A 55,630-nucleotide genomic window follows, 5' to 3' on the forward strand; every position below is an offset into this window, starting at 1 on the left:
CAGCCCGCCCCTATCCCGCAAAAACAAACAAAGAAAGCCCGACCCCCCCCCCCCCCCCCCCCCCCCCCCCCCCCCCCCCCCGCCGCCGTTTCCGTAGCCGGGGCGCCAAGGGCCCGGCAGCCGCCCCGCGGCGGCCACGACCGGGCGGCCACGACCGGGCGGCCACGACCAGGCAGCCACGACCGGGCGGCTACGACCAGGCGGCCACGAAATACCCGACGCCGTACGGCGCGTCCTCGTAGAGCAGACGGCCCTCCAGGCCCGCGCCCTCGGCCGCGCCCGCGAGGACCTGCCAGGGCGCCCGGCCGGCCGCTTTCAGCTCGTCCGCGAGGTGCTCGTCCAGCGCCGCTAGGGCGGCCGTGTCCGCGGAGCCCAGCGCCCGGGCGGCCCGCTCGTCGAAGCCGGCGGCGCGGTCGTCGAGGTAGCCCGGCGCCTTGAGACTGCGGCACGCGCTGCCGTCCCCGAGCACCAGGAGTGCGACCCGCTCCGCCCCCGCCGCGAGCTCCCGGCCGGTCTCGGCGCACCGCGCGGGCGCGAGCCGCTCCCCCACGGCGAGGCCCTCGACCGGGGCGTCGGCCCACCCGGCTCGCGCGAGCAGCCAGGCACCCACCGCGAGCGACGCGGGCAGCGGCCGGTCACCGCCGACCCCCGCACCGAGCCGTACGTCGATGTCGACGCCGAAGCCACGGAAATCGCCCGCCGTCCCCGCCGGGTACCGCTCCAGCCCCTCATGCGTCCCCGGGCCGATCACCACCAGCCGGTCCGGCCGGGAGGCGGCGAGCACCGCGAGCGCGTCGGAGCACGCCGTACGCGCCCCGTTGAGCTCGGGTGCCGCACCGGCGGCGAGGTCCGGGACGAGGAGTGGGGGGCAGGGGCAGACGGCGGCGGCGGCAAGCATGATCCGCAGCGTAGCCGGTGAGCCCCCCGCTCCCGGGACAAGCCCCGCAGGTCAGCCGACCGTGCAGCCACCCGTGACCGGGGGCAGCGGGGCCGGGGCGCCGATCTGCGGCAGGCCGAGCATCACGCCCGCGGGCTTGGCCGCCTCGGCGGCGTTGCGCTTCTGCCACGCGTCGCCCGCGCGGGTGCGGCGGACCTCGCTGGTCGGGCCCTCCGCGAGGAGGTGGTGCGGGGCCGCGTAGGTGATCTCGACGGTCACCACGTCGCCCGGGCGCACGTCCTGCTCCGGCTTGGTGAAGTGGACCAGGCGGTTGTCGGGCGCGCGGCCGGAGAGGCGGTGGGTGGTGCCGTCCTTGCGGCCCTCACCCTCCGCGACCATGACCTCCAGGGTGCGGCCGACCTGCTTCTTGTTCTCCTCCCAGGAGATCTCCTCCTGGAGGGCGACCAGGCGCATGTAGCGGTCCTGCACGACCTCCTTGGGGATCTGCCCGTCCATGGTGGCCGCCGGGGTGCCGGGGCGCTTGGAGTACTGGAAGGTGAAGGCCTGCGCGAAGCGCGCCTCGCGCACCACGTGCATGGTCTGCTCGAAGTCCTCCTCCGTCTCACCGGGGAAGCCCACGATGATGTCGGTGGAGATGGCGGCGTGCGGGATGGCCTCCCGCACCTTGCCGATGATGCCGAGGAAGCGGTCCTGGCGGTACGAGCGGCGCATCGCCTTCAGGACGGTGTCCGAGCCGGACTGCAGCGGCATGTGGAGCTGCGGCATCACGTTGGGCGTCTCGGCCATCGCGGCGATCACGTCGTCGGTGAAGTCGCGCGGGTGGGGGGAGGTGAAGCGGACGCGCTCCAGGCCCTCGATCTTCCCGCAGGCGCGCAGCAGCTTGCTGAAGGCCTCGCGGTCGCCGATGTCGGAGCCGTACGCGTTGACGTTCTGGCCGAGCAGGGTGATCTCGGAGACGCCCTCGGAGACCAGGGCCTCGATCTCGGCGAGGATGTCGCCGGGACGGCGGTCCTTCTCCTTGCCGCGCAGCGCCGGGACGATGCAGAAGGTGCAGGTGTTGTTGCAGCCGACGGAGATGGAGACCCATGCGGCGTACGCGGACTCGCGCCGGGTCGGCAGCGTGGAGGGGAACGCCTCCAGCGACTCGGCGATCTCGATCTGCGCCTCTTCCTGGATGCGGGCGCGCTCCAGGAGCACCGGCAGCTTGCCGATGTTGTGCGTACCGAAGACGACGTCGACCCACGGCGCCTTCTTGACGATGGTGTCGCGGTCCTTCTGGGCCAGGCAGCCACCGACGGCGATCTGCATGCCGGGCCGCTTGGTCTTCATCGGGGCGAGCCGGCCGAGGTTGCCGTACAGCTTGTTGTCGGCGTTCTCGCGGACCGCGCAGGTGTTGAAGACGACGACGTCGGCGTCACCGTCGGACCCCTCGGGGGCGCGTACGTAACCGGCGTCCTCCAACAGGCCGGAGAGGCGCTCGGAGTCGTGAACGTTCATCTGGCACCCGTAGGTGCGTACCTCGTACGTCTTCAAACCGTCCACAACTCCGCCAGCCACGTCGTTACCGCTCACCCGTCAAGGGTAAGGGGTCCCGTCGACCCGCCCGGCTGAACCGTGGCGGCGAGACCGTCGAGGAGGAGGGCGAGGCCCGCCTCGAAACCGCGGTCGTCGAGACCGGCCAGGCCCGAGGCGTCGCCGTCGGCCCCTTCCAGGGCGTCGGCGAGGGACGGGTAGGCCGGGCGGTAGCCGTCCGGGCGGCGGCTGAAGCCCGCCGTGAAGGTCTCCAGCGCGGAGCCGAGGACCAGGTAGTCGAGTGCGGCGGCGACCTCGGCCGCCCTGGCCGGCGTGCAGCCGATCCGGACCAGGGCGGCGATCAGCGTGTCGTAGCCGCGCAGGGCCTTGTCGGCCTCCACGCGACGGCGGGCCACCAGGGCGATCATGTGCGGGTACCGGAGGTAGACCCGGCGGTAGCCGCGGGCGTAGGCGGCGATGCCCTCGCGCCACCGCGGGTCGTCGAGCGGGTCGAGGTCGATCTCCTCGTTGATCCGCTCCAGCGCCGCGTCCAACAGGTCGTCCTTGGAGGACACATGGTGGTAGAGCGACGCGCCCCGCACTCCCAGGCGCTGGGCGAGTGCCCGCATCGTCAGGGCCTGGGGGCCCAGCTCCTCGAGGAGTTCCAGGGCGGTGCGCGCGATGCTCTCGCGGCTCAGCAGTGGCTGGCTCGGTCGGCCCATCGCGGTGCTCCCCCTCTTTCCCGCCGCCAGGTTACCGGGCGGGAGGGGTTCACATTCGGCCAGTGGCGCGTTAAGTTCCCCGCACCCCGATACCTAACAACGTTAGATTTAGCTGCACGAGGTGACCATGACGCAGTCGTACGACACTGATGCCGACGCCGCCCGCCTGGGCGACCTCGGCTACCGGCAGGAGCTGCGCCGCAGCCTCGGCATCCTGGGGAACATCTCCATGGGCTTCGCCGTGGTCTCCCCCGTGGTGGCCCTCTACGCGGTGGCCATGGTCGGCACGACCGTCGCCGGCCCCGCCTGGATCTGGGCGCTGCCGGTGGTCCTGGTCGGGCAGTGCCTGGTCGTGAACGTCTACTCCGAGCTCGCGTCCCAGTGGCCGCTCGCGGGCGGCCCGTACCAGTGGAGCCGCCGCCTGCTCGGGCCGGCCTTCGGCTGGATGGGCGGTTGGGTGTGGCAGTTCGCCGTGATGTTCGGCAACACCACCGTGGCCTACCTCGCCGCGCCCTGGGTCTTCGCCCTGTTCGGGATCACACCCTCGCCCGGGGCGATGGTGACGGTCGCCGTCTCGATCCTGCTCGGCTGCATGCTGATCAACGCGTACGGGATCAGGGTCCTGAGCTTCATCGTGTCCCTGGGCATCGCCGCAGAGGCGGTCGCCTCCGTCCTGGTCGGCTTCTCCCTGCTGCTGTTCTTCCGGGAGCACGACTTCGTCCTGTTCACCGACACCATGGGCGCCGAGGCCCTGTCCGGCGGTTCCACCGTCCTGGCGTTTCTCGCCGCCGTGGCCGTGGCCGGCTGGGCGTTCATCGGCTTCGACGCCTGTGTGTCCACCTCCGAGGAGACCAAGGACGCGGGCCGTCAGGTGCCGCGTGCCATGTGGTGGGCGCTGCTCAGCGTCGGCGCGGTCGTGATCCTCAACGCGATGGCGGTCGCCCTCTCCCACCCCGCCCCCGAGAAGGTCGTCATGGGCGAGGACGTCGACCCGGTGACCACGGCGGTGGTGCACTCCTTCGGCTCCTGGTCCGACAAGCCCTTCGTGGCCGTCGTCCTGGTCGGCTTCCTCGCCTGTGCCATGGCGTCCCAGGGAGGCGCGGCACGCGGGCTGTACTCGCTCGCCCGGGACGGTGTCTTCCCCTTCTCCAGCCAGGTCCGGAAGGTGAACCGGCGCCGGGCCCCGATCGGGGGCCTCGTCGCCTCCACCCTGGTCAGCGGTACGGCACTGCTGCTGGGTCTCGACGCCACCGCCATCGGCAGCCTGATCGCCTTCGGTACGGCGGCGACCTTCCTGCCGTTCTTCCTCACCTCGCTGGCCGCCCTGATCGCCCGCCTCCGCGGCACGTGGGTGCCGTCCGGACACATCCGGCAGGGGCGCAAGGGCACGGTCCTCAACGGGCTGGCCGTGCTGTGGACCGGCTTCGAGGTGGTCAACGTCTGCTGGCCGCGCGCCATCCTGGCCCCGCCGGGCGCGCCCTGGTACCAGGTGTGGGCCGGGCTCATCGGCACCGCCGTGATCATCCTCGCGGGGCTGGTCTACCTGGTGGTCCGCCGCCCGCAGGACAAGATCCGCGACGACCGGCCGACGGCCGCCGCCGCACCCGCCGGACCGGACGGGGGCGCGTCCGCCGACTCGGACGCCGACGGGTCCACCGCACTGGCGGCCGACACCTCCTGACGGCCCCGCCGCCCACCCGGCCGGGGCACCTCCGGTCCCGAGCCGCCCCGAGCCGCCTCGCTCCTCCCCCAGCCGCCCGGCGGTGTCCCCGTCCCGGGCGCACCTCCACACGCCCCGTCAGCCCCGCCACGCGCCGCCGCACCCCCACGCACCGCCACGCACCGCCGACCTGCGGCGTCCCCCTCCCGGGCGCACCTCCACACACCCCGTTAGCCCCGCCACGCGCCGCCGCACCGCCGCACCGCCACGCACCGCCACGCATCGCCACGCCCCGCCGCACCCCCACGCACCGCCGCATCGCTACGCCCACTGCCGAGGAGAGACGACATGAGCCTGCCCCGCACTCCCCGCACGTCCCGCGCACCGCACCTGAGCAGAAGGGCCTTCGGCGGTGCCGCGCTGACGGCCGCCGCGGCCGCCCTGCTGGCTCCCGGCCGCGCCGTCGGCGCCATGGCCAGGGAGGCCACCGCCGTGTTCCACGCCCCCGCCGAGTGGGAGGTTCACTCCGACTGCGTCATGGCCTGGCCCTGGGACCCGGCCGTCGGCTGGGGTGGGCTGCTGCGCGACGTCCAGGACGAGATCGCCGGCATCGCCCGGCGGATCGCCCGATTCGAGTCCGTCCTCATGGTCGCCGAGCCGGGCCGCGGCGCGGAGGCCCGCGCCCGGTGCGGCAGTACGGTCACCGTGATCGAGCACCCGGTCAACGACTGCTGGACGCGCGACACGGGCCCCGTCTTCGCCGTCGACGCGGGCAGGACCCGGAAGGTCGGGCTGGACTTCCGGTTCAACGGCTGGGGCGAGAAGTACCCGTACGACAAGGACGACTTCCTGCCCGTAGGGGTCTGCGACCACCTGGGCGTGGAGCGCCGGCCCGTCGACATGGTCCTGGAGGGCGGGGCGGTCCTCGCGGACGGGCAGGGCACCCTCATCACCACCGAGGAGTGCCTGCTCCACCCCAACCGCAACCCCTCCATGACCCGCGCGCAGATCGAGGCCGCGCTGCTGAGCGCGTACGGGGCGAGCAAGGTCGTCTGGCTGCCGTACGGGCTGCACAACGACGACATCACCAATGGACACGTCGACCTCGTCGCCGCCTTCCTCGGCCCGGCGAAGGTCCTCCTCCACACCCAGCCCGACCCCTCCAGCCCCAACCACGCCCGGATGGCGGCCAACCGGGCGGTGCTGCGGGACGCCACGGACGCGCGCGGGCGCCGGTTCGAGATCGTGGAGCTCCACCACCAGCCGCACTACCGTCACAACGGGCTGCTGGTGGAGACGTTCAGCTACACCAACTACTACGAGACGAGCGGCAGCGTCGTCGTGCCGCTGTCCGGTGAACCGGCGGACTCCCTGGCCCTGGCCCAGTTCCGCACCCTGTTCCCCACCCGTGAGGTCGTGGGCGCTCCGGCGCGCACCCTCGGCTGGGGCGGTGGCGGGGTGCACTGCGTCACCCAGCACGTCCCCAGGACCTCATAACCGGACGCCATAAAAGGAGGTCATAACGGGGCGTCAGGGCCGGTCACGGCACGGCGCGGAGCGTGGCGACCAGCGGCACCGACGGCTGGAGCAGCAGGCCGGCCCGGGGCACCACCTCGGCGGCGGGCAGCTCCAGGCGGAAGCGCTGGGCCAGCGTGGCCAGCAGCAGGACCGCCTCCACCTGGGCGAACCGGGCGCCGAGGCAGGTGCGCTGGCCGCCGCCGAAGGGGTACCAGGCGTGGTCCGGTACCGCCTCGGGGCTGTCGGCGTCCCAGCGTTGGGGCCGGAAGGCGCGGGGCTCGGGGAACCAGCGCGGGTCGCGGTGGGCCGTCCACTGGCTGCACCAGACGATGGTGCGGGCGGGGACGCGCCGGCCGGCGAGGGTGGCCCCTTCGCGGGCGACGCCGGCGAGGAGCCAGGCGGGCGGGTAGAGCCGCAGGCTCTCCTTGACGATCTGCTGGGTCCAGGTGAGCCGTTCGTAGTCGTCGATGGCGGGCGGGCGGCCGCCGAGCACGCGGTCGAGTTCGGCCTCGAACCGGTTCCGGACCGCCGGGTACGCCGACAGCAGGTACCACGTCCAGGTCAGGGCGGTCGACGTCGTTTCGTGGCCGGCCGCCCACAGGGTGACGGCCTCGTCGCGCACCTCCCGGGGCGACAGCGGCCGGCCGGCCTCGTCGCGGGCCGCGAGGAGCCGGCTCAGCAGGTCGTCGCGGTCCTCGGTGCCCCCGGCGCCCCGGGAGGCGCCGCCGGCCGCCTCCCGGAGCCGGGCCCGGATGAGCCGGTGCACCTCGCCGTCGATGGTCGCCACGGCGGCCCGCAGCCGCTGCCGCGCCGGGGTGGTGACCCAGCCGGGCATGAACAGGCTCATGCTCCGCAGCTCGGCGCCGATCACCTGCTCGGCCACGTCCATCGCCCCGGCCAGCGCCCGGGTCGCGTCACCCAGGTCGTTGCCGAACAGGCAGCGCAGCACGACCCGCTGGGTGATCAGCGCCATCTCGCGCTGTACGTCGATCCGCTGCCCCTCGCGCCACCGGCCGACCGCGGACCGGGCGCAGTCGACCATGGTGGCCGCGTAGGCCTTCACCTGACGCGGCCGGACCGTCGGCTGCACCAGCGAGCGCTTGCGGCGCCAGTCGTCGCCCTTGCTCATGATCACGCTCTGGCCGACGACCCGCTTGAACGCCCAGCCGATGTCCAGGATCTCGTACGTGTGCTCACGGGCGGTCAGCATCTCGGCGATGTGCTGGGGATGGGACAGGAACAGGCTCTGCCGGGGCCCCAGCGACCAGCGCACGGCGTCCCCGTACTCGTCCCGCAGCCGGGTCAGGAACGCCAGCGGGTCCCTGCCGAACTCCGGCAGGTTGCCCAGCACGGGCAGGCCCCGGGGGCCGGGTACGGGGGTCAGGGGGACGCTGCACGTGGTCACGGGGGCTCCAGCGGTCGGGCTCGCGCGTCGGCGGTACGCGGCGGTCGTCACCCTTAACGCGGCGGGCCGGGCCGAGGTGGCGGCGTCAGCGGCGTGTCAGCCCCGGTCAGGATCGTGGAGGCGACAACACACGACGCGGGGCCTTGGGGGCAGGAAGATGTGGACACAGTGCGTCGAGCCACGGCCGTTCGCGGACCGGCGGCTGGTCTGTTTTCCCCACGCCGGCGGCTCGCCCCACTTCTTCCGGGGCTGGGGCAAGGCGCTGAACGGGTTCGAGGTCCACGCGGTGTGCTATCCGGGCCGTGCCGAACGCATCGCCGAGCCGCCCGCCACGGAGCTGGCCGCGATGGCCGGTGACATCGCGGCGGCGCTGCGCCCGTGGACGGACGACCGGCCGACGGTGTTCTTCGGCCACAGCATGGGCGCGATCGTCGCGTACGAGGTGGTGGGGGCGCTGGAGGACGAGGGGGTCCGGGTGGCGCATTTCATCGCCTCGGGCGCCCGGGCGCCGCAGCTCCTGCGGCCGGACCCCGACGTGGCCACCACCTGGGACGACGAGTCGATCGCCAGGACGCTGGTGGAACTGGGCGGCACGGACGCCGAACTGCTGCGCAACCCGGCCTTCGTGGAGCTGGTCATGCCCTACATCGGCGCCGACTTCCGGATGCTCGCCTCCTACGGCCCGGCCCGGAGCGCGCCGCTGCGGTGTCCCGTCACGGCGCTTGTCGGGGACCGCGATCCGCGGGTCGGGGCCGCCGACGCCGCCGCGTGGCGGGACCGGACACGGGGCCCCTTCCGGTTCCGGACGCTCCCCGGCGACCACTTCTACCTGGCCGGGGAGCCGCCCTTCGCGGTCATCGACGGGGCGCCGGCCGGGAGTTGAGGGCGCGGGGGCGGTCCCGGTACATCTCGGCGAGCAGGAACGCCAGGTCCAGCGACTGGGTGTGGTTCAGGCGCGGGTCGCAGGCCGTCTCGTAGCGGTGGTGCAGGTTCTCGGGCAGCACCGCGTTGCCGCCGCCGACGCATTCGGTGACGTCGTCGCCGGTGAGCTCGACGTGCACGCCGCCGGGGTGGGTGCCCAGCTCACGATGGACCTCCACGAAACCGCGCACCTCGTCGAGGATCGTGTCGAAGCTGCGGGTCTTGTGGCCGCTGTCCGCCGTGATGGTGTTGCCGTGCATCGGGTCGCTGACCCAGCAGACCAGGGCGCCCTCGGCGGTGACCTTCTCGATCAGGTCGGGCAGCACGTCACGGACGCGGTCGGCGCCGGCGCGGACCACGAACGTCAGCCGGCCGGGTTCGCGGCGGGGGTCGAGCCGGTCGATGAGGCCGAGCACCGTGTCGGGCGTGGTGGTCGGGCCGAGCTTGACGGCGATGGGGTTGTGGACGCGGGAGAAGTACGCGACGTGGGCGCCGTCGAGGTCGCGGGTCCGTTCGCCGATCCAGAGCAGGTGACCGCTGGTGGCGTAGGTGCGGTCGGTGTCCGGTTCGGCGCGGGTGAGGGCCGCCTCGTAGTCGAGCAGCAGGCCCTCGTGGCCGACGAAGAACTCGGCCGTGCCCAGCTCGCCGGTGTCCACGCCGCAGGCCTGCATGAAGGCGAGGCTGCGGTCGATCTCGTCCGCGAGCTGCTCGTAGCGCTCACCGGCCAGCGAGTCCGCGACGAAGCCCTGGTTCCAGGCGTGCACCTGCCGCAGGTCGGCGAAGCCGCCGGTGGTCAGGGCCCGGACGAGGTTGAGGGTCATGGCGGAACTCTCGTACATCCGCCGCATGCGCCAGGGGTCCGGGCGCCGCGCCTCGGCGGTGAACTCCAGTCCGTTGACCGCGTCGCCGCGGTAGGAGGGCAGTTCGGTGCCGTCCCGTCTCTCGACCGGCGAGGAGCGGGGCTTGGCGTACTGTCCGGCCATCCGGCCGATCTTGACCACCGGCAGGGCGGTGGCGTGCGTGAGCACCACGGCCATCTGGAGCAGGGTCTGGAGCTTGCCGCGGATCGCGTCGGCGGTGACCCGGTCGAAGGTCTCGGCGCAGTCACCGCCCTGGAGGAGGACCGCCTCGCCGCGGGCGACCGCCGCCATGCGGCGGCGCAGCAGGTCGCACTCGGCGGCGAAGACCAGCGGGGGCGCGGCGGCCAGCCACCGTGTCACGGCTCCCAGTTCCGCCTGGTCCGGCCACTGCGGCTGCTGGGCCGCGGGGAAATCCCGCCAGGAGTCGGTGGGTGAATTCATCGTCCTCGGTTCCCTTCGCTCTTTCCTGTGGCCGGTGGAAACACGGATCAGCTCAGTGCACCGGGCGTACCGGGTCAAGGGATTGGCCAAGTGGTCCGCATGAACGGCAATTGATTGGTCTGGCACGGCCGCCGCGCACGCTGTTTTGCTGATCACCTTGATGTCGACGGGAGTTCACCATGCGAAATACGGAAAGGATCGCGGTGCGGGTCACCGCGACACGATTGCCCCGGCACGATTGCCTCGATGTGTACGAGCGGCTGCGCGCCGTTCACGGGGAAGAGGGCGTGTTCCTCTTCGAGAGCGTGGACGGCGCCGAGCCCGACCGCCGGTGGGCCGCCGTCGGGTTCGGGCGCCTGGCGGAGCTCCGGGTGTTCGGCGGGTACGCCGAGATCGACGGCGCCCCCGGCGTGGTGGACGCCCTCGTGGCGGCGGCCGCGGAGGCGGGCCTGCGCGGCGAGGGCGTGGCGCCGGAGGGGGTGGCGCGCCGGCTGGAGCTGCCCGGCGGCGACGCGGTGTGGGAGCTGCTGGCCCGGGCGCAGGGGCTGTTCGACGTCGGTACGGACGTCCCCGTCACGTCGTACGCCTTCGGGTTCCTGACCTCGTTCGCGTACGAGTCGGTTTGGCACATGGAGACGCTGCCCGCCCGCACCAAGGAACCGAACGGGCCCGACATCACGCTCACGCTCTTCCGGGACACCGTCTGGTACGACCTGACGACCGGCGAGGTGCGGCTGCTGCGGGCCGAGAGCGCCGCCTTCCCGCAGCGGGCGCCGGGCACCGCGGACGCCGTCGCGGCGATGGCCGGCGAGGCCTCACGGGAGCGGGCCGACGGTCGTCCGGCCGCCGTTCCCCAGGCGCCCGTCCCGCTGTCGGTGCGCGACAGCGTCAGCCGCGAGACGTTCCTGGAGTGGGCCGGCGTCTGCCTGGAGCACATCCGGGTCGGTGACATCTACCAGATCCAGATCGGTCACCGCATCGACGTGACGACGACGCTGACGCCCGTCGACGTCTACCGGCGGCTGCGCGCGCGCAATCCCTCCCCGTACATGTACCTGATGCCCCGGGCGGGCAACACGCTGATCGGTGCCAGCCCGGAGCTGTTCTTCCGGATCGAGGGCGACGAGATCGTGATGCGCCCGATCGCCGGGACCGCGCGGCGCGGCGCGGACGAGGAGGAGAACCAGCGGCGCGTGAAGGAGATGCGCGAGAGCACCAAGGAGCAGGCCGAGCACGTCATGCTCGTCGACCTGTGCCGCAACGACATCGGCCGGGTCAGCCGGCCCAGCACCCAGCCGGTGGACCGGCTGATGGCGGTGGAGAGCTACTCGCACGTCTTCCACCTGGTCTCGACGGTGTCCGGCCGGCTGGAGGAGGGTGTCGACACCTGGCGGGCGGTGCGTGCGACCTTCCCGGCGGGGACGATGACCGGCGCGCCGAAGGTCCGGGCCATGGAGATCATCGACGGTCTGGAACGGGAGCGGCGCGGCAGTTACGCGGGGGCGGTCGGGCTGGCCGACGTGCGCGGGTGGAGCGAGTTCGCGCTGTGCATCCGGACGGTCGAGTACGACGGGACGACGTACTCCACGCAGAGCTCGGCGGGCATGGTGGCCCAGTCGGAGCCCGAGGCGGAGTGGCGGGAGACGCTGTTGAAGATGGGGGCCGCCCACTGGGCGCTGACCGGTGAGGAGTTGCTGCCGTGAGCGAGCCGAAGGTCCTGCTGATCGACGCGTACGACAGCTTCGTCCACATCATCGACCAGTACCTGCGCACGCTGGGTGCCCGGACGGAGGTGGTGCGGTCGCTGACCCGTTCCCCGGAGACGCTGGTCGCCTCGCGGCCGGACGCGGTGGTCCTGGGCCCCGGTCCGGGTCACCCCGCCGAGTCGGGCCACGTCGAGCTGGTGCACGCGTTCGCCGGACGCGTGCCGCTGCTGGGGGTGTGCCTGGGCCACCAGGCGATCGCGCTGGCCCACGGCGGGCGGGTCGAGGTGGCCGGCCAGGTGATGCACGGGCGGACCAGCACGGTGCGGCACGACGGGGCGGGGGTGTTCACGGGGCTGGGCCACACGCTGGAGGCCACCCGGTACCACTCGCTGGTGGTCGCCGAGCCGCTGCCGGACGAGCTGGTGACCACGGCCGTCGCCGTGGACCACGGCTATGTGATGGGCCTGCGGCACCGCACGCTGCCCGTCGAGGGCGTGCAGTTCCACCCCGAGAGCATCATGACGACCGGGGGGCTGACCATGATGGAGAACTTCCTGGCGACCGCCCGGGGTACGGCGGCGGGGGCGGCCCTCACCGCGGGCGGCGGGCCTCGCTGATCGCCCGCACCGCCTCCGCCACTCCCGAGCGCGGCAGGTGCGCGTGGCCCACCACCAGGGCGGGCGCGTCCCACCGGGGGCGGACGTGGAAGGCCGCGCCGCCGCGTACCACCACCGAGCGGCGCAGCGCGGCCGCCACGAGCGCCGCCTCGTCGGTGCCGCGGGGCAGCCTGACGTAGGCGTGCAGGCCCGCCGCCCGGCCGATGACGGAGGCGCCCGGCAGGTAGCGGCGGACCGCCTCCTCGAGGGTGTCGCGGCGCTCCCGGCAGTGGGCGTTGAGACGGCGCAGGTGGCGGTCGAACAGTCCGCTGCGCAGCAGTTCGGCGAAGGCGAGCTGGGTGAGGCTCTCGGTGCCCAGGTCGTGGCGGGCGCGAGTGCGCAGCAGCCGGGCGAGCAGGTCCGGGGGCGCGGCGAGCCAGCCCAGGCGCAGTCCGGGGGCGAGCGACTTGCTGGCCGTGCCCGCGTAGACGACGTGGTCGGGGGCCAGCCGCTGGAGGGCGAGGGGACGCGGGCCGCGCTCGTACCACAGGCCCCCGTCGTAGTCGTCCTCGATGATCAGGCCGCCGGAGTCGCGCGCCCAGCGCACCAGCGCCTCCCGGCGGCGTGCCGAGAGGGCGGCGCCGGTGGGGAACTGGTGCGCGGGCGTGACGAGGACGGCGCTCACCCCGGTCGCGGCGAGCGCCCCGACGTCGATGCCCTCCTCGTCGACCGGGACGGGGACGGGGCGCACCCCGCTCTCCTGGACGAACTGCCGCTGTCCGGGGTGGCCCGGGTCCTCGATGCCGAGAGCGTCGGTGCCGTCCCGGCGCAGCACGGCGCACAGCAGGCCGAGCGCCTGTGCGAACCCCGCGACGACCATGACCTGGTCGGGGGCCGCGCGCACGCCGCGCACCCGGCCGAGGTACTGGGCGAGTTCGGCGCGCAGGCCGGACTCGCCGGCGAGCGGCGGGTAGTCGTGGTCGGCGGGGGCGGCCGACTGGAGGACGCGCTGGTAGCAGCCGAGCCACTCGCGGCGCGGGAAGGCGGGCAGGTTGCGGCCGCCGGTGCGCAGGTCCCAGCGGACGGCGGGCACGTGGCCGCCCTCGTCCAGCAGGGTGGGGACGACGGGCGGCGGCGCGGCGTCGATGTGGGTGACGACCCGGGTGCCGGCGCCCTGGGTGGCCTCCAGGTAGCCCTCGGCGACGAGCTGGCCGTACGCCTCCACGACGACGCTGCGCGAGACGTCCAGGTCGTGCGCGAGCCTGCGGCTGGAGGGCAGGCGGGTGCCGGGATGGAGAATTCCCTCGGAAATCTCCCTCTTGATGAAGCTCTGGATCTGGGCGGTCAGGGATGTCTCGGAATCCCTGACCACCTCGACCGCCATGTGCAGGGCCATGGGCCCTCCCCCTTCGGATTGGTCCGTATATCTCGGCGGGCAGTGGTCTGGTGGGCGCTCGTCGTCATTCGGAGACTGGACGGAGAAATTTCCCCGGGTGCCGTCCAAGGAGAATTCCCGTGACCGCCGAACCGCAGGTCTCGCCCAACTGGCCGGAATTGCTGAACACGCTGCTGGAGCGCCGGAGTCTGACCGCCGACGACACCGACCGGGCGATGGACGAGGTGATGTCGGGCACCGCCGGGCCGGTGCGGCTGGCGGGGCTGCTGGTGGCGCTGCGCGCCAAGGGCGAGACGGTCGAGGAGATCGAGGGCCTGGTACGGGCCATGGGGCGGCACGCGGTGCCGCTGGACGTGCCCGGGCCGACGGTGGACATCGTGGGGACCGGCGGGGACGGTTCGAACAGCGTCAACATCTCCACGATGTCGGCCGTCGTGGCGGCCGGGGCCGGGGCGCGGGTGGTGAAGCACGGCAACCGTTCGGCGTCGTCCGCGTGCGGATCGGCCGATGTGCTGGAGGAGTTGGGGGTGGCGCTGCGGCTGCCGCCGGCCGATGTGGCGGAGGTCGCCGAGGAGACGGGCATCACCTTCTGCTTCGCGCCGGAGTTCCACCCGGCGATGCGGCACGCGGCGGGGCCGCGCCGGGAGCTGGGCGTGCGCACGGTCTTCAACGCGCTGGGGCCACTGGTCAACCCGGCGTCCCCGACGGCCCTCGCGCTGGGTGTGGCGGACGCGCGGCTGGCACCCCTGCTGGCGGGTGTGCTGGCGCGGCGGGGGGTGTCGGCGCTGGTGTTCCGGGGTGACGACGGGATGGACGAGCTGACGGTCACCACGACCTCCACGGTCTGGTCGGTGGGCGGTTCGGCGGTGCGTACGGAGGTGTTCGACCCGCGTGACCTGGGCATGGCGCTCGCACGTCCGGAGGCCCTGCGGGGTGGCGACCCGGCCCACAACGCCCAGGTCGCGCGCGAGGTGTTCGCCGGGGCGCCCGGCCCGGTCCGGGACGCGGTCCTGCTGTCCGCCGCGGCGGGGCTCGCGGCACTCGACGGGCCGGACGGGCCGGGCTCCGGCTCCGCTTCCGTCACGGAGCGGCTGGCGGCCGGTGTCGCACGGGCCGCCGAGTCCATCGACTCGGGCACGGCGGCGGCCGTCCTGGAACGGTGGGCCGCCGTCACCACGAAACGGGCGGAGGCGGGGGTGCGCTGAGCGGTCCCCCGGCGCGGCGGGACCGGTCGGGACGGCTCGCACGGATCGGGAGGGGCGGGTGGATCGGGTGGGTCGGGTGGGGTTGGGAGGGTGGGGACGTGCGGGTGCGCGCGCTCCGGCTCGTGGCGGGCGGTGCGTACGGGCTCGGGCTCGTGGCTCGAGGGGCCGTTCACGGCCGGGGCTCGTGGCCGGGCGGCCCGGTGGGGCCCGTGGCCGGGCGGCCCGGTGGGGCTCGGGGCCGGGCGGCCCGCCGGCTTGTGGCCGGTCCTGGTGGGGCTCGTGGCCGGTGCCGAGGTTTCCGTCCCGGGTGTGGCGGGGGTCCACGGGACGGACCTGGACGGGGCGGGTGCCGGGCAGGCCCGGCCGGTGGCGGTGGTCGTCAGCGGAGGTCGAGCGCGGGGCGGGCGGCCGCGCGCAGCGAGGCGAGCGTGGCACGGGGGTCGGGGCCCGTGACCAGCACTTCGCCGACCAGGACCGCGTCGGCGCCGGCGCTCGCGTACCCGGCGACGTCGACCGGCCCGCGTACCCCCGACTCGGCGACCTTGACCACACCGTCCGGGAGGTGCGGCGCCACACGGGCGAACGTCCCGCGGTCCACGTCCAGGGTCCGCAGGTCCCGGGCGTTGATGCCGATCACCCGGGCCCCGGCGGCGACCGCCCGCTCCGCCTCGGCCTCGTCGTGCGCCTCCACCAGCGGCGTCAGGCCGATCTCCGCGGCCAGCGCCACCAGGTCGGCCAGCAGGGGCTGGTCCAGCGCGGCCACGATCAGCAGCGCCAGGTCGGCGCCGTGCGCCCGCGCCTCCCAGAGCTGGTACGCGCCGACGGTGAAGTCCTTGCGCAGCACCGGGACGGCAACCCGTGCCCGTACGGCGTCCAGGTCGGCCAGCGAGCCGCCGAACCGGCGCTGTTCCGTCAGCACGCTGATCACGGCGGCGCCCCCGGCGGCGTACTCGGCGGCGAGGGCCGCCGGATCGGCGATCTCGGCGAGCGCGCCCTTGGAGGGGCTGGCCCGCTTCACCTCGGCGATGACCGACGGTCCCTCCTCCGCGCACAGCAGGGCGGCGCAGTCCACCGGGGGTCCGGCGGCGGCCGCCCGTTCGCGCAGTGCCGCCTCGGGCACCTTCCTCATGCGTACCGCCAGATCGGCACGCACCCCTTCGACGATCTCGTCGAGAACGCTCATCGTGTGCCTCCGGCGGGCAGAGAGGGACCATCGGACCCGACCGACCCTAGGGAGGTGGACCGGGGGCGGCCACCTCCTTAAGCATCCGGCGAAAGTCCCTGGTGGTGGCGGCAGCGGTGGCGGACCGGGTGTCAGCACGCCGTCAGCACGCTTCGGCACGCTGGCAATCGCCCTACGTCCGCGACCAGTCAGGAGAGCGCCATGGGGATCGATCCGAGCCGGATCGCCGGCGTCAACGCCCACGAGACCGCGTTCCTCTACGAGGAGATCTTCGTCCGCCGCGCCTACCTCCCGGACGGGGTGACCCTGCCGCCGGACGCCGTGGTCTTCGACGTGGGGGCGAACATCGGGCTCTACTCGCTGTTCGTGCGCACGGTGTGCCCGCAGGCCACCATCCACGCCTTCGAGCCGCTGCCGCCGGTGTTCGAGAAGCTGGAGCGGAACATGGCCGCGTACGGGGTGCCGGCGAAGCTCTTCCGGTGCGCGCTGTCCGACACGGCCGGGGAGGCGGACTTCACGTTCTACCCCGGTTACACGACGATGTCGGCCCGCTCCTCGCACGCGGAGACCGAGGCGGACCGGGAGTTCATCAAGCGTCAGGTGCTGGACAAGCCGGCCGCGGTGGAGCCGGGCGAGGACGTGGAGCTGCTGGACGAGATGCTGGCGTACCAGTTCCGGGAGGTCCCGTACGTGTGCCCGACGCGGCGGCTGTCGGACGTGATCACCGAAGAGGGCCTGGACCGCGTCGACATGCTGAAGGTGGACGTGCAGCGGGCCGAGGCGGAGGTGCTGCGCGGGGTGGACGAGGCGCACTGGCCGCTGATCGGGCGGATCGCCCTGGAAGTGCACGACGAGCCGGGAACGGCCACAGAGGGCCGGCTGGACGTGCTCTGCGAGGAGCTGCGCGAGCGGGGGTTCACCGTCGCCCCGCTCGGCGACGACGGTCTGGTGGAGTCGGGCCGCCACTCGGTCTTCGCGTCGCGGGCGTGAGCGACATGACGGAGGCCCGGTCGCGGTGACCGGGCCTCCGTACGTACGGCTCGCGTGGGCGTCACGTCATCGACACGACGACCTTGCGCGGTCCCGTGTAGGCCTCCCGGCCGTGGAGCACCGACATATTGGCGACGATCATGATGTCGCCGCCGTGCCACGGCTCGACGAGCCTGTGGCGCCGCGCGGCCGCGCGCACCTCGGCGAGGTCCTCCTCCGGGATGGGCGTGCCGTCGCCGTAGGTCACCCAGTGCGGCAGGTCGTCGACGTCGTCGATCAGCGACAGCAGGGTCCGCCCCTCGTCGCCCGGCAGGTTCGACGGGTGCCACTGGTCGGCCTGGTTGAACCAGACGTCCCGGCCGGTGAGCGGGTTGGCGCGGACGCCCGGGCGGTGCTGGCTGACGCGCAGCCCGCCCTCGGCGGTCCACCGGTACTCCGCGTCGGCGGTCACCAGGAACTCCTCGACCACACCGCGGTCGTCGGTCTCGAAGGTGTCCTGCCACGACTTGCCGAGGCCCAGCCCGCCGTGCAGGTGCTGGCGGTAGACGACGCCCGACTCGAACCGTGCGCGGACCTTCGGGTCCAGGTCCGCCAGGAGGGCGTGGCCGTCGCACACCGGGGTGGCCCCGCCCGTCTCCGGTGCGACCAGGCAGCAGAAGAACAGCCGGCTGGGCCAGCGGTGGGCGTAGGACAGCTCGTTGTGGAGCGAGATGTCGAAGCGCGCCGGGTACTCGGTGGAGGTGAACACGCCGTCGGAGACCGTCATGCGCGGGGTGTTGCCGCCCCGGTAGCTGTCGATCAGCGGGTCGCCGAAGGCGGTGACGGCCCGGTGGAACTCGTCGGCGTCCGCCACGCCCAGCCCGCGCAGCATCACCGCGCCGCACTCGGCGAGCAGTTCCTCCACCCGGTGGCGCACCGCGCCCAGCCGGCTCGCGTCCCAGGACTCGACACCGCCCTCGATGTGCAGGACGGTCAGGGTGGTGCCGCCCGTCGTCCGCCTCTCCTCCCGTATGTCGGCGTCCCGCATGTCAGCTCGCCTTCCCCGCCGCGGTGTCCGTGGCCGGTTCGGCGGTGAGGCCGACCGGCAGTCCGCTGTAGCCGTGGACGAAGTTGGAGTAAAGGCGTTGCGGCGGGCCCTGGAGCCGGATGCCGGACACCATGGTGCGCAGCGCGTCGACCATGGCGTTCACGTGCACGCGGCCGAGGAAGGCGCCGAGGCAGAAGTGCGGGCCGTGCCCGAACGCCACGTGCTTGTTGGGCGTGCGGCCGATGTCGAAGCGGTACGGGTCGGCGAAGACGTCCTCGTCGAAGTTGGCCGAGCTGTTCCACAGGGTGACCACGTCGCCGGCGCGGATCACCTGGTCGCGGAGGGGTACGTCGACGAGGGCGCGGCGCCCGAAGTGCATGGCGGGGGTGGTCCAGCGCAGCACCTCCTCGGTGGCGCTGTCGACGGACACCTCGCCGTCCTTCAGCCGGCGCCACTCCCCGGGGTTCTCGGAGAAGGCGATGAGGCCGCCGATGGAGGACATGCGGCTGGACTCGTCACCGCCGAGGATGAGGCTGTAGCAGTTGAAGACGATCTCCTCCTCCGCCAGCGGCTCGCCGTCGACGGTGGCGGTGGCGAGGGCGCTGATGACGTCGTCGCCGGGGTTGCGGCGGCGTTCGGCGGCCAGTTCGGAGAAGTAGAGCAGGATCTCGTTCCGGGCCATCACCTCGTCGAGCATGCTGTCCTCGGAGCTGTGCCGGGACAGGGTCTGGGTGTTCCACTCGACGAGCCGTTCGCGGTCGGCCGCGGGGACGTCCATCAGGTCGCCGATCGTGTTGATCGGGATGTGGTCGGCGACGTCGGTGACGAAGTCGAGTTCGCCGCGCTCCAGGGCCTCGGCGACGAGTTCCCGGGTACGGCGGTGGACGCCGGCGACGACGGGTTCCAGGACGCGGGGCGAGAAGGACTTGAGCATCAGGTTGCGGATCTCGCGGTGCCGCGGCCCGTCGGTGACGGCGAGCATCTTGCGGGAGGCGGAGTCGCCGCCCTGGAGCAGGGTGGCCAGGACGTTGCCCTGCTCGGAGGTGAACCGCTTGTTGTCCCGGTAGACGGTGACGACGTCGGCGTAGGTGGAGACGGCCCAGAAGCCGGGCACCGGGGTGTCGGTGGCGTGCCAGTGGACCGGGCTCTCGGCGCGGAAGCGGCGCCACAGGGCGTGCGGGTCGACGTCGAGGAAGGTCTGCGGATCGGTGAGGTCGTACGCGCCCAGCGGGAGTGGCGGCATGGTGCCGGTCGCGTCCGCAGGCGCGGGCTGCTGCGTGGTCATGGTCGGTTTCCTCCAGGCGGCGGGTTCAGGAGCCCGCGGTGCGGTAGCGGCGAAGGCTCACGGCGGAGCAGACGGCGAACAGCACGCCGAGCGTCACGGCGGCCACGGCCACCGGGTGCTCGGCGGGGAAGCTGCCCCCCGACGTCGCCGGGTTGCCCCACAGGTCGCGGCAGGCCGCGATGACGGCGCTGACCGGGTTCCACTCCGCGACGGGGCGGATGGCCGCGGGCATGGACTGCGGGGCGAGGAAGGCGTTGGACAGGAACGGCAGGACCACGACGATGAACGGGGTGACGACGCTGATGGTCTCCACGTTGCGCAGGGTCATCGCCAGCAGGACGCCGAGCCACAGCATCACGTACACGAAGAGGGCGATGAGCCCGAACGCGGCGAGCGTCGGCAGGACCCCGGTGCGCGTCCGCCAGCCGAGCAGCAGCCCGGCGCCGGTGACGACGGCCAGTCCGAGGAGCCCCACCAGCAGGTCCGCGAGGGTGTGCCCGAAGAGCACCGCGGACCGGCTGATGGGCAGGGACCGGAACCGGTCGACCAGCCCGCCCTTGAAGTCCATGGCGACCGAGATCGCGGTCGGCCCGACGCACGCCAGGGCGACCTGGACGGCGCCGCCGGCGAAGACGTACTCGCCGTACTCCCCGCCCGCCGGGAGCCTGATGGCGTCCCGGAAGAGGTAGCCGAGCATCACCATCGACACCAGAGGGCTGAGCGCCACGCCGACGACGCGTCCCGGTGCCCGGCCCAGGTGGTGCAGCCGGCGGCCGGTGACGGCGAGGACCTCGGTGAGCAGGGCGCCCAGGGCGCCGGGGCGGCCGGTTCCGTCGTAGGTCGCCGTCGTCATGAGCCGTCACGTCCGTCCCGCTCCTGGTGGAACCGGTCCAGCTCGGCGGCGACGACCGGGCCCAGCTCGGCGAGCGGGCCGGGGTTGAGGATGTCGTCGTGGGTGCAGTCGAGCCGGTGCACGCGCAGGTCGCCGCTGAAGTACGGCTTCCAGAGCCGGTCCTTGTCGGGGCCCTTCTCCACCTGGCCGGTGCCGGCCTCGCCCCACTCCGACCGCTCGGCGAGGAAGAGCCGCATCGTGCCGTCGAAGTCGCGGGGCCGGTAGCGGGTGTTGAGCGACTGGTGGTGGATCATCAGGTCCACCATGCGGGTCATGCGCTGCTCCCCCATGCGTGCCATCGGGCTGTTGTCGCGCCGCAGCGCGTCGAGGACGTCCCCGGGGACGAGGTCTCGGTCGCCGAACTCGGACCGGTGGTGCCCGATGCCCTCCAGCAGCCAGGCCAGCAGGCTCTGTTCGTCCCGTTCGTCGCTGACGCCGGTGCGCGGGTAGGAGTCCAGGTTGGCGACCAGGCCGACCTCGTCCCCGGCCAGCCGGAGCTGGACGGCGATCTCGTAGGCGAGCAGGCCGCCGAGGGACCATCCGAGAAGGTGGTACGGGCCTTCGGGCCGCACCTCCTTGATCATCCGGATGTAGTCGGCCGCGATCTCCTCGATGCTGCCGGGCAGCGGCGCGCCGGCGACGACGCAGGGCGCCTGGATGCCGTACAGCGGGTACTCCTCGCCGAGGTGCCGGGTGAGCGGGAGGTACGACAGGGCGAAGCCGACGCCGCTGTGCAGGCAGAAGACGGGCGGGCGGCTGCCGGTCGGCTTGATGCACAGCACGGGGGCGAACGGGTCGGCGTGCTCGAGGCGGTCGGTCTCGTCGATGGCGTCCGCCATGATGCGTGTGCTGTGGCGGGGGGTGGCGGGTGCCGGATCGGGAGCGGGGACGGGGGCGGGGGGCTCCGCCGTGAGGGTCGCCGCGAGGGCGCGGACCGTCTGGTGGACGAAGACGTCCGCGATGCTGACCTCCAAGCCCGCCTTGCGCGCCAGACTCACCAGCCGCAGCGACTTCATGCTGTCCATGCTCGCCCCCGGCGCCTCGAAGAAGTTCTCCTCGGCACCGAACGCCTCCACACCCAGCACGTCCGCCACGATCCCGCAGAGCACCTCCTCCGCCGGGCTGAGGGGCTCGGCGCCCGTCCCGGCGGCAGTGTCGTCCAGGGGTGCCGGAGCGGTGGACGCGCCGGGGTCCAGCAGGTTGCCCTCCTGGTCCCATGTGACGCGCACCCCGGTCCGGTGGAGCCGCGAGCCCGCCGGGCCGAACGGGTCGGCCACGAACCGCTCGGCGGTGGCACCGGGCCGGCCGGCGCAGCCGCGGGCGAGGACCGATCCGCCGACGTACAACTCACCGGACACACCGGGCGGTACGGGGCTGAGCCACTCGTCCAGGACGTACACCCGGGTGTTCCAGGCGCCCGGGACGGGCGTGACCGGCTGCGGCGTCGCCCAGTCCAGGGGCAGCGGCTCGTCGGCCGGAACACCGGTGCCGGCGAGCAGCGGGCCGAACAGGCCGGTCATGGACGCGGCCCGGCCGGTCTCCAGCGCCCAGGCGAGGTGGCCGGCGGCCGCCCGGTGCTCGACGACGGTGCCGCGCGGGCGGCCCGCCGGGTCCTCGGTGCGGATGAGGTAGGCGGCGTGCTCCGGCAGGAGCGGACTCGTACGGTCGGCGTCGGTGACCGGCTCGGCCGAGCCCGCACGCACCTCCGGCCCGTCGAGGACCACGGTGGTCACGCCGGTGCTGCGGAGCCTGCCCGCGAGGCCCGCCGTGGTCAGGACGCACACCGGGCGGGTGTCGGCGAACAGGGCCTTGACCCGGCCGGCCGGTTCGTCCGCCGCCAGCGGCACGTAGGCCGCGCCCGCCTTGAGCACCGCCAGCACGGCGACCGCCCGGTCGGCGGGCCGGGGCACCGCGACGGCGACGACCTGCTCGGGGCCGGCGCCCGTCGCGATCAGGTGGCGGGCCAGCCGGTGGGAGCGGGCGTCGAGGTCGGCGTACGTCAGGGCGTGGGCGCCCGTCCCCACGGCGGGCGCGTCCGGGGTGAGGGCGGCCCGCTCGGCGAACAGGTCGGGCAGCGTCACCGGCGGCAGCTCGCGCGCGGTGTCGTTCCAGGTGTGCAGCACCCGCTCCCGCTCCTCGCCGGTCAGCAGCTCCAGGCCGCTGAGCCGGACGCCGGGGTCGGCCGCCACCGTGCGCAGCACCTGCTGGAACTGCGCGACCATGCGCTCGGCGGTGGCCCGGGTGAACAGGTCGGTGCTGTAGTTGAACAGGCCGCGCATGCCGCCCTCGCCGGGCCACGGCAGCAGTTCCATGACCAGGTCGAGCTTGGCCCGGTCGGAGCCGACGTACTCGGGCTTCACCGTGAGGCCGGGGAGGGTCAGCGGCTGGTCGCCGTGGCTCTGCACGCTCAGCACCACCTGGAACAGCGGGTGCCGGGACAGCGAGCGGGCCGGCTTGAGCGCGTCGACGACCTGGTCGAACGGCACGTCCTGGTGGGAGTAGGCCGCGAGGTCGGTCTCCCGGAGCCGGTCGAGCAGCTCGCGGAAGGTGGGGTCGCCGCTGGTGTCGCCGCGCAGCACCAGGGAGTTGATGAACATGCCGACCAGGTCGTTGAGCGCTTCGTCGGTGCGTCCGGCCACCGAGACACCCAGCGGGATGTCCGTGCCGGCGCCCAGCCGGGTGAGCAGCGCGGACAGGGCGGCCTGGAAGACGATGAACTCGGTCGTGCCGGTCTGCCGGGCGATCTCGGCCAGCGCGCCGTGCAGTTCGGGCTCCAGGTCGAACATCACCACGTCACCGGAGGACCCGGCCACCTCGGGGCGCGGGAAGTCCGTGGGCAGGGCGAGCTCCTCCGGCAGGCCGGCCAGGGCGTCCCGCCAGAAGGCGAGCTGACCCGACACGACGCTGTCCGGGTCGTCGTCGGAGCCGAGCAGCTCGCGCTGCCAGACCGCGAAGTCGGAGTACTGCACGGGCAGCGGCGCCCACTGCGGGGCGCGCCCGGCGCAGCGGGCCCGGTAGGCGGTGGACACGTCGGTGAGCAGCGGCACGATCGACCAGCCGTCGAAGGCGATGTGGTGGAAGACCAGCAGCAGTACGCACTCGTCGGGTCCGGTGGACAGCAGCCGTACGCGCAGCGGTGGTTCGGCGGTGAGGTCGAAGCCCTGGTCGGCCTCGGCGGCCAGCGCTCCGGCCAGGCCCTCCCCGGTGACCGTGCGGGCCTTGAGCACCGGTCCGCCGGCGTGGGCGTCGAGCACCCGCAGCGACGGCACGCCGTCGGTGTCGGGGATGACGGTGCGCAGGACCTCGTGCCGCTCGGCCACGTCGGTCAGGGCGGCCTGGAGGGCGGCGGTGTCCAGCCGGCCCGTCAGGCGGAAGGCCATCGGAGTGTTGTAGGTGCCGTCGGCGTGCTCCTGGCGCCGGTTGAGGAACCACTGCCGCTGCTGGGTGAACGACAGCGGGCGTTCGGCGTCCTCGGGCGCGGGCCGCAGCGGCGGCCGGGCGTGGGCGGCGGCCTCGACGACGGCGGCGAGGGCGCTGACCGTCCGTGCCTCGAACAGGGCGCGGATCGGCAGCTCGACGCCGAGTGCGGTGCGGGCGCGGCTGATCAGCCGGGTGGCCAGCAGCGAGTGTCCGCCGATCTCGAAGAAGTCGTCGTCGATGGAGACGTGCGGTACGGAGAGGATGTCGCCGAACAGGCCGCAGAGGATCTCCTCCACGGGCGTGCGCGGGACACGGCCCCGGGCGGCTCCGGCGAGGTCGGGCGCCGGCAGCGCCTTGCGGTCGAGCTTGCCCTGCGGGGTGAGCGGCATGGCCTCCAGGGCGACGACCGCCGAGGGCACCATGTAGTCGGGCAGTACCTGGGCGAGCCGGTCGCGCAGGGTGCCGCTGAGTGAGGCGTCGGACAGCGCGGCGGGGTCGGCGGCCACGACGTACGCCACCAGGCGGCGGTCGCCCGCCTCGTCCTCGCGGACGACCACGGTGGCCTGGTCGATGCCGGTCTGGGCCAGCAGCGCCGAGGTGATCTCGCCGAGTTCGATGCGGAAGCCGCGGAGCTGGACCTGGTCGTCGGCGCGGCCGACGTAGTCCAGTTCGCCGTGCGGGAGCCAGCGCACCAGGTCGCCGGTGCGGTACATGCGCTCCCCGGCGGGGCCGAACGGGTCGGCCACGAAACGCTGGACGGTCAGCTCGGGGCGGGCCAGGTAGCCGCGGGCGAGGCCGCCGCCGACGTACAGTTCGCCGACGACGCCGACGGGGGCGGGCCGCAGGTGCCGGTCCAGGACGTAGACACGGTGGGCGGTGGTCGGGCGGCCGATGGGCGGGCGCCCGGTGCCGCCGAGCGGGCCGCTGACGGTGGAGCTGACGACGGCCTCGGTGGGGCCGTAGCCGTTGTAGAGGCGGACGTGGCCGGCCCAGCGTTCGACGATCTCGGCGGGGACGGCCTCGCCGGCCACGGCCAGCCGCAGGTCGGCGGGGAGGGTGCTGCCGTCGGGCAGTCCGCCGACGACGACGGGCGGCAGTCCGGCGAGGTTGACGCGGGCCCGGTTGATCAGGTCGACCAGCGGCGCGCCGGGGGTGCGGCACTCCTCGTCGGCGATCACCAGGGTGCCGCCGGTCAGCAGCGCGAGCATGAACTCCCAGACGGAGGCGTCGAAGCTGAAGGACGCGAACTGGAGCACCCGGGTGCCGGAGTCGAGCCCGAAGCGCTCGACGAGGCTCGTGACCATGGCCAGCAGCCCGGTGTGGGCCACGACGACGCCCTTGGGCCGGCCGGTGGAGCCGGAGGTGTAGATGATGTACGCCGGGTGCTCGGCCCGCAGCGGGCTCACCCGGTCGGTGTCGGTGAGGTCCGTGCCGGGCAGGGCGGCGAGCCGCTCCGCCGTTCCGGGCTCGTCGAGGACCAGGGTGTCGACGCCGAGGGCGCCCGTGCGTCCGGCGGTCGCCGTGTCGGTGAGCAGGGCCACCGGACGGGCGTCGCCGAGCATGTAGGTGATGCGGTCCACGGGGTAGGCGGAGTCGACGGGCAGGTAGGCCGCGCCGGCCTTGAGGACCGCGAGGGCGGCCACGACCATCTCGGGGGTGCGCGGCAGCATCACGGCAACGACCTGCTCGGGGCCCACGCCCCGGTCGGCGAGGAGCCGGGCGAGGCGGTTGGCGCGGGCGTTGAGCTCCGCGTACGCCACCTGGTCGGCGCCGAGGACGACGGCTTCCTTGCGCGGTGCGGCGGCGGCGCGGGCCTCGAAGACGTCGGTGGCCCGCGTGGTGGCGGGGGCGGCCGTGGCGGCCGCGCCGGACCAGTCGTCGAGGAGCAGGCGGCGCTCGTCGGCGCCGAGCGCGTCGAGGGTGCCGAGCGTGGTGCGGGGTGCGTCGGCGAGGGCCTGGAGGACCCGGGTGAACCGCCGCAGGATCGCGTCCACCTCGTCGGGGCCGAAGATGTCGGGCCGGTACTGGGCCTCCAGACGCATCGGCTCACCGGCCCGCGTGCCGGGGAACACCCCGAGGGCGAGGGGGTATTCGGCGATGACGCGGGCCTCCCAGGCGCGCATGCTCAGCCCGGGGATGCGCTCGCCGATGCGGTCGAGCACACCGGAGGGGTAGTTGTGGAAGCTGACGACCGTGTCGAACAGCTCGCCGATCCCGGCGCCCTGCTGGACGTCGGCGAGGCCGAGGTGCTGGTGCCGCTCCAGGCGGAGCTGACGGTCCTGGAGGTCGGCCAGCATCGCCTCGAGCGTCAGTGACGGGTCCAGCTTCACGCGCACCGGGAGGGTGTGCATGAAGGCGCCGACCATCTGCTCGACGTCGGGGAGCTCCTCGGGGCGCCCGGAGGCCACCGCGCCGAACGTGACGTCCTGCCGGCCGGTGAGCCGCCCGAGGGCGACGGCCCAGCAGCCCTGCGCGACGGTGTTCATGGTCAGGCCGTGGGCGTGGGCCCAGGCGGTCACGGCGTCGGTCAGCGACTGCGGCAGGTCGGTGGCCAGGGTCTCGGGCAGGACGGAGACACGGCCGCGGTCGGCGGGGCCGAGCCGGGTCGGCTCGTCGATGCCGGCCAGCTCCTTCTGCCACGCCTCCCGCGCGGCGTCCTTGTCCTGGGCGGCGGACCATTCCAGGTAGGCCCGTACGGGGGCGACGGGCGGCAGCGCGGAGGGGTCGGCGCCGTTGGACCAGAGCGTCACCAGCTCTTCGGCGAGGACGGCGGACAGCGACCAGCCGTCGACCAGGATGTGGTGCGCCGTCCACACGACGCGGTGGCGGTCCTCGCCCAGCCGGTACACGGTGAAGCGGGTCAGCGGGGCTCGGGTGACGTCGAAGCGGTGGAGCCACTCCTCGTCGGTGCGCCGCTCGATCTCGGCGTCGACGTCCGCGGCCGGGACGCCGGTCAGGTCGGTCTCGGTCCAGGGCAGTTCGACGGCGGCCGGGACGAGCTGCACCGGGTCGCCGGTGTCCCGCTCGCGGAAGGCGGCCCGCAGGCCTGGGTTGCGGTCGAGGAGGGCGGCGACGGCGGCGCGCAGCGCGGACCGGTCGAGCGGGCCGTCGACGTCCATGACGACCTGGAGGGTGTAGGCGTCCATGCCGTGCCGGTCGAACTGGGCCTGGAAGAGCAGGCCGCGCTGGAGCGGGGACAGCGGCAGGATGTCCTGGAGCCCGTCGGTGTCGTTCTCGTACGCCTCGATCTCCGCCTGTGAGACGGTGACCAGGGGGAACTCGGAGGGCGTGCGGCCGCCGGCGCCGGGCCGGCCGGCGTGGTCGGCCAGGGCTCCGAGGGCGCGGAAGAAGTCGTCGGCGATGCGCCGGACGTCGTCCTCGGCGAGGAGGCCGTCCGCCCAGGTCCATTCGGCGACGAGCACGGGCCCTTCGGGGCGGTCCTCGGTCATCGAGACGATTTCCAGGGCGTGCCGCAGCGGGGTGTCGGGCGCGGCGGTGAGGCCGGAGGCGCCGGCCCGCATGGCCCAGTCGCCGCCCGTGTCCGTGCTGAAGCGGCCCAGGTAGTTGAAGCCGACGCGGGGGGTGGCGCGGCGGGCCAGGGCGCCGGCGGTCTGGGGGTTGAGGTGGCGCAGCAGCCCGTGGCCGAAGCCGTGGTCGGGCAGGGCGCGCAGGGTCTCCTTGACCCGCTTGAGCGCGGTGCCGCAGGCGTCGCCGCCGTCCCACACGGACGCCCGGTCGAGCTCGCCGACGTCGAGGCCCACGGGGAAGACGCTGGTGAACCAGCCGACGGTACGGGACAGGTCGGTGTCGTCACCGAGGTGTTCGCGGCCGTGGCCCTCCAGCTCGACCAGGGCACGGGTGGCGGTGCGGCCGGTGCGGCGGCGTTCGTGGTCGGTGAGGGCGAGGGCGAGGCCGGTGAGCAGGACCTCGTTGACCTCGGCGTGGAAGGTGGCGGGTACGCGGGTGAGGACGGCTTCCGTCCGGTCGGCGGGCAGCTCGATCCGCAGCCGGCCGGCGGTGCCGTGGACGTCGCGGGCCGGGTCGAGGGGGCGGTCGCCGAGTTCGGCGGCGTCGCCCTCGTACTGCGCGTTCCACAGCGGGAGTTCGGCGACGCGGGCGGCGGTGCGCGCGTGATCGGTGAGGGTGCGCGCCCAGCGCCGGTACGAGGTGGGGACCGGGTCGAGGCGGATGTCTCGGCCCGCGGCGACGGCGTGCCAGGCGGCTTCCAGGTCGCCGAGCAGGATGCGCCAGGACACCCCGTCGACGGCCAGGTGGTGGATGACCAGCAGCAGCCGGCGGGGCCCGGCGGGCGAGGGGTCGAGGAGCACGGCACGTACGAGCCGGCCGTCCTCGGGGCTCAGCGCGGTGCGGGCGGCCTCGATCTGTTCGGCGAGGACCGCGTCCGGGTCGGCGCCGCCCGGCACCGGGACGGTGCTGAGCACGTCGGAGGCGGTGACGGCGCCCGGCGGGAGGGCCTCCAGGTTCCACAGGCCCGGGACGGGCGCGGTCAGCCGCATCCGCAGCGCGTCGTGCCGGTCGAGGAGGGCGCCGATGACGGCCTCCAGGCGGGCCGGGTCGGCGCCGTCGGGCACCGAGACGGTCACGTACTGGGCGTACTGGCCGGTGGCGGCGGGGAGGTGGGAGACCTCCTCGCGGAACTGGTCGATGGCGGGGGTCAGCGGGATCTCGCCGACGCCGTCCTCGACGACCGCCTCCGCCCGCTGCCCCGTCAGGTGGGCGACGGCGGCGATGGCGGCGGGGGTGCGGTGCTGGAAGACGTCCCGGGAGGTGACGGCCAGGCCGGCCTTGCGGGCGCGGCTGACGACCTGGATGGCGCTGATGCTGTCGCCGCCGAGGGCGAAGAAGCTGTCGTCGACGCCGATCCGGGGCAGCCCGAGGACCTCGGCGAGCACGCCGCACAGGATGCGCTCGGCGTCGGTGCGCGGCGCGCCGCCGGTGTGGACGGTGCTGAAGTCGGGGGCGGGCAGGGCCTTGCGGTCGACCTTGCCGTGCGGGGTCAGGGGCAGCTCGGGCAGGGCGAGCAGCAGCGACGGCACCAGCTGCTCGGGCAGCACCTCGGCGAGCCGCTCGCGGACGGCCGCGGTGTCGGCGTCGGTGACCACGTAGCCGACCAGCCGCTGGTGGCCGGCCGGGTCGGTGACGGCGGCGGCGACGGCGTCACCGACGGACGGCAGGGCCCGCAGGGCGGCCTCGACCTCGCCCAGCTCGATGCGCTGGCCCCGGATCTTGACCTGGTGGTCGCGGCGCCCGGTGAACAGCAGTTGCCCGTCGGCGAGCAGCACCACCTGGTCGCCGGTGCGGTACATGCGGGTGCCGTCGGCGGCGAACGGGTCGGGTACGAAGGTGGTGGCGGTGCGGCCGGGGTCGCCGAGGTAGCCGCGGCCGACGCCCGTGCCGGCGATGAACAGTTCGCCGGGGACGCCCTGCGGGACGGGCCGCAGGTCGTCGCCGAGGACGTACAGCCGGGTGTTGCGCAGGGGGCGGCCGATGGGCATGGAGGCGTCGTCGGCGCGGACGTCGGCGGCGGTGCGGGCGTAGGCGTGGGTGACGTCGTCGGAGCACTCGGTGGGTCCGTAGACGTTGGCCAGCGCGATGTGCGGGTGGCGGGCGAACCAGCGGGCGCACAGGTCGGCGGGAAGGGCCTCGCCGTTGGAGATCATCCAGCGCAGGGCGGGCAGTTCGGGCGCGTGGCCGGTGGTGTCCCAGGCGTCCAGGGTGGCGCGCAGCAGGGACGGCACGACCTCCAGGACGGTGAGGCGCTCGGCCGCGATGACGCCGAACAGGGCGTCGGGGTCGGCGGCGTCGTCGCGGGAGACGGCACGGACGCGGCCGCCGACGAGCAGGGTCGTCAGGGTCTGCCAGACGGTGACGTCGAAGGTGACGGGCGCGTTGTGGACGAGGGCGTCGGTGTGGTCCAGGCCCAGTTCCTCGACCTTGGCGAGCAGGTGGTTGATCATGCCGCCGCGCTGCACCATGGCGCCCTTGGGCTTGCCGGTGGAGCCGGAGGTGTAGATGACGTACGCCAGGTCCAGCGGCCCGCCGATGACGGGGGCGAGGTCGTCGGCGGGGTCCTGGGCGCCGTCCAGGAGCAGTACGGGCAGCTCGCCGGCCGCCTGCCGGGCCAGGGCGTGGTGCGTGGTGTCGGTCAGCACGCAGGTGGCGCCGCTGTCGGTGAGCAGGCCGGTGAGGCGGGCCAGCGGGGCGCGCGGGTCGAGGGGCAGGAAGGCGCGGCCGGAGCCGAGCACGCCGAGTTCGGCGGTGAGGAAGTCGCGCCCGGGTCCGGTGAGCAGGGCCACCGGTCCGGTGCCGTCCGCGAGGCGCCGGGACAGGGCGCTGGCCCGGCCGGTGAGTTCGGCGTACGTCAGGGTGCCGCCGTCGTCGGTGACGGCCGGTGCGGCGGGGCGGGTGGTGGCGTGGTCCCGTACGCGCTCGACGACGCCTCGGTAGGGCTCGGCGCGTACGGGACCGGTCAGGGCGGCGTCCAGCAGGGCGGATTCGCCGGGGGCGAGCAGGTCGAGGGTGTCGAGCGGCGCGTCGGCGGCCGCGGTGACGAACCGGTCCAGGAAGTCGGTGAAGCGCCGCAGGTGGGCGCGGACCTCGGCCTGCTCGTAGCGGGCCTCGTTGCCGCTGAGGTCGACGCCGATGCCGTCGGCGCCCTTGTCGGCGACGGTGAACTCCAGGTCGTCGACGAGGCCGGTGGAGGGGCTGTAGAGCGTGGCGTCGCAGGGGCCGATGGTCAGCTTCTCGATCTGCGGCATCATGTTGATGAACGGCCCGAACGGCCGCCGGTCGTCGCTGGCCAGGCCCATGGCGCGGCGGATGCGGCTGACCCGGTGGCGCTGGTGCTTGAGCGCCTGGGAGAAGGCGGTGTACGTGGCGGCCAGCAGGTCGCCGCGGGTCAAGCCGGGTGTCACGGGCAGCCGCAGCGGCACGTAGTTGACGACCATGCCGGGTATGCCCTGCATGGTGCCGCCGACCCGGGCGGTGACGGGCAGGGAGAGGATGACGTCGTCGGTGCCGGCCATCCGCCGGGTGTACGCGCCGAGGGCGGCGACCAGCACGGTCTGCCAGGTGACCCGCGCGTCCCAGGCGACGGCGCGGAGCCGGTCGGCGGTGCCTTCCGGCAGGACGGTCTCCTCGCGACGGAACCCCTGGGCGGGCTCGGTGTCGCGGGTGGCGAGGCTGACGGGCTCGGGGCGGTCGGCGAACCGCTCCTCCCAGTAGGCGCGGTCGCGCTCGGCGCGCGGGGAGTCACCGTAGGCGGCCTCGGCGTCGATCAGGGTGCTCAGCGGCGGGAAGCGGCCCTCGTCGAGGGAGGTCCCGGCGAGCATCGCCGCGTAGATGGCGGACAGCCGCTGCCAGTAGATGACGTAGCTGAACCCGTCGGAGACGAGGTGGTGGTTGAGCAGGCAGAAGAAGGTGCGGTCCGCGGCGAGGGTGAACACGCTGAGGCGGAACAGCGGCACGTACGGCTCGGCCGTCGGCACGAGCGGTACGCGCAGGTCGTCGCGGATGGCCGCGCGGGCCGCCTCGGCCGGGTCGTCGGCGCCGCTGACGTCGGTGACGGTCAGCGGCAGTTCGGTGAGCTCCTCGACGAACTGGCGGGGCTCGCCGTCCACGTCGGTGAAGCGGGCGCGCAGGCACTCGGACTCGGCCACGAGCCGTTCCAGCGCGGCGCGGAACACCCGCTGGTCGAGCGGCCCGCGGATGTCCCAGTAGATGGCGGTGTTGTAGGTGGCACCGCCGCCGGACAGCTTCTCGTCGAACCAGATGTCCTTCTGCCCAGCGGTGAGCGGCAGGCCGGCCGTGTGGCGTTGAGTCGTCATACCAATCCCCTAGCGAAGGTCATCGAGTTCACACCGTCGATCGTCGACGAGCCCGCTGACAGCGGGCTGATTCAGGGCTGACGCCCGTCAGCCGCAACCGCCCGCGTGGCCGTCGTCGGCCGACCGGCCGAGGCCGACCGCGCCGACGAGCGGCTCGGGCACGGAGGTGGCGGGCGGTGCCTGGGAGCGGAGGTGCTCGACGAAGGCGTCGAACCGGTCGAGGCCCCAGAAGCGGGTGAAGCCGTGCACGAAGAACGGCACGCCGAAGACCCCGTCCCGGCACACGTCGAGCAGGGCGCGGACCCCCTCGGCGCGCAGTTCGGGGTCGTCGCTCGCGCCGGCGAGCCGCTCCGGGTCGAGACCGAGCCGGTCGCCGATGGCGGCGATGGTGGCGCGGTCGCAGATGTCGCGGCCCTCGCCGAAGCGGGCCCGGTAGCAGGCGGCGATGTAGTCCTGGCCGCGCCCCTCGCGGGCGGCGACGAGGTAGCCGAGGTGGGGCACCTCCCACACCGGCGCGCGGTCGACGGGCCAGGTCACGGTGATGCCGCGGGCCTTGGTGAGGCGGCCGACGTCCTGGAGGACGTACCGGTTCTTCTCCCGGGACATCTCGGAGTACGGGAAGGTGCCGCCGCCCTCGGTGAGGAGGCGCGCGCTCTCGGGGTCCGGTTCGAAGAACGGCACCCACTGGAGCCGGTCGGCCAGTTCCGGGTGCCGGGTGGTCAGTTCCGCGTACGCGAGCCAGGAGTAGGGGCTGCGCAGCGAGAAGTAGAAGCGCGGCGTCTTGTTCTTCTTGGGCATGGTGGTGTCCCGCCTTCCGGTGTGGGTGGTGGGCTTCAGACGACGAGGCCGCCGTCGACGCCGAAGACCTGGCCGGTGATGTAGGTGGCACGGTCGGAGGCGAGGAAGGCGACCAGGTCGGCGACCTCCTCGGGCCGGCCGAACCGGCCGAGCGGGATGCGTTCGGTCATCTTCGCCACGTGGTCGTCGGCGAGGCCGGAGAGCATGTCGGTCTCGATGAAGCCGGGGGCGACGGCGTTGGCACGGATGCCGTAGCGGCCGGACTCCTTGGCCAGCGCCTTGGTGAAGCCGATGATCCCGGCCTTGGTGGCCGAATAGTTGGTCTGAGTGGCGTTGCCGTACACGCCGGCGACGGACGACAGCGTGATCACCGATCCGGTGCGGCGCTTCATCATGGCGAACACGGCGGCCTTGCAGACGTTGTAGGTGCCGTCGAGGTTGACCCTCAGCACCGCGTCCCAGTCCTCCTCGGCCAGCATGACCAGCGGGTTGTCGCGCACGATGCCGGCGCACGAGACGACGGTGCTCAGCGGGCCCAGCGCCTTCTCGCTGTCGCGGACGAAGCCGCGCACGGCGTCGTGCCCCGCCACGTCGACCTGCGCGGTGTGCACCCGCGCCCCGGCCGCGCCGGCCTCCTCGGCCACGGCGTCGGCGGCCTCCTTGTTGGACTGGTAGCAGAACGCCACGTCGTACCCGTCCCGGGCGAGCCGGGTCACCACGTGGCGGCCGATCCCCCGGGAGCCTCCGGTCACCAGGGCGACGGGGCGGTCGTTCGCTGACATGCTGATGTCTCCTTGACTGTGACGTGGTGCCTTCCGCGCGCGGGCGGGCCGCCGCCCCGGCGTACCCGGGGCGGCCGGCCCCGGGCGGCCGGGGCCGCGGGGGGTGGGGGTGGCGGTGGTGGTCGCGGTCAGGCGCCGGACAGCAGGGCGCAGCCCACGGTGCCGTCGCGTTCGATACCGGTGACCAGCGCCGCTTCGCCGGGCGCGAGGCCGGACCCGCCGGCGGCGGCGAGGACGGCGGCCAGTTGCAGGCTGGTGGAGGCGGCGGAGGTGTCGCCGAGCAGGGGGCGGCAGCGGATCCACCGGAAGGCCGTCGCGCCGAGCGCGTCGGTGACACCGGCCTCCTCCAGGGCGGCCAGCTCGCCGCCGGCGCCGAGCGGGGCCACCAGGCGGACGTCCCCGGCGGCCACGCCGGTGGTCTCGAGGGCGTCGCGTACGCAGGCGGCGAGGGCGGCCCGTGCCTCGCCCTGCTCCCCGTACGCCCGGAAGCGGGTCGTCCTGACCGTGGCCAGCGGTGCCCGTTCGGCGGCCGCCGCGTCCTCGGGCGTCTCCAGCAGGAACACCGCGCTGCCCTCGCCGAGCGGTGCCGACCGCTCCTCGGCGGTGCGGCCGTGCCACTCCAGCCAGGCCCGCTGGGTGGAGTACTCCTCGGCGGCGCCGCACAGCACCCGGGCGCAGTGCCCGCCGCGGTGCAGCCGCGCCGCGTAGCTGAGGGCGAGCAGGCCGGTGAGCCAGCCGCCCGCGACCGTGGTGTTGGGGCCCTTGATGCCGTGCCAGATGGCGCTCTGCCCGGCCGCGCGGTTCATCACGGTGTTCGGGAAGCGGGCCGGGTCGACGTGGTAGGGGCGCTCGCCGGCGAGGGAGTCCCGGGTGAAGTCCATGATGCTCTGGACGCTGCCGGAGCCGGTGCCCAGGACGAGGGCGGTCTGCTCGGGCCGCTGGACCGGTTCGGCGTCGCAGGACGCCAGCAGCCGGCCGACCGCGGTCACCGCGATGGCCGTCACCCGGTCCATGGTCCGGGTGCCCTTGCGGCCGACGTATTCGGCGGCGGTGAAGTCGGGGACGAGACCGCCCCGGTCGAAGGGGCCGGGGAACTGGGTGCGGTCCAGCGCCGCGACGGCGCTGCGCCCGGAGTTGACGCCTTCGGTGAAGGGCCCGCTGCCCACGCCGTACGGGGAGACCGCCGACCAGGCGGTGAGGACCAGTGGGGACATCACTCCGCCTCCCGGTGACGGCCGAGGATCAGCACGGCGTTGTTGCCCGCGAACGCGAGCGCGTTGTTCTGGACGACGTTCAGTTCGGCGGGCCGCGCCTCGTTGGGCACGCAGTCCAGGCCGCACTCGGGGTCGGTCTCCCGGTGGTTGATGGTGGGCGGGATGAAGTCCTCGGTGAGGGCCAGCGCGCAGGCGGCGGAGGCGAGGGCGCTGGCCGCGCCCATGGAGTGGCCGATCATCGACTTGATGGAGATCGTGGGCGGGGGCGTGGCGAAGACCTGCCGGATGGCCCCGGCCTCCGTCACGTCGTTGGCCCGGGTGCCGGTGCCGTGCGCGGAGATGAAGTCGATGTCCTCGGGCTTGACCCCCGCGTTGCGGTGCGCGACCTCCATGCACCGGGCCAGGCTGCCCTGGTCCGGGGCGACGGGGTGGTGGGCGTCGCAGTTGAGCCCGTACCCCAGGACCTCGGCGTAGACCCGGGCGCCGCGCGCCCGCGCCGACTCGAGGCTCTCCATCAGCAGGATGCCGGCGCCCTCGCCGGTCAGGATGCCCTTGCGGTCCTTGTCGAACGGCTGGCACACCTCGGGCGCGATGGTGCCGAGCCGGTAGAACCCGGCGAACGTCTTGCGGCACACCGCGTCGGCGCCACCGCACAGGGCGACCTCCACCTCACCGCCGCGGATGGCGTCGAAGCCGCTGCCGATGGCGTAGTTGCCGGCCGCGCAGGCGGTGGGGATGGTGAGGGCCTCCACGTCGGTGAGGCCCAGTTCCCGCACGATGCCGGTGGACAGCCGGCCCGCCTGCGCCCGGCGCACCACGCCGGGCGGAAGCTGTTCGGGGCCGTCCTTGAGCTGTACGGCCACGAGGGCGTCGAGGTCGCGGGACTCCGCGTCGGTGGTACCGACGGAGACCAGCGCCCGGCGCTCCCTGAGTTCCTCCAGGGTCAGGCCCGCGTCCGCCACCGCCATGTGGGCCGCGGCGACCGAGAACTGTGTGGCCCGCCCCAGCTCGTCGGGGTCGACCCGCCGAATCCACTCGGCCGGGTCGAAGTCGTCGACCTCGCACCCGTTGGCGTGCGCGAAACCCGTCGTGTCGAAGGCGGTGATGGGCTTGACCCCGCTGCGTCCGGACCGCAGTCCGTCCAGGAAGGCCGCGACGCCGAGCCCGATGCTGCTGACCGTGCCGAGCCCGGTGATCACCACTCGGCGCGGCGGCCGCTGGTCGTTGTCGTACACCTTGCGCTCCCGTCGTCCGGTGCCGATGCCTAGTGGGAGGCCGCCTTGGCCGCCACGGCTTCGTCGACGACGGTGACGACGCCTTCGAGGTTGACCATCCGGGCCAGTTCGGCCTGGTCGATGTCGATTCCGAAGGCGCGCTCGAGCTGGGAGAGGATCTCGATGGCGCCCATCGAGTCCGCCTCGTGGTCCTCCTTGAAGCGGCTGGTGTCGGTCATCTCCTCCGCGTCGATCTCGAGGATGTCGCAGATGATTTCCTTGATCGTGGCACGGCCGTCGGCGTCCACGCGGTTCGCTGTCGTCATGCCGACGATGCTGGCGAACCACCCTGACAGCGGGCTGATGGCCGGCTGACAGCGCTCAGACGGTCCTGAGGTAGCGCAGCAACTCGGGGAAGTCGGCCGGGTGTTCCTTCATCCAGTCCCAGTAGCGGGGGATCGTCCGGGCGTACGCGCAGTAGTAACCGCGGACGGTCTCCACGAGCCGGGCCAGGGTGGCGCGGGCGACGGAGCCGCTGCGCCAGACCATCACCATCTCGGTGCTCTCCGTCCGGGAGATGGGCACGAGGGAGACGTCGCTGGTGGCGCCGGTGGGCGTGGTCAGGGCGGCCGCGTTGGCCTCACGTACCCAGCTCATCGCCTCGTGGTGGCCGTCCACGTAGTGCAGCACTTCGGGTTCGGTGCGCGGGAACCGGGTGAAGAGCTGCTTCTCTATGGGGTGGAACCAGTGGTCGCGGGCGTAGCGGACCCAGTTGAGGGAGGCGAGGTGGCGGGTCTCCACGGCCGGCTCGTCGGACAGCGGATGGCCCCGGGGCACGGCGAGCCAGACCGGTTCGCGCACGATGACGGCGGTGTCGAGGGCCGGTTCGGTGGTGTCGTCCGGTTCCACGAGGGACATGCAGGGCACCAGCGCGGCGCTGAGCCAGCCGCGGCGCACCGCGTCCACGGCGGCGGCGGGGCTGAGCGTCTCGGTCTGCACCTCCGTGGAGGGCAGGGAGGACTGGAGGGCGCTGTGCAGGGACGGTGGCGTCCATTCCGAATTTCCGAACCGGAAGACCTTCGAGGCGTGGGCTGCCGCCTCGACAATGACCATGTCGGCGCGCTGGACAAGTTCGGTCAGCATGGGAATGAGCCGTTCACCCAGCGAGGTGGGCACGACACCGGCGCTGGACCGTAAGAATAACTTGCCACCCACGGCATTTTCAATTCGTCTCAACTGAGCGGTCAAGCTGGATTGCGGGACGCTCAGCTCGGTGGCCGCCTTCGAAATACTCCCGACCCGGTCTATGACGGTGACTATTCTGGCATGCCGTAGCTCTATGTTCACAGTACCCCCGTGGCGCCCGAATGCTCAACGTGCGATACCTCGGCATGAAAATACCGAGGTGATTCACACGCTAACAGGACACCCAGAGCACGTCCACCACACTTTCCTCCACGGGGACTTCACAAGGTTTGCCCCGAATGAATGGGGTGTGAACATGGATCGGACGGAACGGACCGTGGGGCCCGGAACGCGGTTATCCGCGGCCGGCGTGGAGCAGGACTTGGCGCGGCTCCCCCAGGACGTCGTCCTGGGTCAGGATCGCCTGGTAGGCGCGGTGCAGCCCGCGCCCGGGCTCCAGGCCGAGGTCGTCGGCGAGGCGGCGGCGCGCGCCGTGGAAGACCTCGAGGGCCTCCGCTTGCCGGCCGTCGCGGTAGAGCGCGAGCATCAGCAGCTCGCTGAGCCGCTCTCGACCCGAGTGTTCCATGGCAAGTTGGCGCAATTCGGCCAGGGGAACGCGTTCCGCATCGACCCGCAGTCTGGCCGCCGTGAGGTCCTCGTACGCGGTGATCCGGCGCTCCTCCAGGTGGGCCGCCCGGACCCGGCAGCGCAGGCCGTCACAGGTGTCGAGGAGCGCGGGTCCACGCCACAGGGAGAGTGCCGATTCGAGCCACATGATGGCCTCGACCGGGCTCCGCTGGACGAGTGCGGCGCCCGTATCGGCCAAATCGACAAACCTGTGCGCGTCCACGACATTGGCCGGGACATCGAGGACGTAACCGCTGCCCACAGTTCGGACGAGTGCGTCGCCGTCCCGGCCCGTGACCATCTTCAGGAATTTGCGCAGTCGTCCGACGTTGGCCTGGAGCGCGTTGCGCGCGTTGGTCATCGACCGGTCCGCCCATAACTCGTCCACTATCTGGTCGAAGAGCACCGGCGTCCCGGGCGAGAGCGCCAGCAGCGTCAATACGACGCTTGCCCGCTTCGATGCCATGGCGTACTGCTCGCGCCCTTGTGTCAGGTAAAGCGATCCCAGCAGGTTGATCTCCACGTCCTCAAACCCCCATAGATATCGGCAACCGCTGGAAATTCTGCCCAGGATCACTCGACCGGAGGAAATACCATCTCGGTGCTGTTCGCGTACCGGAATGGTATGGGGCTAACGGGAACAGGCGCCGAACCGGCGGGGGAACCCGGTCCGGCGCCCGTCTGTGGGCCGGCGGCTAGCGGAGGTGAGCCGCCGGGGCGGTGGTGGTGGCCGGGTGGCCCTCACCGGTTCCCGGTGCGGCGGCGCGCCGGGCGCGCCGCATCTTCGTGGAGGGCCACCAGCTCGCGTCACCCAGCAGGATCAGGGCCGAGGGCAGGATCATGACGCGGATGATGAAGGCGTCCAGGAGGACGGCGACCGCGAGGCTGAAGCCGATCTGCTTCATCTCGGCCAGGTGCAGGAACATGAAGCTGGCGAAGACGGTGACCATCACGATGGCCGCGCTGGTGACGACCTTGGCGGACTTCTCGATGCCGTCGAGGACCGCCTGCCGGGTGGGCACCCCGTTCAGCGCCGCCTCCTTGATGCGGCTGACGACGAAGACCTGGTAGTCCATCGACAGGCCGAAGAGGATCACGAACAGGAAGAGGGGCACGCGGGAGCCGATGGCGTTGGTCGCGCTTTCGTCGAACCCGAAGATGGTGGAGGCCAGGCCCCACTGGAAGAAGACGACCACCAGGCCGAAGGCCGCGCCGACGGACAGCAGGTTGAGCAGGACGCCCACCAGGCCGATGACCATCGAGCCGAAGACCAGCACCGTCATCAGGAAGGTCAGCAGCAGCAGGAACCCGACGACGATCGGCAGCTTGTCGTTCTGGTGCTTGAGGTAATCGACGTCGACCGCGACCGGTCCGTCCACGCCGTACGCGGCGCCCTGCACCTTGCCGAGCGTGGCCGGCAGGTAGTCCTGGCGCAGGTGCTCCAGGGAGCCGGCCGCCTCGGGCGAGCTGAGCCGGTGCGGCACGGCCAGGATCATCACGCTGACCCGTCCGTCCTCGGACGTCTCCACGGCCGGGGGGTTCTTGGAGAACATCGGGTCGTCCTTGGCGCGCTGGGCGAGCGCGTCCAGCGCCGTGGCGACCTCGGCCTTCCGGTCGTCTTCGGCACGCACGACGACCCAGTGCTCGGAACGGCGGTCCGGGAAGGCGTCGTTGAGCTTGTCGTAGGTCTGCATCTCGGGGATGGCCCGGGAGTGCGTGTCCTTGTTCAGTACGCGCAGCTCCATGCCGAACGCGGGGAGCGCCAGGCCCACCATGACGAGCGTGGACACGATCAGCGTGGCCACCGGGTGCTTGCGCGCGGGGTTCAGCAGCGCGGTGAACACCCGGCCGGTGCGCTCGGGGTGGCGCTGGCGGAGCTGCTTGCCGCGCGCCGCGGCGCGGGCGGCGCGGCGGTCGGTGCGCCGGCCGATCTTGACGAGCAGGCCGGGCAGGACGGTCACCGAGCTCACCATGGCGACGAAGACGACGAGGATGGTGGCGGTGGCCAGCGAGGAGAAGATGATGTCGGTGGCCAGGAACAGGGTGGCGCTGGAGATGATCACCGCGAGGCCGGAGACGATGATGGCGCGTCCGGCGGTCGCGGCGGCGATGCCGACGAGCGCCTCGGGGCTGAGCGTGCCCGCCGCCTTGTCGCGTTCCTCGCGTTCCCGCTTGAGGTAGAAGAGCGTGTAGTCGACGCCGACCGCCATGCCGATGAGCAGGATGACGTTCATGCCGACGCCCGCGTCGGGGATCAGGTGGGAGACCACCATGGACAGGCCGACGGCGGCGGCGATCGAGGAGAGCGCCAGCAGCAGCGGGACGCCGACCATCACCAGCGAGCCGAACACGATCAGCAGGGTGACCAGAGTGACCGGGAAGGTGATCATCTCGGTCTGGGCGAGGTCGTCGCTGCGCTGCTTGTTCAGGCCCTTGCTGACGGAGGCGTCACCGGTCTCCTCGACGACGAGGTCGGGATTGGCCTTCTGCACGGCGGCCGTCTGCTCCTGGAGCGGTTCGACGTGCTTCATCGCCTCCCGCTTGACGCCCTTCATGGTCACTTCGACCATGAGTATCCGGCCGTTCTCGGAGAGCACCGGCTCCTCGACCTCGAGGACCTCGGGCAGCCCCTTCATCCGGCCGGTCAGGTCCTGGGCCGCCTCGCGGGCCTTCGCCTGGTCGAGCGCGCCGGACCGGGCGCTGAACATGATCTGCTCGGTCGGCTTGCGCTCCAGGCCCGCCTCGGTGGCGATGGCCTCGGCCCGGCCGGACTCGCCCACCTGGTAGTCCTTGGCGACCGCGCTGTTGGTGCCCACCGCGATGCCCACGGCGAGGCACAGGGCCACGAAGGCGAACCATGCGGCGATCGCACGCCCCGGGTGTAAGGCGCTCCAGCTGGCCACCTTCACGGTGATCGGCTGCTTCTTCACTGTCCCAGCTCCTTCAGGGTCGTCATGACCGCCCAACGGGTGTAAGTCGACGATGACAGGTGATGGTGAGATGCGTCAACCGTAAGCCCGTACGGTGGCCGGATCGGTTCCGGTTGGCGCGGTCCCGACGCCTCCCGGAAGCGGGCACAACGACACGGCTCCCCTCGCCTGTGGGCGACGGGAGCCGTGCTGACCTGCGGCGACGGGCCGTCAGCGGACCGGAGCACGTCCTGCGGCGACGGGTCGTCAGCGGGACCGGAGCGCCTCCCGGTCCAGCACGTGCGAGCCATAGATGTCACTGACCCAGTTGGTCTGGTACACCGAGTCCAGGTACCGCTCCCCCAGGTCCGGCGAGATCGCCACCGCCGTCGCCCGCCCGTCCGGCCGGTGCTCCGCGAGCCAGCCCGAGGCCCCCGCGATGACCGTCCCGGTGGAGCCGCCGAACAGGAAGCCGGCCGTCGCCAGCCGGTGGGCGACCCGGATCGCCTCCACCTCCGGGACGTGCACCACGTCGTCCACGAACGACTCGTCGAGCAGTTGCGGCCGTACGCCCGCGCCCAGCCCCGGGATCATCCGCAGCCCCGGCGGGCCGCCGAAGGTGACCGAGCCGACCGAGTCGACGGCCACCACCGTCACCGGACGGCCGGACTCCTTGAAGTAGCGCGCACAGCCCATGAGCGTGCCCGTGGTGCCCGCGCCGACGAACAGCACGTCGAGGTCGGGGAAGTGGGTGGCGATGGAGGGGGCCGTCGTCCGGTAGTGGGCCAGCCAGTTGTACGGGTTGGCGTGCTGGTTCAGCCACAGGTGGCGGTCGTCGGACGCGCAGAGCTGGCGTACGTGGTCGAGCCGGGCGCCCAGGAACCCGGTCTCCGGATGGGGCTCGGTGATGATGTGCACCTGGGCGCCCATCGCCTCCATCAGCCGCCGGGTGACCAGGTTGCAGCGGGTGTCCGTGACGCACAGGAAGCGGTAACCCTTGTCGGCCGCGATCATGCTCAGGGCGACGCCGAGGTTTCCCGACGAGGACTCCACGATGACCGAGTCGCCGGTGAGCACACCTCTGCTCTCGGCGTCGGCGATCATCGACGCCGCCGCCTTCAGCTTGATGGAGCCGGCGAAGTTGAAGCCCTCGCACTTCAGGTAGAGCGATGTGTCGAGGGCCGGCCGGAGGTCCACGTAGAGATCGTCCACATGGAAGTCCTCCGGCGCGGTGATCACGGGCACTGCGACCACCCCTTCTCAGGTACGGCCGCCGGCCTCGCCGGCGCGTCCGTAGCGGTCGATCTCGTGGAAGAAGCCGTCGACGACGTGCAGGTCCCCGCCGGCGCGCACCATGTCGTACACGTGCTTGCCGACGGCGAGGTCGAGGACGCCGAGCCCGAACGGGGAGAAGACCACGGGCCGGTCGGCGGGCACGGTCAGCCGCCCGGTCAGCACGTCGTACAGCGTCCCGTCGATGAAGTCCCGCCCGCCGGTGAGCTTTTCGGTCAGGTGCGGGGAGGTGTCGGCCTTCAGGCAGTGCTCGATGTCGTCGACCACGTTCGCCGAGGCGAGCAGCACCTCCGGAGCGAGGTCGCGCAGCGAGACGTTGAGGACGAGCGGGTTGTGCGTGAACCAGTCCGGGTCGGTGACGTGCGGGGCCGCGGCGACCGTCGCGAACACCACCAGGTCGCTGGAGCGCACCAGGTCCTCGGCACGCTCGTGCACGGTGATCCGGCCACGGGCGCCGCTCGCCTCCAGGTACGAGCGGAAGCCGGCGGCGTGCTCGGCGGACAGATCGTGGACGCCCACCTCGTCGAAGTCCCAGCCGGTCCGGGCCAGGTAGGTGTGGATGTGCCGGGCGATGAGCCCGGTCCCGACGAAGCCGACCCGGGCCGGCCGGGTGCGGTCGCGGGAGAGCCGGTCGGCCGCCAGCGCGGCCGAGGCGGCGGTGCGGGCCGCGCTGATGATGGAGCTTTCCAGGCAGGCGAACGGGTAGCCCGTGTCGTAGTCGTTGAGCACCAGCACCGCCGAGGCGCGGGGGATGCCGCGGCCCACGTTCTGCGGGAAGCTCGATATCCACTTCAGCCCCTCGACCCGCGTACCGCCGCCGATCGACGCGGGCAGGGCGATGATGCGTGCGGAGGGGCGGTCGGGGAAGCGCAGGAAGTACGAGGGCGGGTTGACCGTGTCGCCTTCGCCGTGCACCCGGTACGCCGCCTCCACCAGGTCGACGGTGCCCTTCTCGTTGCCGGACAGCACACGGTCCACCTGGGCGCCGGGAATCACGGCGAACGGCGGGACATGGACTTGCTGTGTCATGCACAACTCCATTGCAGTAGGCGGGCGACCTGTTGCCACCCCGGTGCGGTACGCCACTCGGCCGACGCCCGCCACCATTCGCGCGGCAATGTTGCCGCTTCCCGCTGACACAGTGCTGACGTCGCGTCAAGCGCGGTGGCGGCCTGCGATTTTCGTCCAACACTTAATGATCTGTTCCGCCCTTCCCCATCTGCCTAGGGTTCTTCATCGGTGGCGCCACCCCGAGGAATGCACGGTCGGGCCGGTGCCATCGGCGACCGGACATCCGGCCTTCCGGAACCGGAACTCGTGGAGCTACCGACGGGAGTAATCAGTGCTCAACAACGTAGTGATCGTGGGCGGCGGGACGGCGGGCTGGATGACGGCCTCCTATCTCAAGGCCGCGTTCGGTGACCGAATAAACATCACGCTCGTGGAATCCGGGAACATCGGCGCGGTCGGCGTCGGCGAGGCCACGTTCAGCGACATCCGCCACTTCTTCGAGTTCCTGGGACTCAAGGAGAAGGACTGGATGCCGGCCTGCAACGCCACGTACAAGCTCGCCGTCCGGTTCGAGAACTGGCGCGAGAAGGGGCACTACTTCTACCACCCCTTCGAGCAGATGCGGTCGGTCAACGGCTTCCCGCTCACCGACTGGTGGCTCAAGCAGGGCCCGACGGACCGGTTCGACAAGGACTGCTTCGTGATGGCCTCCGTCATCGACGCCGGCCTGAGCCCGCGCCACCGGGACGGCAGCCTGATCGACCAGCCCTTCGACGAGCGCGCGGACGAGATGCAGGGCCTGACGATGTCCGAGCACCAGGGCAAGACGCAGTTCCCGTACGCGTACCAGTTCGAGGCCGCGCTGCTCGCCAAGTACCTGACGACGTATTCCGTCGAGCGCGGCGTCACGCACATCGTGGACGACGTCCGCGAGGTCTCCCTGGACGACCGCGGCTGGATCACCCATGTGCGCACGGCCGAGCACGGCGAGATCACCGGCGACCTGTTCATCGACTGCACCGGATTCCGCGGCCTGCTGCTGAACCAGGCCCTGGAAGAGCCGTTCATCTCCTACCAGGACACCCTTCCCAATGACAGCGCGGTCGCGCTCCAGGTGCCCATGGACATGGAGCGCCGCGGCATTCTCCCGTGCACCACGGCGACCGCCCAGGACGCCGGATGGATCTGGACGATTCCGCTGACGGGCCGCGTCGGAACCGGTTACGTGTACGCCAAGGACTACCTCTCACCGGAGGAGGCGGAGCGTACGCTCCGTGAATTCGTCGGACCCGCCGCCGCCGATGTCGAGGCCAATCACATCCGTATGCGCATCGGCCGCAGCCAGAATTCCTGGGTCAAGAACTGCGTGGCCATCGGGCTTTCCAGCGGTTTCGTCGAGCCGCTGGAATCCACCGGAATCTTCTTCATCCACCACGCCATCGAGCAGCTCGTCAAGAACTTCCCGGCCGCGGACTGGAACGCCACGCACCGCGACCTGTACAACAATGCCATCGCCCATGTAATGGACGGTGTACGGGAATTTCTGGTGCTGCACTACGTGGCGGCCAAGCGCAACGACACGCAGTACTGGCGCGACACCAAGACCCGGCAGATCCCCGACTCCCTGGCCGAGCGCATCGAGAAGTGGAAGGTGCAGCTTCCCGACTCGGAGACGGTCTACCCCTACTACCACGGGCTCCCGCCGTACTCGTACATGTGCATCCTGCTCGGCATGGGCGGCATCGACCTCAAGCCGTCGCCCGCGCTGGCCCTGGCCGACGGCGCCGCCGCCCAGCGGGAGTTCGAGCAGATCCGGGAGAAGACACAGCGGCTGACCCAGGTGCTGCCCAAGGCGTACGACTACTTCACCCAGCTGAGCTGACCGCCTGACGAGCCGATCGGGAAGGACCCCCCACGTCATGGACGTCCTGGACCTCCTGCCGCGGATCACGCACGCGGTGACGGCGCTCGTCGTCGTCCTGCTGCTCGCGGCGGCGGGCAGGTCGGCCGCCCGGCGGCTGCGTCAGCCGGAGGTCATCGGGGAGATCACGGTGGGCCTGCTGGCCGGGCCCGCCGTGATCGCCCTGTTCGGCAAGACCGCCCTCGACGCGCTGCTGCCCGGCCCCGTGTTCGACCTCCTCAAACTGTTCGGCGAGATAGGCCTGGTGCTGTTCCTCGTCGGCCTCGCCCACAAGCTGCGGATCGGCCCCGACCGGCCACCGCGCCGCACCGTGGGCTGGGTGGCCGCCGGCTCCCTGGTGCCGCCCCTGCTCACCGGACTGTTGCTGACCGGCTGGGTGATCCTCACCGGCGACCCGGCGGTCCGCGGCACCGCACCGCTGCCCGCGTTCGTCCTCATGGTCGCGGTGGCCATGTCGATCACCGCGGTCCCGGTGATGTCCCGCATCCTTGCCGACCGGGGCATGGGCGAGTCGGCGGCGGGCCGGCTCGCGCTGGCGTCGGCCATCGCCATCGACGCGCTGGGCTGGCTGCTGCTCACGGTCGCGATCAGCCTCGGCGCGGGCGACCTCACCGGGGCGCTGAACTCCGCGCGGGCGCTGCTGTTCGGCGCCGTGTGCGCGCTGGCGGTCCGGTACGGGCTGCGGACCCGCGCGGCGCGCGGGATCTGCGTACGGCTGCCGAGGGCCACGGCCGTGGCGCTCGGCGCCTCGGCGCTGGGCGTGGCGCTGGCCATGGAGCACATGGGCATGACCGCCATCCTCGGTGCGGCGCTGGTCGGGCTGGCCGTGCCCGGCGACGAGCGGGCCCCCTGGGCCGGCGCGGTGTCCACGGTGTCCCGGTCGGGCCGCGCCCTGGCGCCCGCGTTCTTCGTGGTCACCGGCATCACCGTGCTGACCGGCGCGTTCTCCGCCGCCTCCTGGTCGCTGATCGTGGTGGCCGTGGTGCTCGGCTGCGCGGGCAAGCTGCTCGGCGGTTACGCCGGTGCCCGCCTCGGCGGCCTGCCGCGCGGCACCGCGTGGCGGATCGGCGCGCTGGTGAACACCCGGGGCCTGACCGAGCTGATCGTGCTCCAGGCGGGTCTGAGCGCCGGCATCCTGTCGGCCCCGCTGGTGCTGGCGCTGGTGGTGATGGCCCTGATGACGACCGCGATGACCGGCCCGCTGCTGAACGTGCTCGACCGCCGCGACGAGCGCCGCGCACGGCGCCGCACGGAGCTCCTCACCGGGCGGTCCCGGGGGCGCCCGGCCCCGGACCGTTCCGGCCGCGACAAGCTTCCCGTAGAGACAGAAAGCGGTACGCGATGACCGACCCCGCGATACGGACCCCGACCCCCACCGCCCCACCCGTCTCCGCTCCGGCCACCCCCGACGGCTTCCGGGCCATGATGAGTGGCTTCCCCACCGGAGTCTGCGTGGTGACCACCACCGACCACGAGGGTGCGCCGCGGGGGATGACCTGCTCCTCGGTGTGCAGCGTGTCGCTCGACCCGCCCACCCTGCTGGTCTGCCTCCGCGACGGCAGCCCCACGCTGGAGGCGATCATGAAGAGCGGCGTGTTCGCGGTCAACCTGCTGCACGAGGGCGCTCGGGAGGCCGCCGAGCTCTTCGCCTCGGGCAACGCGCGCCGCTTCGACCTCCTCCCCTGGGAGCAGACGCCGGACATGGCGGGCCCCCACCTCTCGCGGGACGCGCACACGGTGGCGGACTGCGACGTCGTCCTGACCCAGAAGATCGGCAGCCACGTCACCGTGTTCGGCGCGGCACGCCACATCGTCGAGCGGCACGCGCAGCCTCCGCTCCTGTACGGGCTGCGGCAGTTCCGTGCGTGGTCCGCCATGTGACGGGCCGTCACGCCCCAGGCCCGGTTCCCCTTCCGGGGGCCGGGCCTTCGCGCTGCCCGGACAGGAGAAGGTCCCACATGACGTTTGACAGCCTGCAAAGGCATATGTAAGTCTCGACTTACATGCTTCCGGCAGTGAGAGGGCGTGGGCCATGACGAGCGAGGAGCTGCTGGCCGTGCTCGCCGCCGTGGGCCACGCACAGCGCCTCCGGGTGATCGCGGAGATCGCCGGGGGGCGGATGTACGTCAGCGAGCTGGCCCGCCGCCTGGGGATGTCGAGACCGCTGCTGTACATGCACCTGGAACGGCTGGAGAAGGCCGGGCTGGTGGTCGGCAGCCTGGAGCTGTCCAAGACCGGCAAGGCGCTGAAGTACTTCGAACTGGCGCCGTTCGACCTGCGGGTGAACGCCCGGACGATAGCCGCGGCCGTGGCGGCGGACACGGAAGGCACAGTCAGTGACGTGAAGGGAATCCCCACATGACCGGCGCCGTCATCACGATCGCCATCATCCTGATCATCGCCGGTGGCAGCACCCTCAGTGTGGTCGCCTACTTCCGGCTGCAGCGCCACCGCGCGGACGCGGTCGCCATGGCCTCGTACCGCAAGCTCGCGGAGGAGGCCGGCGCCGGACACGAAGCCCTGCGGCGGCAGTTGGGCGCGCTCGACGCCCGGCTCAAGTCCATCGAGACCCTGCTGCGGAGTGTGGGATGACCCCCGACACCCCGCCGGGCGCGGAGGCACCACCGCCCCCGGAGACCACCCTCGGCACCCCGTCCACCGCCGTCCCGGGCACCGCGCCGGGCACCGCGTTCGACCGCGCGCCGGCCACACGCCCGGGCACCCCGTACGGCGCCGTCCCCGGCACCCCGTACGGCACCCCCCGCCGAACCCCCGCGTGGGCGGCGTCCGGGAGCCCGGCCCGGAAGGCGGCCCCCGGGCCGGTCGCCGGGAGGGCGCCCGGGAGCGCCGGCGCCGGGGCCGCACGGGCGCGACGGCCCTCGGTGGCGGCGTCGCTCAGGGCGTCGCTGCGCCCCGCGCGGCGGCTGCCCCGGCCGGGCAGCGCGCCGCGCATGCTGCTGTCCGCCGCCCCCTGGCGGGCGACCGGGTACCTCGCCGGGTACCTGGTGGCCGGCACGGTGTTCTTCGCGGTGGCGACCGCCGCCGTGCTCGTGGGCATCGTCTTCAGCCAGCTGACGTTCACGGTGGCGCTCACCATCGGCTCGGTGTGGGTGGTCCGGTCCTGCGCCCAGGTCGAGCGCGGCCGGGCCGCCCTGGTCGACGCGCCGATCCCGTACGCCTACCAGGAGGTCACGGAACCGGGGCTCGCCGGGCACCTGAAGGCCCGCTGCACCGATCCCGCCTTCTACCGCGACTGCTGCTACCTGATCCTGCTCCACCCGTTCCTGCTGCTCCTGGACGCGCTCACGCTGGCGGTCTGGCTGCCCCTGCTCACCGGGGTGTCGCTGCCCCTGTGGTTCTGGGCCGTCGAATCCCGGCAGGCGGACGGGGGTTTCGCGGACGGGGTGCGGCTCGGCCGGTCGGACGGCACGGGCCCCGGGATCTGGATCGACACCTGGCCGGCCGCGCTGATCGCCTCGGCCGTCTTCCTCGCCCTGGCCATGTACGCCTCGTACGCCGTGGTGGCGGCCGCCCGGCTCCACCTGACCGTCGCGCACTGCCTGCTCCGCCCACCGCGGGACCCGCTCGCCGAGGCCAAGCAGGTGCTCGCCGCGCCCGGCCCGCTCTCGCCCACCCCATCGCGCCCGGCCGCCGGGCACACCGCACACGGAGGACACCGCTCATGATCGGGACACCGAGCCCGCACGCCTACGCACCCCGGGGCGCCGGCTACGAGGTCGTCAAGCTCGACTCCGTACGCAAGGTGTACGGCGGCTCGAAGAACCAGGTGGCCGCGCTGGACGGCGTGACCATCGGCTTACCGCGCGGCAGTTTCACGGCCGTCATGGGCCCCTCCGGTTCCGGCAAGAGCACCTTCCTGCACTGCGCCGCCGGGCTGGACCGGCCGACCTCGGGGACCGTGCTGCTGGACGGCGTGGACCTCTCCCCGCTCGGCGAGAAGGAGCTGACCAAGCTCCGCCGGGAGCGCATCGGCTTCATCTTCCAGGCGTTCAACCTGCTCCCCGCGCTCGACGTGGTCGACAACGTGACCCTGCCGCTGCGTCTCGCCGGCCGCCGCCCCAAGCGGGCCGAGGTCGACGAGGTCATCGAGCGCGTCGGCCTGTCGGCCCGCCGGAACAACCGGCCCGGTGAACTCTCCGGCGGCCAGCAGCAGCGCGTCGCCATCGCGCGGGCACTCATCACCAAGCCCGCCGTCATCTTCGGCGACGAGCCGACCGGCGCCCTGGACACCTACACCGCCCGCGAGGTGCTCACGCTGCTGCGCGAGGCCGTCCAGTTCGCCGGGCAGACCATCGTGATGGTCACCCACGACCCGATGGCCGCCGCGCACGCGGACCGTGTGCTGTTCCTGGCCGACGGACGGATCGTCAGCGCCCTGGACCGGCCGACCGCCGACCAGGTCGCCGAGCGGATGACCCACCTCGGGGCCTGGGGCAACGAGCCCGCCGCCGCCCCGGGTGCCGCCCCGCACGGCCGGGGGGCCCGGCGATGATCAGGCTCGCACTCAAGACCCTGCGGTTCCACAAGGGCGGCTTCATCGCGACGTTCATCGCGCTGTTCTTCGGCGCGGCGATCGTCGTGGGATGCGGCGGCCTCTTCGAGACGGGGCTGCACCGGGCCGCACCGCCGGAGCGCCTCGCCGCCGCCCAGGTCGTCGTCACCGGCGACCAGCGCTACCCCGGCACCCGGCGCGACATGTTCCCCGAGCGCATCCGCGTCGACACCGCCCTGGTGGAGCGCCTCAAGGCGGTACCGGGTGTCACCGACGCCGTCGCGGACGTCTCCTTCCCGGCCGCGGTGCTGGCCGACGAGCGGGCCGGCGCCCGACTGACCGGCCACGGCTGGTCGTCCACCCGCCTCGCCCCGTACCGGATCGACGAGGGGAAGGCGCCGGCGGCGGCGGGCGAGATCGCCCTGGACGCCCGCTTCGCCGCCGAGCACGGCGTACGCGTCGGCCAGGAGCTGCGCCTGGCGATGCGCGGCGCCGCCGGGGCGCACCGCGTCACCGCCCTGGTCTCCGGCCCGGGCTCCGGCGACCCGGCGACGGTCTTCCTGACCGACACCGAGGCGGCCGAGGCGACCGGCCGGCCCGGCCGCGCCGACTCCATCGGCGTGTTCACGGCGCCGGGAACCGCCCTCGCGCCGGTCGAGCAGGCCGTCGAGAAGGCGGTCGGCGACGGCCCGGTGCAGGTACTGTCCGGTGACGAGCGCGGCTGGGCGGAGAACCCGGACGTCATCGCCGAGGGCAGCAAACTCGTCACCCTCGCCTCCGTGTTCGGCGGTCTGTCCGCCGCGGTCACCGTCTTCGTCGTCTCCAGCACGGTCGGCCTGTCGCTCAACCAGCGGCAGCGGGAGTCCGCGCTGCTGCGGGCGATCGGCGCCACCCCGGCCCAGCTACGGCGGATGGTGCTGGGCGAGACCCTGTTCATCGCCGTGTTCGCAACCGCGCTCGCGTGCTTCCCGGGCCCGATGATCGGCCGGTGGCTGCTGGACGCCTTCGCCGGTGCCGGTGTCGTCCCCGAGACCATCGCCTTCCGCGCGGGCTTCGTCCCGATGGCCGTCGGCGTCGCCACGGCGCTGCTCACCGCGCTCGGCGCGGCGTTCCTCGGCGCCCGGGCCGCGACCCGCACCCGGCCGACGGAGGCCCTGGCCGAAGCCTCCCTCCAGCAGCGCTGGTTCAGCAGGTCCCGGCTGGTCTTCGCGCTGCTCTTCCTCGGTGGCGGCACCGCCCTCGCCCTGGTCACCGCGAACATGGCCGGCCCGTCGGCGGGCAGCACGGCGACCCCGGCGGCGATGCTCTGGACGGCCGGTTTCGGCCTGCTCGGTCCCGGCCTCGCCAAGATGATCACCGCGGTACTGCGCGGACCGCTGCGTGCCTTCACCGGTCTCGCCGGCTCGCTCGCCTCGCTCAACGCCAAGGCCCGTACGAGCCGGTTCGCGGGCGCGGTGATGCCCGTCATGCTGGCCAGCGGCCTGGCCCTGGCACTGATCTACCTCCAGACCACCCAGTCCAGCGGCGGGGAGCGGGCGTTCCGCGAGAACCTGCGCGCCGACCTGGTCGTCACCTCCGTCAGCGGAGGCCTGCCGCTGGACCTGGTGGAGACGGTCGCCGGCCGGCCCGGTGTGGAGGCCGCGTCCGCCCAGGTCTCCACCATGGGCTACATCGACCCGCCCGCCCCGAAGCGGCCCGCGCCGGGCAGCGAGGACGAGGGCGACGAGCCCGACGAGCCCGAGCCCACCGAGGTGCCGATGCAGGGCGTCACCCCGGCCGGTCTGGACCGGACCACCGCGTACCGCGCCTCCAGCGGCAGCCTGTCGGAGCTGACTGGCGACACGGTCGCCCTGCCGACGTCGTTCGCCAAGGCGTCCGGGCACCAACTGGGAGACAAGGTGCCGATGCGGCTGGGCGACGGCACCCGCGTCGAACTCACCCTGGTCGCCACGCTGGACGGCCGGCGCGGCTACGAGACCGCGCTGCTGCCCGCCGCCCTCCTGGTGCCGCACACCGACTCCGGTCTCCTGCCGCAGATCATGGTGAAGGCGGAGCCGGACGCGGACCGGGCCGAGCTGGCCGCGTCGCTGTCGGCGCTGGCGGCCGACCATCCCGGGCTGCGGGTCGCCGACCGGGCGGCGCTGGCCGTCGTGCAGGCGGAGGCGGACGAGACGCAGACGTGGATGTCGTACCTGCTGCTCGGCATGGTGGTGGGGTACGCGACCATCGCCCTGGTGAACACCCAGGTGATCTCCACGACCGAGCGGCGGCGGGAGTTCATGCTCCAGCGGCTGATCGGCTCCACGCGCCGGCAGGTGATGCAGATGATGACGGTCGAGGCGTTCCTGGTGGCCGCCGCCGGCATCGTGCTCGGCGTGCTGGTCGCGGCGCTCACCCTCGTACCGCTGAGCATCAGCGTGCTGGGCTCGCCGGTCCCGGACGGGTCCCCGTGGATCTTCTTCGCGGTGGTCGGGGCCGCCCTGGGACTGACCCTCGTCACCACGCTGCTGTCGGCCCGGCTGGTGCTGCGCGGCAAGCCCGGCGAGATGGCGGGCGTGCGCGAGTAGGGAAGGCCAGGCACGTGCGAGAGCCCCGGTACGCTGCCCGTACCGGGGCTCTCGTGGTGCGGCGGACGCCGTCAGGAGGCGCGCCGCTGCTGGGGGACGCTCTCCAGGGCGGACCGCGTCCGCTGGCGGGCGACGTTCTGGGGCGGCAGCGAGCGGACGACCCGGCCGTCCAGCAGGGCGACGCCCAGCGGGGTCACCGTGTGGAGCACGGTGTTGCGGATGCGGCGGGTGGTGATCAGCCCGGTTTCGCGCAGCACCGCGGTGTGCTGGCTGGCACCCGCCGCGGAGATGCCGAGCTGGTCGGCGAGCTGGCTGGTTGTGCAGGTGGCGCGCAGCACGCGCAGCGCGGCCGCCCGGGTCTGGCCGACGAGGGCGCCCAGTGACTGCTCCCGGCCGTCTGGCTCCTCCCACAGCGCGGCGGCGCGCACGGGGTCGGGCGGCGCGGCGAACGCCAGCATCGCCTGGCCGTTCTCCGCGGTGCCCGCCATCAGCCGGCCCGGCCGGTGGTTGAGGAACACGGACGGTATGAGGACCAGGCCGCGCCCGTCGAGGTGGATGTCCTCGTCGGGCCCGCCCGGGATCTCCAGGACGGGCGAGCGCCAGATCATCCGGGGGTGCAGCGTGGCCAGCAGTTGCTCCACTCCCCCGGCCATCACGATCCGGCCGCGCGCCTCGCACTCGGCTTCCAGATACGCGCGTAACTGGTCCCAGTACGGGGCGACGGCCGCCTGCCAGACCTCCGGCAGTTCGGAGGGCCGGTCCACCGCACCGGCGTCCTCGCCGTACCGCTCGGCCTGCTCGATGAGCAGTTCGGGGTCGAGGGCGCCACCGCCCTGGCCGGGCGGCGACGACCACCGGGGCAGCCGTTTGGTGACCTGGCTGCGCCACCGCGCGTAGGGCGCGCCGACGCTGCGGCTGAGGAGCCCGGCCGCGAAGGCCGTCTCCACGAGCGGGCCCACGGTGGGCCGCAGCCGGGTTCTGGCGAAGTCGGCGGCATCGAAGTGGATTCTCTGCATGGTGGCCCCCGTAGTCCCGCGAGCAGGCGCGGGAAGAGAAAAAGAAAGAGGAGAGAAGACGCGCAGAAACGTTTTGGCGTAGGAGACGTCTAGGCGGAGCGGCCGGTGAGGGAGACGAAGACGTCGTCGAGGGTCGGCCGCCGCAGTGCGAAGTCGGCGACCGCCACGTTCTCCCGGCGCAGCGCGGCGGCCGCCGTGGCGATGCCGTCCATGCTGTCCACGCCCTCACCGACGGCGATGGAGACCACTCCCTTGTCGCGGTCCACGACCGGCTCGCCCGCGGTCACCCGGCGCAGCGCCGACACCGCCGCCGGCACCCCGTCCGGGTGGGTGACAACGATTTCCAGCCGCTCCTCACCGACCTTGCGCTTGAGCTCGGTCGGCGTTCCGTCGGCGATCACCCGGCCCGCGTCCACGACCACGATCCGGTCGGCGAGGTAGTCGGCCTCCTCCAGGTACTGCGTGGTCAGCAGGACGGTGACCCCGTCGGCGACGAGCTCCCGCACGGCCGACCACAGGGACATCCGGCTCACCGGGTCCAGGCCGGTGGTCGGTTCGTCGAGGAAGAGCACCGACGGCCGGGCGACCAGGCACGCGGCCAGGTCGAGGCGCCGCCGCATACCGCCCGAATAGGTACGGGCCGGGCGGTCGCCCGCGCCCGTCAGATCGAACCGGTCGAGCAGCTCCGCCGCCCGCGCCCGCGCGGCCCGCCTGCCCAGGTGCAGCAGGGTGCCGATCAGCACCAGGTTCTCGCGCCCGGTCAGCAGTTCGTCGACCGCCGCGTACTGGCCGGCCAGGCCGATGCGCCGGCGCACCTCGTGCGGCCGGCGCACCACGTCGTACCCGGCGACCTCGGCGCGGCCGCCGTCGGGGACGAGCAGCGTCGCCAGCGTGCGCACCGTGGTCGTCTTGCCCGCGCCGTTGGGGCCGAGCAGCCCGAGCACCGTGCCGGCCGGCACCGCGAGGTCGACCCCGCGCAGGGCCCGGGTCTGCCCGTACCCCTTGCACAGCCCCTCGGCCCGAATCGCCATGTCCACGGGTCGGGGCCCCTCAAGAGGCCCGCGGGGCACTGGACTCGCGCAGACTGAGCGGGCGCATGTCCGTCCAGTTCTCCTCGACGTACGCCAGCGCCGCGTCGCGGGGGCTCTCGTCGAGGGCGACCGTCCAGCCGTCCGGCCGCTGGGCGAAGGCCGGCCACAAGGAGTGCTGGCCCTCGTCGTTCACGAGTACGAGAAACGTTCCGTCCTGGTCGTCAAAGGGGTTCGACACGTCGCCCACTCACTCCCGTATCCGAGTCGTATGCCGTGCACGTGGTGTGCCCGACGCATCGTCATGCTGTCGGATTCCACTGACACGCCACTGACCGTCCTCTGATACGTCAGGAGCGGCCCGACCGCTCCAACTGCCGCCTGGTCGCGGCGACATCGCACTTTCCGTTGGAGTTGAACACGATCTCCCGCACGAGGTGCACCTCATGGGGCACCAGGCCGGAGGGCAGCGCCGCGGCCAGGGCCTTGCGCAGCGTGCCGGCGAGCGCCTCGCCGTCGGTGTGCTCCGGGTCGGTGGCGCGGACGAACAGCTCCAGACTGTCGACAGGGCCCCGCACGACGTCGAAGGCCGCGTCGGCGATCCCCGGGACGGCCAGCACGTGGTGGCGGAGCTCGCCCAGCTCGACGCGGTAGCCGTTGACCTTCCACTGGTCGTCCCGGCGCCCGAGGTGGAGCAGGAGCCGCTCGGGCAGCAGTTCGGCCATGTCGCCGGTCCGGTACGCCGGGCCCGGCGCGCCGCCCAGGTCCCGTTCGTCGATGAACCGGTCGCCCGCCCCCGCGCCACCCAGGTACCCGGCGGCGACGGCACGCCCGGCGATCACCAGCTCGCCGGGCCGGCCGGGCGGCATCGGCCGCAGGTCCTCGTCGACCACGTAGGCGCGGGTGTTCCAGGCGGGCGTGCCGATGGGCACGGTGGGCGTACCGGGCAGGGTGGTGGTGTCGAAACGGTGGGCACAGCAGCCGATCGTGGTCTCGGTGGGCCCGTAGTGGTTGACCAGCCGCACGCCGTCGAGCCGGGAGCCCAACGCGCCGATGAGCGCCGGGTCGAGCGCCTCGCCGCCGAACATCAGCAGCCGGGTCGTGCGGTCGTAGCGCGGCGACTCGGCGAGGGCCTCGAAGAACCGGGCGTGGGAGGGGGTGAGCTTGATGAAGGTGTACGGGTCCGCCCCGGCGCCGAACAGGGTGGCCTGGTCCCACAGACCGGGCACCGTCACCACCCGCCCGCCCTGGGCGAGCGGCACCCACAGGGAGGTCATCGCGAGGTCGTAACCGAGGCTGGCGAACAGGGGGCTGCCGCTCCCGCCCGCCCCGACCAGGGAACCGCACCACGCCACGTAGTTGGCGAGCGCGGCGTGCGGCACCATGACGCCCTTGGGCGTGCCGGTCGAGCCGGAGGTGAAGACGACGTACGCGATGTCCTCGCCGCGCGGCAGTGCGCGCTCCGGCGGGGTGCGGACGTCCGCGAGCTCCGCCACGTCGATGACGGGGACGTCGACGGGGGGCAACAGGCCGCCCGCCGGCCCGTCGTGGACCAGCGCGGCCGGCCGGGCGCCGGCGAGCACGGTGGCGACCCGCTCAGTGGGGTGGGTGGGGTCGACGGGCACGTAGGCGGCGCGGAGGGACATGGCGCCGAGCGCGGCGGCGATCACCCCGGCGGTCCGGTCGGCCCACACCGCCACCCGGTCGCCGGGTCCCACCCCCGCCTCCTCCAGCACGGAGGCCACGACGAGGGCGCGGTGCCACAGTTCGCGGTAGGTCGTGGACGCGTTGCCGGACCGGACGGCCACGGCGTCCGGCCGCAGACGCGCATGCGCCCGGACGATGCGTACCACCGAGTCCGCTTCGATGTCGCGCACCTCACCGGCCAGCATGCCGGGGTGCGCCGCTGACGAGACCATCGCTGCTCCTGTTGTCGGCTGTCGGGTCCGGGGGGGGGGGGGGGGGGGGGGGGGGGGGGGGGGGGGGGGGGGGGGGGGGGGGGGGGGGGGGGGGGGGGGGGGGGGGGGGGTGGCGGGGGGGGGGGGGGGGTGGGGGGTGCGGGTCCGGA

At 73.0% G+C, this 55,630-nt stretch carries 40 protein-coding genes and 1 pseudogene; 15 read left to right on the plus strand and 26 right to left on the minus strand.

What is annotated here, in order from left to right; translation table 11 throughout:
• Positions 1–190: 190 nt before the first annotated feature.
• The 3 genes from ACZ6C1_RS10450 to ACZ6C1_RS10460 are packed head-to-tail and all read right to left on the minus strand — an operon-like array spanning position 191 to position 3,132.
• Positions 191–898, minus strand: coding sequence for a class III extradiol dioxygenase subunit B-like domain-containing protein (locus ACZ6C1_RS10450; protein WP_469239744.1), 708 nt, complete (start codon positions 896–898; stop codon positions 191–193).
• Positions 899–949: 51 nt separating this feature from the next.
• Positions 950–2,440: a tRNA (N6-isopentenyl adenosine(37)-C2)-methylthiotransferase MiaB gene (gene miaB, locus ACZ6C1_RS10455; RefSeq protein ID WP_469239746.1), complete on the minus strand. Its 1,491-nt coding sequence runs from the start codon at positions 2,438–2,440 to the stop codon at positions 950–952.
• Between the two features lie 26 nt (positions 2,441–2,466).
• The gene (locus ACZ6C1_RS10460) at positions 2,467–3,132 is read right to left on the minus strand and encodes a TetR/AcrR family transcriptional regulator (protein ID WP_469239748.1); all 666 of its coding nucleotides are present in this window, start codon (positions 3,130–3,132) and stop codon (positions 2,467–2,469) included.
• A 127-nt stretch (positions 3,133–3,259) separates the two neighbouring features.
• On the opposite strand from ACZ6C1_RS10460, the gene ACZ6C1_RS10465 reads away from it, so the two are divergent.
• Together ACZ6C1_RS10465 and ACZ6C1_RS10470 are read left to right on the plus strand one after the other, a co-directional pair.
• Positions 3,260–4,813 (plus strand): APC family permease, encoded by a 1,554-nt coding sequence (locus tag ACZ6C1_RS10465; RefSeq protein WP_469239880.1) that lies wholly within the window; start codon positions 3,260–3,262, stop codon positions 4,811–4,813.
• 327 nt (positions 4,814–5,140) lie between these two features.
• Positions 5,141–6,289, plus strand: a complete 1,149-nt coding sequence (locus ACZ6C1_RS10470) for an agmatine deiminase family protein (RefSeq protein ID WP_469239750.1) — start codon at positions 5,141–5,143, stop codon at positions 6,287–6,289.
• Between the two features lie 43 nt (positions 6,290–6,332).
• Here the strand turns inward: ACZ6C1_RS10470 and ACZ6C1_RS10475 are convergent, their stop codons facing one another.
• Positions 6,333–7,715, minus strand: coding sequence for a cytochrome P450 (locus tag ACZ6C1_RS10475; protein WP_469239752.1), 1,383 nt, complete (start codon positions 7,713–7,715; stop codon positions 6,333–6,335).
• A gap of 157 nt (positions 7,716–7,872) precedes the next feature.
• Here ACZ6C1_RS10475 and ACZ6C1_RS10480 point away from each other — a divergent pair, with 157 nt between their 5' ends.
• Positions 7,873–8,598: a thioesterase II family protein gene (locus tag ACZ6C1_RS10480; RefSeq protein ID WP_469239755.1), complete on the plus strand. Its 726-nt coding sequence runs from the start codon at positions 7,873–7,875 to the stop codon at positions 8,596–8,598.
• Here the strand turns inward: ACZ6C1_RS10480 and ACZ6C1_RS10485 are convergent.
• Positions 8,570–9,937: a class II 3-deoxy-7-phosphoheptulonate synthase gene (locus ACZ6C1_RS10485; protein WP_469239757.1), complete on the minus strand. Its 1,368-nt coding sequence runs from the start codon at positions 9,935–9,937 to the stop codon at positions 8,570–8,572. The genes ACZ6C1_RS10480 and ACZ6C1_RS10485 overlap by 29 nt on opposite strands.
• Before the next feature lie 179 nt (positions 9,938–10,116).
• Between ACZ6C1_RS10485 and ACZ6C1_RS10490 the strand changes: the two genes are divergently transcribed.
• Positions 10,117–11,640, plus strand: a complete 1,524-nt coding sequence (locus ACZ6C1_RS10490; RefSeq protein WP_469239759.1) for an anthranilate synthase component I family protein — start codon at positions 10,117–10,119, stop codon at positions 11,638–11,640.
• Positions 11,637–12,260 carry an anthranilate synthase component II gene (locus ACZ6C1_RS10495; RefSeq protein ID WP_469239760.1) on the plus strand — a complete coding sequence of 208 codons (624 nt, stop codon included), beginning with the start codon at positions 11,637–11,639 and terminating at the stop codon, positions 12,258–12,260. The genes ACZ6C1_RS10490 and ACZ6C1_RS10495 overlap by 4 nt, the downstream gene beginning before the upstream one ends.
• Here the strand turns inward: ACZ6C1_RS10495 and pdxR are convergent.
• Positions 12,235–13,635 (minus strand): MocR-like pyridoxine biosynthesis transcription factor PdxR, encoded by a 1,401-nt coding sequence (pdxR, locus tag ACZ6C1_RS10500; RefSeq protein WP_469239762.1) that lies wholly within the window; start codon positions 13,633–13,635, stop codon positions 12,235–12,237. The genes ACZ6C1_RS10495 and pdxR overlap by 26 nt on opposite strands.
• A gap of 119 nt (positions 13,636–13,754) precedes the next feature.
• Between pdxR and trpD the strand changes: the two genes are divergently transcribed.
• Positions 13,755–14,840 carry an anthranilate phosphoribosyltransferase gene (gene trpD / locus ACZ6C1_RS10505; protein ID WP_469239764.1) on the plus strand — a complete coding sequence of 362 codons (1,086 nt, stop codon included), beginning with the start codon at positions 13,755–13,757 and terminating at the stop codon, positions 14,838–14,840.
• Between the two features lie 379 nt (positions 14,841–15,219).
• Here trpD and trpC read toward each other — a convergent pair whose 3' ends face one another.
• On the minus strand, positions 15,220–16,023 hold the full coding sequence (trpC, locus tag ACZ6C1_RS10510; protein WP_469239766.1) for an indole-3-glycerol phosphate synthase TrpC: 804 nt from the start codon (positions 16,021–16,023) through the stop codon (positions 15,220–15,222).
• Between the two features lie 201 nt (positions 16,024–16,224).
• On the opposite strand from trpC, the gene ACZ6C1_RS10515 reads away from it, so the two are divergent.
• The gene (locus tag ACZ6C1_RS10515) at positions 16,225–17,013 is read left to right on the plus strand and encodes an FkbM family methyltransferase (RefSeq protein WP_469239768.1); all 789 of its coding nucleotides are present in this window, start codon (positions 16,225–16,227) and stop codon (positions 17,011–17,013) included.
• Between the two features lie 61 nt (positions 17,014–17,074).
• On the opposite strand, the gene ACZ6C1_RS10520 is transcribed toward ACZ6C1_RS10515, so the two are convergent.
• From ACZ6C1_RS10520 to sbnB, 15 genes and pseudogenes are all read right to left on the minus strand, one after another.
• Entirely contained in the window at positions 17,075–18,040 is a 966-nt protein-coding gene (locus tag ACZ6C1_RS10520) for a TauD/TfdA family dioxygenase (RefSeq protein ID WP_469239770.1), read from the minus strand.
• Position 18,041: 1 nt separating this feature from the next.
• A complete protein-coding gene (locus ACZ6C1_RS10525; protein ID WP_469239772.1) occupies positions 18,042–19,325 on the minus strand; it encodes a cytochrome P450 in 1,284 nt (427 codons plus the stop codon).
• 25 nt (positions 19,326–19,350) lie between these two features.
• The gene (locus ACZ6C1_RS10530) at positions 19,351–20,178 is read right to left on the minus strand and encodes an ABC transporter permease (RefSeq protein ID WP_469239774.1); all 828 of its coding nucleotides are present in this window, start codon (positions 20,176–20,178) and stop codon (positions 19,351–19,353) included.
• A complete protein-coding gene (locus ACZ6C1_RS10535; protein WP_469239775.1) occupies positions 20,175–31,484 on the minus strand; it encodes an amino acid adenylation domain-containing protein in 11,310 nt (3,769 codons plus the stop codon). Before ACZ6C1_RS10535 ends, ACZ6C1_RS10530 begins: the two co-directional genes overlap by 4 nt.
• An 87-nt stretch (positions 31,485–31,571) precedes the next feature.
• Complete coding sequence (locus ACZ6C1_RS10540) at positions 31,572–32,282, minus strand: DsbA family protein (protein ID WP_469239777.1); 711 nt, start codon at positions 32,280–32,282, stop codon at positions 31,572–31,574.
• Positions 32,283–32,317: 35 nt separating this feature from the next.
• Positions 32,318–33,064 carry a 3-oxoacyl-[acyl-carrier-protein] reductase gene (gene fabG / locus ACZ6C1_RS10545; RefSeq protein ID WP_469239779.1) on the minus strand — a complete coding sequence of 249 codons (747 nt, stop codon included), beginning with the start codon at positions 33,062–33,064 and terminating at the stop codon, positions 32,318–32,320.
• A 128-nt stretch (positions 33,065–33,192) separates the two neighbouring features.
• Positions 33,193–34,278 carry a beta-ketoacyl synthase N-terminal-like domain-containing protein gene (locus ACZ6C1_RS10550; RefSeq protein ID WP_469239781.1) on the minus strand — a complete coding sequence of 362 codons (1,086 nt, stop codon included), beginning with the start codon at positions 34,276–34,278 and terminating at the stop codon, positions 33,193–33,195.
• A complete protein-coding gene (locus ACZ6C1_RS10555) occupies positions 34,278–35,513 on the minus strand; it encodes a beta-ketoacyl-[acyl-carrier-protein] synthase family protein (protein WP_469239782.1) in 1,236 nt (411 codons plus the stop codon). The genes ACZ6C1_RS10550 and ACZ6C1_RS10555 overlap by 1 nt, the downstream gene beginning before the upstream one ends.
• 29 nt (positions 35,514–35,542) lie before the next feature.
• Entirely contained in the window at positions 35,543–35,818 is a 276-nt protein-coding gene (locus ACZ6C1_RS10560; RefSeq protein WP_126884013.1) for an acyl carrier protein, read from the minus strand.
• Positions 35,819–35,873: 55 nt separating this feature from the next.
• Positions 35,874–36,635: a LysR substrate-binding domain-containing protein gene (locus tag ACZ6C1_RS10565; RefSeq protein ID WP_469239882.1), complete on the minus strand. Its 762-nt coding sequence runs from the start codon at positions 36,633–36,635 to the stop codon at positions 35,874–35,876.
• Between the two features lie 24 nt (positions 36,636–36,659).
• Positions 36,660–36,839: pseudogene (locus ACZ6C1_RS10570) on the minus strand (helix-turn-helix domain-containing protein); the annotation flags it as partial.
• A gap of 193 nt (positions 36,840–37,032) precedes the next feature.
• The gene (locus tag ACZ6C1_RS10575) at positions 37,033–37,827 is read right to left on the minus strand and encodes an AfsR/SARP family transcriptional regulator (protein WP_469239784.1); all 795 of its coding nucleotides are present in this window, start codon (positions 37,825–37,827) and stop codon (positions 37,033–37,035) included.
• A gap of 172 nt (positions 37,828–37,999) precedes the next feature.
• The gene (locus tag ACZ6C1_RS10580; RefSeq protein ID WP_469239786.1) at positions 38,000–40,234 is read right to left on the minus strand and encodes an MMPL family transporter; all 2,235 of its coding nucleotides are present in this window, start codon (positions 40,232–40,234) and stop codon (positions 38,000–38,002) included.
• Between the two features lie 246 nt (positions 40,235–40,480).
• Positions 40,481–41,458 (minus strand): 2,3-diaminopropionate biosynthesis protein SbnA, encoded by a 978-nt coding sequence (gene sbnA / locus ACZ6C1_RS10585; protein WP_469239788.1) that lies wholly within the window; start codon positions 41,456–41,458, stop codon positions 40,481–40,483.
• Positions 41,459–41,473: 15 nt separating this feature from the next.
• Positions 41,474–42,535 (minus strand): 2,3-diaminopropionate biosynthesis protein SbnB, encoded by a 1,062-nt coding sequence (gene sbnB, locus ACZ6C1_RS10590; protein WP_469239790.1) that lies wholly within the window; start codon positions 42,533–42,535, stop codon positions 41,474–41,476.
• 313 nt (positions 42,536–42,848) lie between these two features.
• On the opposite strand from sbnB, the gene ACZ6C1_RS10595 reads away from it, so the two are divergent.
• From ACZ6C1_RS10595 to ACZ6C1_RS10630, 8 genes are all read left to right on the plus strand, one after another.
• On the plus strand, positions 42,849–44,399 hold the full coding sequence (locus tag ACZ6C1_RS10595; protein WP_469239792.1) for a tryptophan halogenase family protein: 1,551 nt from the start codon (positions 42,849–42,851) through the stop codon (positions 44,397–44,399).
• 37 nt (positions 44,400–44,436) lie between these two features.
• The gene (locus ACZ6C1_RS10600; protein WP_469239794.1) at positions 44,437–45,783 is read left to right on the plus strand and encodes a cation:proton antiporter; all 1,347 of its coding nucleotides are present in this window, start codon (positions 44,437–44,439) and stop codon (positions 45,781–45,783) included.
• Entirely contained in the window at positions 45,780–46,319 is a 540-nt protein-coding gene (locus ACZ6C1_RS10605; RefSeq protein ID WP_469239796.1) for a flavin reductase family protein, read from the plus strand. The genes ACZ6C1_RS10600 and ACZ6C1_RS10605 overlap by 4 nt, the downstream gene beginning before the upstream one ends.
• A 151-nt stretch (positions 46,320–46,470) precedes the next feature.
• Positions 46,471–46,800: an ArsR/SmtB family transcription factor gene (locus ACZ6C1_RS10610; protein ID WP_126883991.1), complete on the plus strand. Its 330-nt coding sequence runs from the start codon at positions 46,471–46,473 to the stop codon at positions 46,798–46,800.
• Positions 46,797–47,030, plus strand: a complete 234-nt coding sequence (locus ACZ6C1_RS10615; protein WP_469239798.1) for a hypothetical protein — start codon at positions 46,797–46,799, stop codon at positions 47,028–47,030. The genes ACZ6C1_RS10610 and ACZ6C1_RS10615 overlap by 4 nt, the downstream gene beginning before the upstream one ends.
• On the plus strand, positions 47,027–48,124 hold the full coding sequence (locus tag ACZ6C1_RS10620; RefSeq protein WP_469239800.1) for a sensor domain-containing protein: 1,098 nt from the start codon (positions 47,027–47,029) through the stop codon (positions 48,122–48,124). Before ACZ6C1_RS10615 ends, ACZ6C1_RS10620 begins: the two co-directional genes overlap by 4 nt.
• On the plus strand, positions 48,121–48,951 hold the full coding sequence (locus tag ACZ6C1_RS10625; RefSeq protein ID WP_469239802.1) for an ABC transporter ATP-binding protein: 831 nt from the start codon (positions 48,121–48,123) through the stop codon (positions 48,949–48,951). The genes ACZ6C1_RS10620 and ACZ6C1_RS10625 overlap by 4 nt, the downstream gene beginning before the upstream one ends.
• Positions 48,948–51,518, plus strand: a complete 2,571-nt coding sequence (locus tag ACZ6C1_RS10630; protein ID WP_469239803.1) for an FtsX-like permease family protein — start codon at positions 48,948–48,950, stop codon at positions 51,516–51,518. Before ACZ6C1_RS10625 ends, ACZ6C1_RS10630 begins: the two co-directional genes overlap by 4 nt.
• Before the next feature lie 71 nt (positions 51,519–51,589).
• Here the strand turns inward: ACZ6C1_RS10630 and ACZ6C1_RS10635 are convergent, their stop codons facing one another.
• From ACZ6C1_RS10635 to ACZ6C1_RS10650, 4 genes are all read right to left on the minus strand, one after another.
• Complete coding sequence (locus ACZ6C1_RS10635; protein WP_469239805.1) at positions 51,590–52,534, minus strand: ArsR/SmtB family transcription factor; 945 nt, start codon at positions 52,532–52,534, stop codon at positions 51,590–51,592.
• Between the two features lie 89 nt (positions 52,535–52,623).
• Positions 52,624–53,565 carry an ATP-binding cassette domain-containing protein gene (locus ACZ6C1_RS10640; protein WP_469239884.1) on the minus strand — a complete coding sequence of 314 codons (942 nt, stop codon included), beginning with the start codon at positions 53,563–53,565 and terminating at the stop codon, positions 52,624–52,626.
• A gap of 19 nt (positions 53,566–53,584) precedes the next feature.
• Positions 53,585–53,803 carry an MbtH family protein gene (locus tag ACZ6C1_RS10645; protein WP_469239806.1) on the minus strand — a complete coding sequence of 73 codons (219 nt, stop codon included), beginning with the start codon at positions 53,801–53,803 and terminating at the stop codon, positions 53,585–53,587.
• A gap of 109 nt (positions 53,804–53,912) precedes the next feature.
• On the minus strand, positions 53,913–55,481 hold the full coding sequence (locus tag ACZ6C1_RS10650; protein ID WP_469239807.1) for an amino acid adenylation domain-containing protein: 1,569 nt from the start codon (positions 55,479–55,481) through the stop codon (positions 53,913–53,915).
• Positions 55,482–55,630 lie beyond the last annotated feature (149 nt).

The organism is Streptomyces sp. NPDC041796, assembly GCF_055590785.1.

What these genes read in the sequence shown, in the direction of transcription:
- ACZ6C1_RS10535 (WP_469239775.1), bottom strand. Translation starts at nt 31,484, where the DNA reads ATGACGACTCAACGCCACACGGCCGGCCTGCCGCTCACCGCTGGGCAG.
- fabG (WP_469239779.1), bottom strand. Translation starts at nt 33,064, where the DNA reads ATGTCAGCGAACGACCGCCCCGTCGCCCTGGTGACCGGAGGCTCCCGG.
- ACZ6C1_RS10610 (WP_126883991.1), top strand. Translation starts at nt 46,471, where the DNA reads ATGACGAGCGAGGAGCTGCTGGCCGTGCTCGCCGCCGTGGGCCACGCA.
- ACZ6C1_RS10465 (WP_469239880.1), top strand. Translation starts at nt 3,260, where the DNA reads ATGACGCAGTCGTACGACACTGATGCCGACGCCGCCCGCCTGGGCGAC.
- ACZ6C1_RS10640 (WP_469239884.1), bottom strand. Translation starts at nt 53,565, where the DNA reads ATGGCGATTCGGGCCGAGGGGCTGTGCAAGGGGTACGGGCAGACCCGG.
- ACZ6C1_RS10460 (WP_469239748.1), bottom strand. Translation starts at nt 3,132, where the DNA reads ATGGGCCGACCGAGCCAGCCACTGCTGAGCCGCGAGAGCATCGCGCGC.
- ACZ6C1_RS10450 (WP_469239744.1), bottom strand. Translation starts at nt 898, where the DNA reads ATGCTTGCCGCCGCCGCCGTCTGCCCCTGCCCCCCACTCCTCGTCCCG.
- ACZ6C1_RS10560 (WP_126884013.1), bottom strand. Translation starts at nt 35,818, where the DNA reads ATGACGACAGCGAACCGCGTGGACGCCGACGGCCGTGCCACGATCAAG.
- pdxR (WP_469239762.1), bottom strand. Translation starts at nt 13,635, where the DNA reads ATGGCCCTGCACATGGCGGTCGAGGTGGTCAGGGATTCCGAGACATCC.
- ACZ6C1_RS10620 (WP_469239800.1), top strand. Translation starts at nt 47,027, where the DNA reads ATGACCCCCGACACCCCGCCGGGCGCGGAGGCACCACCGCCCCCGGAG.
- ACZ6C1_RS10550 (WP_469239781.1), bottom strand. Translation starts at nt 34,278, where the DNA reads ATGTCCCCACTGGTCCTCACCGCCTGGTCGGCGGTCTCCCCGTACGGC.
- ACZ6C1_RS10615 (WP_469239798.1), top strand. Translation starts at nt 46,797, where the DNA reads ATGACCGGCGCCGTCATCACGATCGCCATCATCCTGATCATCGCCGGT.
- ACZ6C1_RS10600 (WP_469239794.1), top strand. Translation starts at nt 44,437, where the DNA reads ATGGACGTCCTGGACCTCCTGCCGCGGATCACGCACGCGGTGACGGCG.
- ACZ6C1_RS10650 (WP_469239807.1), bottom strand. Translation starts at nt 55,481, where the DNA reads ATGGTCTCGTCAGCGGCGCACCCCGGCATGCTGGCCGGTGAGGTGCGC.
- ACZ6C1_RS10630 (WP_469239803.1), top strand. Translation starts at nt 48,948, where the DNA reads ATGATCAGGCTCGCACTCAAGACCCTGCGGTTCCACAAGGGCGGCTTC.
- ACZ6C1_RS10520 (WP_469239770.1), bottom strand. Translation starts at nt 18,040, where the DNA reads ATGCGGGACGCCGACATACGGGAGGAGAGGCGGACGACGGGCGGCACC.
- ACZ6C1_RS10605 (WP_469239796.1), top strand. Translation starts at nt 45,780, where the DNA reads ATGACCGACCCCGCGATACGGACCCCGACCCCCACCGCCCCACCCGTC.
- ACZ6C1_RS10625 (WP_469239802.1), top strand. Translation starts at nt 48,121, where the DNA reads ATGATCGGGACACCGAGCCCGCACGCCTACGCACCCCGGGGCGCCGGC.
- sbnB (WP_469239790.1), bottom strand. Translation starts at nt 42,535, where the DNA reads ATGACACAGCAAGTCCATGTCCCGCCGTTCGCCGTGATTCCCGGCGCC.
- trpC (WP_469239766.1), bottom strand. Translation starts at nt 16,023, where the DNA reads ATGAGCGTTCTCGACGAGATCGTCGAAGGGGTGCGTGCCGATCTGGCG.
- ACZ6C1_RS10485 (WP_469239757.1), bottom strand. Translation starts at nt 9,937, where the DNA reads ATGAATTCACCCACCGACTCCTGGCGGGATTTCCCCGCGGCCCAGCAG.
- ACZ6C1_RS10635 (WP_469239805.1), bottom strand. Translation starts at nt 52,534, where the DNA reads ATGCAGAGAATCCACTTCGATGCCGCCGACTTCGCCAGAACCCGGCTG.
- ACZ6C1_RS10480 (WP_469239755.1), top strand. Translation starts at nt 7,873, where the DNA reads ATGTGGACACAGTGCGTCGAGCCACGGCCGTTCGCGGACCGGCGGCTG.
- ACZ6C1_RS10530 (WP_469239774.1), bottom strand. Translation starts at nt 20,178, where the DNA reads ATGACGACGGCGACCTACGACGGAACCGGCCGCCCCGGCGCCCTGGGC.
- ACZ6C1_RS10515 (WP_469239768.1), top strand. Translation starts at nt 16,225, where the DNA reads ATGGGGATCGATCCGAGCCGGATCGCCGGCGTCAACGCCCACGAGACC.
- ACZ6C1_RS10540 (WP_469239777.1), bottom strand. Translation starts at nt 32,282, where the DNA reads ATGCCCAAGAAGAACAAGACGCCGCGCTTCTACTTCTCGCTGCGCAGC.
- ACZ6C1_RS10525 (WP_469239772.1), bottom strand. Translation starts at nt 19,325, where the DNA reads ATGACCACGCAGCAGCCCGCGCCTGCGGACGCGACCGGCACCATGCCG.
- ACZ6C1_RS10470 (WP_469239750.1), top strand. Translation starts at nt 5,141, where the DNA reads ATGAGCCTGCCCCGCACTCCCCGCACGTCCCGCGCACCGCACCTGAGC.
- ACZ6C1_RS10490 (WP_469239759.1), top strand. Translation starts at nt 10,117, where the DNA reads ATGCGAAATACGGAAAGGATCGCGGTGCGGGTCACCGCGACACGATTG.
- ACZ6C1_RS10565 (WP_469239882.1), bottom strand. Translation starts at nt 36,635, where the DNA reads ATGCTGACCGAACTTGTCCAGCGCGCCGACATGGTCATTGTCGAGGCG.